The organism is Paraburkholderia sp. A1RI_3L (assembly GCF_048957895.1).
GTDB lineage: Bacteria > Pseudomonadota > Gammaproteobacteria > Burkholderiales > Burkholderiaceae > Paraburkholderia > Paraburkholderia kururiensis.
In genome coordinates this window covers 56,891-113,613 of sequence record NZ_JARCHA010000015.1, presented here as the reverse complement: position 1 = coordinate 113,613, position 56,723 = coordinate 56,891, and the positions used below count along the sequence as shown (strand labels likewise).

Genomic DNA, 56,723 nt, shown 5'->3' with positions numbered 1-56,723 from the left:
ACCGTGCGGACCGTGTCGATCAGGCTCTTTTGCATCTTCGCGACGCCTTCCATCAACTGGCCCATTTCGTCGCGCGAGTGCACCACCACGGCGCGCCGCAGGTCGCCGGCCGCGATCGCGTCGAAGTGTCCGAGCGCCTCCGCGAGCGGTCGCGCAATGGCGCCGCGCAGCGTGAAGAAGGAGAAGAGCGCGGCGCCAAGGCCGACCACGAGTGCGCCGATGCTCGTCATGCGAAAGAAGCCGACCATGGACTGCGTGCTGTCGTAGCCCTCCTTCGCCTGCTGGAACTGCAGTTGCACGAGATCGCTGTCGGCGTTGACGAGGTTGTTGTAGACCTTTTGCAGCCGCTTGGCGGAATCCGCAATTTTGGACTGATCGCCGGCATTGACCATGGCCGTGAACGCGTCGGCCTCGGTGTGCAGCGCCTCGCGCCTGCCCGCCACCACTTGCGCGAGCCGGTCTTCCTCCGCGCCGCGCGGCAAGGCCAGATACTTCTTCCACCAGTTGTCGGATTCGGTGCGCATGAGCTTCGCGCGTTCCACCGTCGCGGCCACCTCCGAGGTGCCGATCAGGAACGCCGCGCGGTCCAGCGCGAGGCGTTCGCGCGCTGCATAGACTTCCGAGTTCGCGATCGACACGGCGCTCGGCATCTGATTGGTGAAGGTGTTTTTCAGCGCATCGTTGGCCCGCGTGAGCCCGATGAGCCCCAGCACGCTGATGGCCGCGAGCAGCGCCGCGAGAAAAGTCATGGTCAGCCCGATGCGGGCTTTGATGGTGATGCCTTTGTTCATGTTCTTCCTGTGTGCAAAAGCGGGAGGCCGGTTCCGGATGGCCTTGCCAGGGTCTCACTGGCGGCGCTCGATGCACCATCTTCTGTGCGGTGCTATGACGGCGTTTACGGCAAGAAAGCCTGACGCTTGAATCTTTTATATGGTCTGATCATATTCACCATGAAATCAGGTAAAAATTGCAAGACTGAGGAATGATGCGGAATGGCGCGTTCGAATAGGCCGTTCATCGGCGCCCGGACGTCGCGCATGGCGCACATGGAAGGACAAGCGGGTACGAGAGGGAGAACCGGCGACGCGCTGTGTCGCGGCGGAAGAAGAAAGAAAGCCGGGCCGCCGCGTGCTGCACAGGCAGCATGAACTTCAGATGATGATCTTCGGAAAACCGGGCGCAGCACACCACGCCGGCTCCGGCAACGCGACGACCGCTATGAAGGAGGCACGCGCGACTGACGAAACGCTCAAGAAGCGGCGACCTCAGCGAGGCGCGGAATGGAAGGCTGGGCGCCTTCACGCGTGACGGAAATAGCCGCCGCACGCTGGGCGAAGCGAATGGCTTCGTCGACGCTCGCGCCTGCCGCGAGTTGCGCCGCAAAGCCGCCAATGAAGGTGTCGCCGGCCGCAGTCGTATCGATGGCGCTCACACGCGGCGCCGGATAGTGCACAGGCTCCATTCCACCAAGCGCGGCGCAGACGCCCTGCGCGCCCAGCGTCACCAGCACATTGCGCGCGCCGGCTGCGCACAGCGTCGCAGCGGCGCGCGCCGCGTCTTCGGGCGTGCTCGCCGGCAGGCCGGTCAGCGTCGCGGCCTCCAGTTCGTTCGGAATCAGATAGTCGATGAGCGGCAGCCACGCTGCGGGCAGCGGCCCGGTGGCCGGCGCGGGATTGAGGATCACGGTCTTGCCGAGCCGGTTCGCCGCCGCCAGCGCGGCATGCACGGCGTCGACCGGCGTCTCCAGCTGGCAGACCACGACATCGGCGGCGGCCAGCACGGCCTCATGTCGCGCGACGGTAGCAGGCGTGAGCTCGCCGTTGCTGCCGGCCACGATGACGATCGCGTTCTGGCTGCTGTCGTCCACGACGATCAGCGCAACGCCGGTCGGGGCGTTTGCGCTCGATTCAAGTGCGGTGCAATCGATGCCTTCGGCAAGCAGGCCCGCGCGCAGCTGCTCGCCGTTCGCGTCGGCGCCCACGCAGCCCACCATCGCCACCCGGGCGCCCAGCCGCGCGGCGGCCACGGCCTGGTTGCCGCCCTTGCCGCCCGCCACCTGGGCGAATGCGTGGCCGGCCAGCGTCTCGCCCGGCTTCGGCATGCGCGGCACGCGGGCAACCAGATCCATGTTGAGGCTGCCGACCACGGCCACGCGGCCGTGTCTTTTCCCTTGCCTTTGCTCTTGCCCCTGCCCCTGCTCTGCCTTACCCGGGATGCCTGTCATTGCCGCGCTTCCTGCGTTCACTGAGTTCACTGTCGTTGCCGCTGTTTCGTCCGCCACGCTCTTCTCCGCCTTGCCGTCTTTGCGTTGCATCGAGCCACGCAGGTCTTCGTCGGTCGTCGTCGGTCTTCGTCGCGCTTCACTGCATTGCCTGACCCGAGCGCGCTCGCCCGTCGCCGCGCCTGTCAGGCCACGAACCCCTGCGCATGGTCGCCCGACCACTGCGCCGTCGATTCGCGCACGATCAGCTGCGGCGCCACCACGCGGCGCCGCGGCGGTGCACCGTCGGTCTGCCCCGTGCCCGTAATGCGCTCGATCAGCGTCTGCGCCGCCGTTTCGCCCAGCGCGCGCACCGACTGGCCCACCGTCGAGAGCGCCGGGTAGGTGAAGCGGCCCAGTTCGATGTCGTCGAAGCCGATCACCGAGCAGTCCTGCGGCACGCGCAGGCCGCGTTCGGCGGCGGCGCGCAGCGCGCCGATACCCATCATGTCGTTGCCGGCGAAGATCGCGCTCGGCCGTACCGAATCGAACAGCTGGCTCGCCGCGCGGTAGCCGCCCGTGCCGGAAAAGTCACTTTCGACGATGGCACCCGCGGGAATCTCGATGCCCCGTTCCGCCATGGCGCGCAGAAAGCCGTGCACGCGCATCGCGCTCACCGCCGTGGACACCGGCCCCGTGATGCAGCCGATCTTCGAATGGCCCAGTTCCAGCAGATGCCGCGTGGCGAGCCAGGCGCCCTTCTCGTGGTCGATCTGCACGAGGTCGGCGGCGAGGCCTTCGATGTTGCGGTCCACGATCACGAGCGGCTCGCGCGAGCCTGAAAGCGTCTGCGCGAGCACGGCGTCGTCGCCGGCCGATGCGACGATCAGTCCGTCGATGCGCTTTTCCTGCAGGACGCGCAGGTAGCTGCGCTGCTTGGCCGGGTCGTCGTCGGAGTTGCAGAAGAACACGCAGTAGCCTTTGCGCGCGCAACCGTCCTCGACCCCGCGCGCGAGTTCGGCAAAGTACGGATTCGTGCCGTTCGGTACGACGAGCCCCACCGTGGCCGTGGAACGCGCCTTGAGCGAGCGCGCGACGGCCGACGGCACGTAATTGAGCTGGTGGATGGCCCGCTCGACCTTCGCGCGAACATCCGCGGACACCGGGCGCGAGTTGTTGACGACGTGCGATACCGTCGTAAACGACACGCCTGCCACGGCCGCTACATCCTTGATCGTCGCCATAAGCTGTTGCTCTCCTGCTTCGCTGTCTGCTGCTGTGTTCTGCCCTGTGCCCTCGCGCCCTACGCGCGCCGGCGCCGGCTGCGATACGTGTCGAGCACGACGGCCACCACGATCACCGCGCCCGTGATGATGCGCTTGGTCGGCTCGTTCGCGCCGATCTGCGCGAGCCCGGCCGCCAGCACCGAAATGATCAACACGCCAAAAAACGTGCTGATGACCGAGCCACGCCCGCCCATCAGACTCGTGCCGCCGATCACCACCGCAGCGATCACCTGGAGTTCGAGCCCCGCGCCGGCGTTCGGGTCCGCGGCTTCGAGGCGCGAGATCTGGAACAGCGCGGCGAGACCCGACAGCGCGCCCATCAACGCGAATACGATCACTTTGTAGGGCCGCGGGTTCACGCCCGCGAGCCGCACGGCTTCCTCATTGGTCCCGATGCCCACCAGATAGCGCCCGAACACCGTGCGCGTGAGCACGAGCTGCGCGACCACCATCACGACGACCGCGATCAGGAAGGCCGGCGAAATGCCGACCGCGATGGGATTCGAAAGGAAGTCGAACGCATCGCCGATATAGGCCGTGCGCGAGTTCGTCATCTGGTAGGCGAGCCCGCGCGCCGCTTCCAGCACGCCGAGCGAAACGATGAACGACGGAATGCGCCAGCCCACCGTCACGGCGCCCGTCAACGTGCCGGTGAGCGCTGCGGCGGCAAGCCCGATCAGCGCGGCAGGCCATGCGCCCCAGCCCCACTTGAGCGCGGCAACGCTCACCACCGAGGCGCCGAGCGCGAGCACCGAGCCCACCGAAAGATCGATGCCGGCAATGATGAGCACGAACGTCATGCCCACCGACATCACCACGAGATCGGGAATCTGGTTGGCGATGGTGCTGAACGTGTCGTAGGTGAGGAAGTGCGAGCTCAGCACCGAGAAGAGCGCGATCATCGCGACGAGCGCGCCCGCAAGGCCCAGATAGTTCGAGAAACCGAGACGCGTGCCGGCCGGCTTCGCGCTCGCCCCGCTCGCCACACTGGCCGGATTCCCGCCGGCCGCGCTCTCCTGCGTGCCCGGGGCATGGCCCTGCGGCAGCGGTTGGTTGTTCATGACAGACTCCGTGCATTCGGTTGAGCGTCCTCGCGGCGTGGGCCGCCGGGAGCGTCGTTGGCGTCGTTGGCGTCGTCGTGGGGGCTGTGCAGCAGCGCCTCGCGGCTGCGGTAACCGGCAAAGGCCGCCGCCAGCAGCGCGTCCTGCGACCACGTATCGCGGCTGAAGATGCCGGTCATGCGTCCCGCCGACATCACACCGATGCGGTCGCAGATCAGCATCAGCTCGCGCAGGTCGCTCGAGACCACCACGAGTGCGCGCCCCTCGCGCGCCAGTGCGCCCATGAGGCCATAGATATCGAACTTCGCGCCGACGTCGATGCCGCGCGTCGGTTCGTCGAACAGCAGGACCTTGCGCTCGCGCGCGAGCCAGCGGCCGATCACGACCTTCTGCTGGTTGCCGCCCGACAGCTCGCCCACCGGCTGGCCCGGCCCCGAGGTGCGGATGCGCAGCGCCTCGATCTGACGTGCCGCAAGCGCGTTCTCGCGCGTGGCGTTGACCACGCCGTGACGCGACACGCTGCCGAGATTGCCGAGCGACACGTTGGCCGCGATCGGTTGCGGCAGCAGCAGCCCTTCGCCCTTGCGATCTTCGGTGATGAGCGCGATGCCGGCGCGCACCGCATCCACCGGCGAGGCGATTTTCACGGGCACAGGCGTGGCGCCCGGCGAGGGCGCCAGCGCCACAGTGCCGCCGTCTTTGTCGTCCGCGCCGTAGATGAGGCGCAGCAGCTCCGTGCGGCCCGCGCCGATCAGGCCGGAGATGCCGAAAATCTCGCCCGCGCGCACCTCGAACGACACGTCGCGCACCGCTTCGCCGCGCGTGAGGCGCTCCACGCGCAAGAGCGGCGCGCCAATGCGCCGCTCGCCCAGATCGATGCGCTCGCCCAGCTCGCGCCCCACCATCAGCGCGACGATGCGATCCGGCGTGAGGTTCGCCATCGCGTCCACGTGCACGAGACGCCCGTCGCGCAGCACGGCCACGCGTTCGGCCACGCGCGCCAGTTCTTCGAGTCGATGCGAGATGTAGACGAGCGCCACGCCGCGCGCCTTGAGCCGCGCGATCTGCTCGAACAGCAGTTCGACCTCGCGCGCGGTCAGCATGGCCGTGGGCTCGTCGAGAATCAGCACGCGCGCGTCGCCGATCAGGTTGCGCGCAATCTCCACCATCTGCTGGTGGCCAATGCCGAGTTCGCCCACGAGCGTGTCGGGATGAATCGCGTCGAGCCCGACCTGGGCCATCGCCTCACGCGCGTCCTCGCGCAGCCGCTTGCGGTCGATCCAGCCGAACGCGGCGGGACCGAAGTGCGGCAGCCGGTTGAGAAAGAGGTTCTCGGCCACGGAAAGCGTGGGCAGCAGGTTCAGCTCCTGCATCACCATGCGCACGCCGAGCCCCTCGGCCTCGGTGCGGCTGGCGGGCCGGTACGGCGCGCCGGCCAGCTGCATGGAGCCCGTCGTCGGGTCCACGAGACCGCCTACGATCTTCGAAAGCGTGCTCTTGCCCGCGCCGTTTTCGCCCGTGAGCGCGAGCACTTCGCCGGCGCGCAGCTCGAGGCTCACGTCGGCAAGCACAGGCGACGCCCAGGTCTTGCCGATGCCCGTGACCGAAAGCACGGCAGGCAAGCCGGACGGCGCGCGCGGCACGTCGGAGTCCGTTGAATCCATTTCCATCCTGTTGTCGAAAGCCGCTCTCGCCGGCCTGGTCACCGCACTGTGGCGGCGGAAAGCCCGACTGCCGCTTCGTGTGTCATGTTGGCTGAAGGCCGATGCCGCGGGGCTCGACAGTATCTGCTGCTGTATGGCTCCCGCTCCATCGTGACCTGCTGCGTGGCCGCGTCGGCAAGCGGGCCCGCCCGCGCCTGCCGCGTTGCCCCCGCCGCGCCTGTTCGCCTGCCGACCGGCCATTCATGCGAATCGAATGGCCGCGTCTGCCGCCATGACGCTATACCGGTGAATAACGGCGACGCCAAGCTTTTCTTGAGCGCCGGACGGCGCGCCCGAACAACGAACTAACGGACGCGACGCCGGCTTCGTTGATGCGCGACTTGCCTTGCGGGTTCCCGGCCGGCCGCGCCCCGTCGATTACTTCGTGATGAGATCGACCGGCGTTTCGACCACGCCCGAAAGCTCGGACTGCTTCTTGTGGTCGGCAATCGCCTTGAGCGCCGTGTCGATGCCGAACACGGCCTGCTTGGCCGCGTACTGGTCGGCCGTGGCAAGCACGCGGCCATCCTTCAGCATCGGCTTGATGGCGTTGATGTTGTCGTAGCCGACCACGTACACCTTGCCCTGGCGACCCGCGGCGCGCACCGCCGACACGGCGCCGATCGCCATGTTGTCGTTGCCGCACAGCAGCGCCTTGATGTTGGGGTACTCGTTGAGCATGGCCGAGGCCACCGCGTTGCCCTTGTCGATTTCCCACTCGCCCGACTGCACCGAATCGATCTTCGCGCCCACCGCCTGCATCGCGTCCTTGAAGCCGGCCGTGCGCTGCTGCGCGTTGGTGGTGGTCGACACGCCTTCGAGAATGCCGACTTCGTCGCCCGCCTTCAGCTTCTTCGCGAGGTAGTCGCCCACCTTCTTCGCGCCCTTGCGGTTGTCCGGACCCACGAACGGTACGTTCAAGTCTTTCGACTTGAGCACGTCCGGGTCGAGCCGGTTGTCGATGTTCACCACGATGATGCCGGCGTCCACCGCCTTCTTGACCACCGGCACGAGCGCCTTGGAGTCCGCGGGCGCCAGCACGATCGCGTCGACCTTCGAGACGATCATCTGCTCGACGATGCGGATCTGCGCCGCGGTATCGGTTTCATCCTTGATGCCGTTGGTGATCAGGTCGAACTGACCCGGGTTGTGTTTCTGGTAGTCCTTCGCGCCGGTCTCCATGGTGAGAAAGAACTCGTTGGCGAGCGACTTCATGACGAGCGCGACTTTCGGCTTCCTGGCAGCTTCGGCGTGAGCGGTGGAAAACGGCAACGCAGCCGCAGCGGTGAGGGCCACGGCGGCCGCAAGGACGCGGCGGCGAATGCGGGAATTCATTCTGGTTATCTCCTTGTTGTCAGGCTCGGATGAGCCGTATTTTTAGCGCGCAAACGTTTGCGAGCGCCTATTCTGGGCATTGCCAAAACGCCGTGTCAACGGCGGGCGCTGCTGCGTCGCACACGGGGGCCTGCCGCGCCGCATCCGCCGTTTGGGCGGAAAACGAGGCGCGGCAAGGCAGCGGCCGGCGCATGATGCGTACGGCCGATGCAGGGTCGTGCGGGTAATCCCTGGCGGATGGGCGCAGCGGGCGCCCTGCATTACTGCGCCACCCGCCGGACTCCGACACGGTGGTCGGCGTTGAAGCTGACGCTCGCCCGGTTCGTGAACCGGGCATCGACCTGAAAGGGAATCTCGACGACAGGATCGAACTGCGTGGACACCGCGATGCGGTGCAGGCCCGGCGTGAGCCAGAACGTGACGTGTTCGCCCTGCATGAGGTCGGTGACGCGCTCGCCGTCCACGTAGACGAGCACGTCGCGCAGGCGCACCAGCACGTTGGTCGCTGGCTCGCGGCGCACGTCGACGGCGACCTTGCCTTCGGCTTGCGTGGTGTAGCCGGGCTTCACGATGCGTTCCGCGGGCACGGGCCGAAGCGGCAGCGGCGTGCCGGGTGTTTCGGCGCAGCCGGCAAGACCGGCGGTAAGGGCAATCGTGGTGACGGCGGTCAGGGTTGCGGTGGTCGCCAGGGTTGCGAGGCAGGCGCGCGACGCGTTCCACGCGCAGTGCATGGCACGCACGCCGGCCCAGCCTGTTTCGCCTTGCCCCGTGTGTGCGATCTCGATGATCCTTCTGGTCTGCATGCGCCGTAACAGCATGTTCCGGCCTCCCTCGCGTCACCCGGCTCGGGCGACCATACCTGATGTTCTGTTTGTCTGGTTGCCGCCTGTGCGCCGTCTGCCGGCCCGCCATGCGTTGCCCGCGCACGGCACGAATCACAGCGCGGACGGCACGCGCGCCCATGATACGCGCGCCGGTCTATCGATCGCAGCGTGCGCGTGCCCAGGCATGGGCGCCGATGTGCGGCCGCGCACACAACGCCACGCACACCCGCGCACCACCCGCTCGCCTCGCGCGCTTGCGCGGCGCTCCCTTCGCCGTCATGATCGGCCAACGTTACCGTTCGACTTTGAAGCCAATGGATGTAATGGAGTATTCGTGGCCCGACTGATCTTCATCTGCGGTCATGCCGGCACCGGCAAGTCCACGCTGGCAAAGCGCCTGATCGCGCCGCTCATGCGCGCGACGGGCGAGGCCTTCTGCCTGCTCGACAAGGACACGCTCTATGGGCGTTACAGCGCCGCGGCCATCGGCGCCCTCACGGGCGATCCGAACGATCGCGACAGCCCCCTTTACCTTCAGCATCTGCGCGACCCCGAATACCTGGGGCTGATCGACACGGCGCGCGAGAATCTCGAACTCGGTATCAGCGTGATCGTGATCGGACCGCTCTCGCGCGAGGTGCGCGACCGGCGTCTGTTCGATCGCGCGTGGCTGGGGGTGGGCGCGGATGTCGCCATCCGCATCGTGTGGGTTCATGCGTCCGAGGAGACGGCGCACCGGCGCATCGTCGCGCGCGGCAATCCCAACGATGCCTACAAGCTCGCGCATTGGGACGAGTATCGCCAGCGGCGTTTCGTGCCCTCAGGTACCGCATGCGAAGGGCTTTTGATGTTCGACAGCACGGCGCCCTCGGATGCCGACTACGACGCCCTGCTCGCGCAACTCGCGGCGCCGTAGTCGAGGCTTGCTTTCCGGTTGCTGTTGCTCGCCTGCCGGGGCCCCGCTTTCACCCCGATTTCGCCCCGGCGTTGGCTGCTGCGCTGCTAACCGATCAGACCGTGGCCATCGCGTCCAGCGTCGCGCCTTCGTACAGCTGGCCGAAGCGGTTGCCGAGGAACTCGCGCAGCGACACCTGCTCCTGGCGCACGAATCCGCTTTGCGGCAGGCGCTTTTCGCGGAACAGGTCGAGCACGGCGCACATGGCACCGGCCGTTGTGATCTGGATGGCGCTCATCGGCACGCCGCAAACGGTCTTCGCGAAAATCTTGCGCGTGAAGACGTCCTGTACGAGCTGGCCATCGCGCATGCCCGTCACCGTGATGAAAACGAGCACAACGTCCTGAGCCGTGGATGGCACCGAGCGGCGCAACACCGACTTCAGCGTGTCGCGGTCGCCCGCGAGCCGCAGGTCTTCGAGCAGGAAGTGCATGAGCGCGCGGTGGCCCGGATAACGAACCGACTTGTAATCGAGCGATTCGACGCGGCCCGCCAGCGTTTCACACAACGTGCCGAGACCGCCCGAGGTATTGAACGCTTCGTACTCGATGCCGTCGAGCGAGAAGTGTTCGAGGCCTTCCAGCGGCTGCACCCATTGCGTACGGCTGTCGCGGATCGCCTCGCACGGTTGGCAGTATTCGTTGATGAGGCCGTCCACGCTCCAGGTCAGGTTGTATTTGAGCGCATTGGTCGGAAACTCGGGCAGCGCGCCCACGCGCATCTTGACCTCGCGAATCTCGCTGAAGCGGTTCGCGAGTTCGTGCGCCGCAAGGCCAATGAAGCCCGGCGCGAGACCGCATTGCGGCATGAAGACGTGCTCCGCGTCTTCGGCAAGGCTGCGGATGGCGTGCGTGGCCCGCACGTCCTCGGTCAGATCGAAATAGTGGACACCCGCGCCTTTCGCCGCGGCCGCGACGCTCACGGCGAGGTAGTAAGGCAGCGCGTTGACGAGCGCATCGAACCCCTGGATGGCGTTGCGCAGCGCGGCGGGGTCGGCGGAATCGACGCGCTTCGTGGGGATGCCTTGGGCCGCGAGCTTGTCGAGCGCGGGCTGGTCGCGGTCGAACGCGGTGACTTCGTAGTCGCCGGTTTCGCGCAGCAAATGGGCAATGGTGTGTCCGATCAGACCGGCACCGACGATCGCGACTTTCATGGGCTTCTCCTTGTGTTTTGTGTCGTATGGCGAACCTGCGCGACACAGTGTAGAGACGGCCCGGTACGGATCATAGGCGCAAAATGCTGCGCTTCGACCATGGCTTTCGCCGTTTAGACGAAGTTTCTCGCCGGTCTGACGAAAACGTATAAAAACCGTGTCAACGGCGGCCTGCCGTGGCGCGCTCCAGCCCATGTTGTCAGCCGACGTTGTCAGCCTGCTGTCAGCACACCGTCAGCCCGTGACGGTGCCGCGATCGATCTTGCGCGCGAGCACGATGGACGTCGTGGTGCGCTCCACGCCCGCGAGCCCGCCGATCTGGTCCAGCAGGTCGTTGAGCCGTTCCGGCGAGTCGGCACGCAGCCAGGCTACGTAGTCGTATTCGCCGCTCACGGCGCACAGCAGTTGCACCTCCGGCATCCTGCCGAGGCGCTTCTGCACGTCCGGCCCGTGCTTGGGCGCGATGATGAGGCCCACCCAGGCCTGGATGCTGGCATCGAGCACGTCCTGCCCGAGCCGCGCGCTGTAACCCGCAATCACCTGCGAGCGTTCGAGCCGCGCGATGCGCGCAATGACCGTCGTGCGCGCCACGCCGAGCTGGCGCGCGAGATTCGCCACGCTTTCGCGGGCGTTCTGCTGGAGCAGCGCAACGAGGTTGCGGTCGAGTTCGTCGAGCTGGTCGAGGCGCGGAGGTCTCATCGGAGAGCGAACGGAGTCGGTTGGAAGAGGCGATTATCGCCCGCGCGGCGACGTGCCGGCGAACCGCCTCGCGTGTGCCTCACGGACGCGCCATCTGCGCATTTTTGCCGATCGTTTCGTTTGTAAGGAGTTGTGGCGGGTCACACGGAGCGCCGTGATATCGTGATACTAATAGCGCCCAAGGCGCAGCGGCCTTTCCACGCGGGTCTTCGCAGTGGATCTCTTTCAGCAATGCGCCCTGCCTCGCTACGCAACATTCCAAGGAGCAACAATGAAAAAAACCCTCGTGGTTTTCGCCGCCGTTCTCTCGATGACGAGCGCCTTCGCGCAAAGCGCCGCACCGGCCTCGGCGCCGGCCGCCGCCAGCGCGCCCATGCGCGAACAGCACGTCGAGCAGCGCATCACGTATCTGCATTCGGCGCTCAAGATCACGCCGCAGCAGGAAAGCCAATGGAACGCCTTCGCCGACGTCATGCGCAGCAACGGTCAGACCATGGCGCAGCTCTATGAGCAGCGCAAGGCGGATACGAACCGCACCGCGCTCGACGACATGAAACAGTACGCGCAGATCACGCAGGCTCATGCGGACGGCATGAAGAAGCTCGTCGATGCCTTCGAGCCGCTCTACAACAGCTTCTCGCCGGATCAGAAGAAGCTTGCGGACCAGACCTTCCACGAGCGGCAGGCATCGCGCCGTCACCGTTCGGGCAAGGCGCCGCAATCGCCACAATCGCCGCAGCCGTCCAAGGCGCAGTGAGCACGATGATCGCACTCGAACATCTCGACCTTCGCGCGGACCCGGCCGCACAGCGCGTCGTCAAGGACGAAACCGTCACGGTCGAATTCGCCACGCAGGAAGGCGAGCTGATGAGCCTTGAAGGCCCGAACCGCTATGTGCGCGGCGACGCGCTCATCACGAGTTCAGGCGGCGAGCGCTGGGTGGTGTCGCGTGAACGCTTCGACGCGAAGTATCTGCCGGCCGCCCCGGCACTGCCGCATGGCGAGCCGGGGTCGTATCGTAATCGCCCGGTCGTGGTGCTCGCCAGACAGATGGACGAAGCATTCTCGATTGCGCGTTCGGCCGCCGGCGGCGACGTGCTGCACGGCACGGCCGGCGACTGGGTCATGCAGTACGCGCCCGGCGACTATGGCGTGGTGAAGGCGGAACGTTTCGCGAAGGTCTATCGCCGCGCGGATTGAGCGCCGAGCCGCTTTTCGCAGGCGCCTCGCGTACTGCTCGCACAACCCCTTTCGGCCCTCGCGCTTCCTTTCAGCAGCATTGCTTGTGCAGACGCGCGACGGCTTCGTTCAGGCGAAGTCGTCGCCGGGTGCCACGGTTACCTCGCGCGGCACCGCCTCGCCCTTCGCATACTGTTCTTCGAGCGAACCCAGCTCGGCTTCCACATAGGCTCTCAGCACCGCGTAGCTGCGTCCGCGCAGCCGCGCCGGCAAAGCCCGGTAGCGCGCCAGTGCCGCAGGCGTGATCGCGATCGTCAGCGCGATGCGCCGGGCCGTGGCGCCGAACCGCATTGCGACCCAGTGCACTGTGAGTTGCGGCGTGCCGTCGTCGGCGGGGTGCTCGACAAAGCGTGTCTGTTCCGGAAAGAGATCGGTGATGACGCGCGCAAGCTCCTCGAACTCCGGGCTCGCGCATTCGTACTGGTAGCCTTCCATCTTCTGCCCATCAAGTTGTCGTGTCGGGCGGCGCCAGAGATCGTGCCGTCCTTCGTGGGGCTTCATGCCCTTTCGTGCCGCTTGGTGCCACGTCCAGGCGCGGCGTCAAACCGTCTCTCCAGGCGAGCCGTCAAACCGTCTGTCCAGGCCGCATGGCGCGCGTCTTTCGTGCATCGCTCACCCGCTTCGCCAGCACGCCTGCAACCGCCACGCCCGTCAGCGCGTAGCCGCCGTCCACCACGGCAAGCGGCAGCACGTGAGCCTGAAACAGCGCAGCGGGCACGTCGATCAATGCATGGACTGCGATGGCCAGCGGCAGGATGCCACGCCAGCCGGCCCGCACGCCTTGCCACATCAACACGGAAAGCCCGATCTGAAAAGCGAGTGCCGCCAGCCGCTCCAGCGCGAAAATGCCCGCCGTGGCCGGCGAGAGACTGGCAAGAATCAGATGGATGCGCATCATCGCCGGTTCGGACACGTTGGGCAGATAGCCGTCGAGCTGGCCGCGATTCTCGAGCACGGCGAACACGATCCACTGCACCTGCACGAGCACGCCGATCATCCACGCTTCGGCGCCGCCGTGACCGATGCCGTAAGCGAAGCCCATGCCGTCGCCCTCCCCCGCCTGCCGGCCGCGGCCGAAGCGGTTCAGCAGCATGCGCATCGCGATGAACCGGCCCACCTCCTCGCAGATGCCGGCTGCGAGCGCGCCGTACACGACGAACGCCGCAGGCTGCATGAGCCAGGCCGACGTGATCGGGTTCTGCCTCAGCAGGTAGTCGTTGAGCGCGCGCTCGATCACCATGGCAAAGAGCGCGAAGACGGCAATGCCGGCGATGGCGGGCCGCCGGTCGAAACCGAGCGGCTCGCGCAGGCGCCGGTACAGCAAAACGGGAACAGCGGCGACGGCAAGCGTCGCGAGCGAGAGACAGGTAAGCGTGAAAGGCGATACGGTCATGAGGGTCCTTGAGACAGCCGGCACGCCATGCAGAAAGTGTCCCGCCTGCGCGCCGCAGACCGAATGATCGCAGATTATCGATTCAGGCCAGGCGGCTGCCCGCGACGATACGCGGCCTCGTGGATGTCACCACGCCGCGTCGGCTCAACCGCCGGTCGAGGCGCGCACGATCAGTTCGCCCGGCAACACGCATTCGCGCGCGACGTCGGCGAGGCCCTCGATGCGCTGATGCAGGAACTCCACGGCGCGATAGCCGATGGCGCGCGTGGGTTGGCGGATCGTCGTGATGCCGGCCAGTTCGGCCCAATCGGGATCGTCGAATGCGATGAGTCCAACGCGCCGCTGCCATTGCACACCGTAGCGCGCATTCAGATGCAGCGCGATGCGCAGCGCTACCGGGGCATTGCCCGCGAAGAGCGCAATGCGTGGCCGTGCATCGTGCTGCCGTTCCGCGCCCTTACCGATGCGCTCGTCCAGCGCCGCGAGCGCAGCGCGCGCCGCTTCGTCGTTCTGCAGGTCAAGCACCACCGTGTCGGCACGAACCTGCGGCGTCGCCCGCATGGCGTCCTCAAACGCCGTCACGCGACGCCGCCGCGAACTCACGTGCTCGTACGGCTGCACGACGAACACGATCTCCTCGTAGCCGCGCTCCAGCAGATGCGCCGTGCCAAGTCGCACGGCGGCTTCGTTGTCGAGCCCGACCATGTCGGCGTCGAGCCCTTCCACGGTACGGTCCACCAGCACCGACGGAATCCCGCCGCTGCCCACGGGCTTCAACATCGCCTCGCGCACGCCGAGTGCATTGACGATCACGCCTTCCACGCGATACGTCGTGAGCAGTTGCAGGTAGCGGCCTTCCATCTCGACCTCGTTGGCCGCGTGGCAGATGAGCGGCATGTAGCCGAGCGCCTGGCACGCCGCCTCCACGCCTTGCAGTACTTCGACGGAGTACGGATTCGAGAGGTCCGCGAGCAGCATGCCGATCAGCCGGTTGCGGCCGCGCTTCAAGCCGCGCGCCATCTGGTTCGGCCGGTAGTCCAGACGTTCGATGGCCGCCTCGATGCGCGCGCGCAGCTCCGCCGAGAGCACGTTGAACTCGCCGTTCAGGTAGCGCGAAATGCTGGTCTTGCCGGTGCCGGCTTCGCGCGCGACGTCGCTGATCGTCGCGCGGCGGGGCGACATCGGCGTTGCCGACGCCGCCGAGGGTTGGGCAGGCGTGCGGCTCATCGTGCCAGCACTCCGCGGTTGACGACGTTGACGGCCAGCGTGCCGGCCAGCGCCGCGACGAGATTTTCCGCCGCACAGCGCGCCATCGCGTGACGCGTTTCGTGCGTGGCCGACCCGATGTGCGGCAGCGCGACCACATTGGACAGGGCGAGCAGCGGCGACGTGGCCGGCAGCGGCTCTTCTTCGAACACGTCGAGCCCCGCGCCGTGAATCGTGCCGGCGCGCAGGGCGTCGATCAGCGCCGCTTCGTCGACCGTCGCGCCGCGCGATGCGTTGATGAAGATGGCACTGCGCTTCATCTGCCGGAATTCGGCCGCGCCGATCAGATGTCGGGTCTCGGGCGTGAGCGGCACCTGCAGGCAGACGAAGTCCGACGCGGCAAGCAGTTCCGCCAGTTCCACGCGCCGCGCGCCGTAATCGCGCTCCGCCTGCCCGTTCGCGCTGCGGTTCGTGTAGAGCACGCGCATGTTGAAGCCGAGCGCCGCGCGGCGCGCCACGGCGCCGCCAATGCGCCCCAGCCCGACGATGCCGAGCGTCTTGCCCTGCACGTCCGTGCCGTAGTGGGTGGGCCCGATGCTGCCCGTCCAGTGCCCCGCCTTGACCCACTGCGCCAGCTCCACGACGCGCCGCGCGGTGGCGAGAATCAGCGAGAACACGGTGTCCGCCGTCGATTCGGTCAGCACGTCAGGCGTATGCGCGAGCACGATGCCGCGCCGCGTGAGGTCCGGCACGTCGAAATTGTCGTAGCCGACGGAGATCGTCGAAAGCGCCTTGAGCCGCTGTGCGCCGTCCAGCATGGCGGGCGTGATCTTCACGCTCGCGCCGATGGCACCGTCCGCCTCCCGCAGTGCGGCGACGAGCGCATCGTGCCGGGCGGCGTCCACTTCGATCACGTCGGCGTGCTCGCGTAAAAAGGCGAGCACGTCGGCGGGCAACGGCTTGTAGGCGACGATCCTGCTCTTCATCCGGTCATTTTCCTTGCATGGGCGTGGCAAGCCTGCGCCCGTCGATTTCCTCGTGCGACTGTGGCTGCGGCGGCTGCGGCTTCACCGCGAGCGTGAACAGCACCGCGGCCACCAGCGCCGCACTCATGAACGCATAGGATGCCGCAGGCGAGCCCGTCGCGCCATTCAGATAGCCCACGACATACGAGCCCACAAACGAGCCGAGTGCACCCATGCTGTTGATGAGCGCCATCGCGCCGCCGGCCACGTTCTTCGGCAGCAGTTCGGGGACGATCGCGAAGAACGGTCCGTAAGGCGCATACATGGCGGCGCCCGCGATCACGAGCAGCGCATACGAGAACCAGAAGTGCGTGCCCGTGCCGGTGCCGATCACGTACGAAGCCGCAAACGCGGCAGCCCCGATCAGCAGGAACGGCCAGACGAACACCTTGCGGCGATTGAGCCGGTCCGAGGCCCACGACGCCGCGAGCATCGCGATCGTCGCGGCAAGGTACGGCAGCGCGGAGAGCCAGCCCGTCTCCACCATGCCGAGCGTCGAGCCGCCTTTCAGGATGGACGGCAGCCACAGCACGAAGCCATAGACGCCGATGCTCCAGCAGAAATACTGCGCGCAGAGCTTGATCACCGCGGGCGAGCGGAACGCCTCGCCGTAGTTGCGCACCGGGCGGATGGCGGCCTGTTCGGCACGCAGCGCGGCGTCGAGCGCCTGCTTGTCTTCGGTGGAGAGCCACGCCACCTGCTCGGGCCGGTCGCGCACCATGAACCACCAGGCCACGGCCCACACGACGGCGGGCAGGCCCTCGGCGATGAACATGTGGCGCCAGCCGAACGAGTGCACGAGGTAGCCCGAGACGATCGACATCCACAGCACCGTGACGGGGTTGCCGAGAATCAGAAACGTGTTGGCACGCGAGCGCTCGCGCTTCGTGAACCAGTTGCTGATGAAGATGAGCATGGCCGGCATCACGGCCGCCTCCACGACGCCGAGCGCGAAGCGGATCGCAATGAGCGCCGGGATGTTGCGCACGATGCCCGTGAGCGCCGCGCACCCGCCCCACAGCACGAGGCTCACGAACACGAGCTTGCGCACGCTGCGGCGCTCGGCGTAGATGGCCCCCGGAATCTGGAAGAAGAAGTAGCCGAGAAAGAACAGCGCGCCGATCAGCGACGAGAGGCCCTTGCTCACGCCCAGATCCTGATTGATGCCCGCCGCGGCAGCGAAGCCGTAATTCGCGCGGTCGAGATAGGCGAGGCTGTACGTGATGAACACGATCGGCATGATCGCCCACCAGCGGCGTGGCGCGAGAGTGGCGAGTGTGGACGAACCCATGAGTGTCTCCTTCATGCAGTGAATGAAAGCATCGTTCAACGGATTGAGGCGTACGGGCGCGCGAAGTGGCCCCGAGGTGCCCCCAAGTGCGCCCTGCGTCAGTGCGCCGTTGCCGACATCTTGTTGTGGTTGTCCAATGAAGCGGTGGCGTCGGTCTGGTTGGCGCCGGCCCCTTCAGCGCCTTCAGCCACTTCGAGCGCATCGAGTTGCGCGCGCGTGGGCAGCCCTTCCGAGTCGCCGATCACCTGGATCGCGAGCGCGCCGATGCGGTTGCCGCGCGCCACCGCCTGGGGCAGCGGGCGGCCTTCCAGCAGCGCGCTCACCACGCCCACGGCAAAGCCGTCGCCGGCGCCCACGGTGTCCACGACGTTGTCGACGCGTTGCGCCGCGATCGTGCCCTCGCTGTCCGCCGTGCGGTAGTAGGCGCCCTGCGGACCGAGTTTCACGATCACGGCGCGCGCACCGGCGTCCAGATAGAAGCGCGCGATGTCTTCGGGCCGGTCGTAGCCCGTCAGCACCTTTCCCTCGCCGATGCCGGGCAGCACCCAGTCCGCGTACGCGGCAAGCGCGTTCAACGTCTCGATCATCGCCTCGCGCGACGGCCACAGCGTGGGGCGCAGGTTCGGGTCGAACGAGAGGGTCCTGCCCGCGGCGCGCATTTCGCGTGCCAGGCGGAACGCGAGGTCGCGCGAGCTTGCCGAGAGTGCGGGCGCGACGCCCGTCAGGTGCAGATGACGCGCGCCGAGCACGTAGTCGGCGTCGTAGTCGTCGGGCGAAAGATGGCTCGCGGCCGAACCCTTGCGGAAGTATTCGACCACCGGGTCGGTGCCGTCGTCGGTCTTCGATTTCAACTGGAAGCCGGTTGGGTAGCGTTCGTCAGTGAGCACGCGGCGCTGGTCGATGCGCTCCTTTTCCAGCGTATCGCGCACGTAGTCGCCGAAGGAGTCGCGCCCCACCCGGCTCATCCAGCCCACCTTGAAGCCGAGCCGCGAAAGACCGATCGCGACGTTCAGGTCCGCGCCCGCCACGCGTTTCGTGAAATGGCCGACGCGCGCGAGCGCTCCGGCCTCGGCGGCAACGAACATGGCCATCGCTTCGCCATAGGTAACGACATCGAGTGGGGTATCTGTCATGGGTTTGCTGTCCTGCTTCACGTCGTGCTTCATGCCGTGCTTCGCGTCGCGCTGCACGCCCTGCTCAAGCGGCGGCGAGCCATTCGACGTAGCGCACGGCGTCTTCGGCCACGCGCCCGGCGTGGAACGGAAACTCGATGCCGCGAGGCGCGTGCCTCGGCAGCAACGGCAGGACAGCCGCGAGCACGGGGTCGTCCGCGGCAGGCGCCACGGCGAAACGCCGCGCGCCCTCGCCCGCTACCGCCTTGCAATGGATGTACTCCACATGGGGCGCGAGTTTCTGCGCCGCGGCTGCGGGCGCCACGCCCGTCCACTGCCAGTTGCCGATATCGAAGGTCATGCCGGCGAGGCGCCCGTGCCCTTGCGCTTCGAGCGCCTCGAAGAACGCGACGAACTGGGCCGCCATGCCGCCTTCCTTCAACTGCCCGTTTTCGACGACCAACCGCGTATCCCGACCACGCAGACACGCTGCGATGCTTGCCGCGTGCGTCTCGCCGGCGAAGGCGCCGAGTTGGAGCTTCACGAAACGCGCACCGAGCGCCGCGGCTTCGTCGAGCGCGCGGCTCAGTGCGGTGGCGTCGAGCGTGCCGGCGGGTGCGCTGTCGGTCGTGCTTTTGGTCGTGCTTTTGGTCGTGCTTTTGGTCGTGCTTTTGGTCGTGCTGTCGGTCGTGCTGTCGGTCGCGCCGTTGGCCACGTCCTGAGCCGCGCCATTGGCCCTGTAAAGCGCAGCAGGCGTCGACCAGACCGGCCACATGCCCGCTTCCCGAATAGCCGCACCGAGTTCACGCAGCGCGGCGGGCTGCACGCCGGCCTCGTCCACAATCAGTTCGCGGCGCACCTCGAAGCCCGAGGCCCCGGCCGCAGCGGCCGTCGCAATCCACGCCCGGTGGCCGTCGCGCCGTACGGCGTCGGCGCCAAACGCGCTTGCCACGATTACCACTTCGGTCATGGGACAGCCCTCCTTTCTTTCGCTATTTCCGGCTTCCCGCAGCGTCCCAGCATGACAGCGGCAGGATCGTTTCGATGAATCTTGGAACCGGTTCCAGAACTGGTTGTGATAGTGCGCCGGGCATAGTGACAAGGCCATAGTGGAAATCCCTGGCGCGTTAGTCCAGCGTCTTCGCTCAGCCCAACCCGCGGCAAGCCGTGATCAGCCGGCCACCTCGCCGGCAAGACACAGCTCCAGAAATCGCCGCGCGACCCGCGAGGCCGCCGCCGCGTGCGGCACGAGAATCGAAAAGCGCCGCGTGAGCGGCTCCGGCGCGAGCGACAACTGCGCGAGCGCACCGTCCTCGTGCCGCATCGACATCGCCGAGACGAAACCGACGCCCATGCCGGCGCGCACGGCCTCCTTCACGCCCTCCACGCCGGCCACTTCCAGCGCCACGCGCATAGGCACGCCGGCTCGCGCGAACGCGCGCTCCACCGTCTGCCGCACGCCGGAGCCCGCCTCGCGCAGCACCAGCGGACATGCCCCCAGCGCAGCGAGCGTGATCCGGGCATCGCCCGCGGCAGTGGACGACTGCCCGTCGCCCGAGACCAGTGCGTGCCCGCGCGGCGCGATGGCCACCACCTCGTCCTGGTTCCACTCGTGGGCGGTGGTGTCCACGGGCAAATCCATGCCGACCGGTCCTTCGATCAGCGCGATATCCAGCGTGCCGAGCAACCCCACTACGTCGCCGGTATTACCGCTCATGGTTTCGAGCGAGACCTCCGGATAGCGCCGGTGGAAATCCGCGAGCAGGTACGGCAGCAGATAACTCGCGGGCGTCGTGCTCGCGCCAATGCGCAGCGTGCCGCGTTCGAGTCCGCGCAGCGCGTCGCGGAAGGCCTGCGCCTCGCGCCAGGTGTCGCGCAGGCGCACCGCATGGGCCGCCAGTTGCTGCCCTGCCGGCGTGAGGCGCACGCCACGGCCGTCGCGCTGGTACAGCGGCTCGCCGATCTCCTCCTGCAAGAGCTTCAACTGGCCCGAAACGGCCGGCTGCGAGAGGTGCAGGGCGTCGGCGGCCCGGCTCACGTTGAGGTGCTCGGCTACGGCGGCGAAGGTTATAAGCTGATCTGGCGTCATCGTCATTCGACTATCGGATTTCCCGATATCGTACGTCACAAATGACGATTTCTCATATCGATATATCCAATTTAGGATTAGGCCGTTCGCTGCCCTGCGCCCCTTTTTCACCCGGGACCCGTCAGCTTTGCGTCATTCACCAAGGCCGATCATCATGTCCACCGCCTCTACCCCTGCGCTCGCGTCCGGCTCGTCGACGCGCGGTCAACTCAACGGCATCCTGTTCGTCGCGCTCTTCGCGGCGGCCGTGACGAGCCTCGCTTCGCTGCCGGCTATTGCAGGGCTCGGCATGAGCCCGCTCATCGTCGGGATCGTCGCGGGCGCCGTGTACGGCAATGCGCTGCGCGACGGCATGCCCGAAAGCTGGAACGCCGGCATCAACTTCTCCGCGCGCAAGCTGCTGCGCATTGCCGTCGCGTTCTTCGGGCTGCGCGTGAGCCTGCAGGAAATCGCTCAGGTGGGACTGCCGGGGCTCACGGTGTCGGTACTCGTCGTGGTCAGCACGCTCGCCATCGGCACCTGGGTCGGCATGAAGCTGATGAAGCTGGACCGCGACACGGCGATCCTCACGGCGGCCGGCAGCGCCATCTGCGGCGCGGCCGCGGTGCTCGCGTTCGAATCGACGCTGCAATCGAGGCCGCACAAGAGCGCGATGGCCGTGGGCAGCGTGGTGCTGTTCGGCACGCTTTCGATGTTCCTCTACCCCGTGCTCTACCACGCCGGCTGGCTACCGCTCGACACCGAAGGCGTGGGGCTCTTCTTCGGCGGCACGATTCACGAGGTGGCCCAGGTGGTGGGCGCCGCGAGCAACGTGAGCCCGGAAGCCACGCATATCGCCACCATCGTCAAGATGACGCGCGTGATGCTGCTCGTACCGGTGCTCCTGCTGCTCGGCGTGTGGCTCAACCGCGCGGCACGCGGCACGGTGAGCGGCGCGGCACACGAAGCCGCCGACGCCGCTCGTTCGCATCAGCACGGGCATGAGCACACGCATGGACACACATCGGGCCATGCCGCCCCCCCCAAGGCGCGCAAGATCGCCGTGCCGTGGTTCGCGCTCGGTTTCCTCGCATTCGTCGTGGTGAACTCGATGCACGTGCTGCCGGCCGCGGCCACGCAGACGCTCGATACGCTCGACACCTTCGCCCTCACCATGGCCATGACGGCGCTCGGCATCGAAACCCGCGTGTCGCAGATCCGCGAGGCCGGTCCGCGTGCGCTGACGGCGGGGCTCATTGTCTACGCCTGGCTCATATTCGGCGGCTTCGCGATTACGTGGGGCGTGCTGCGCATCTTCCACTGACGCCCTCGTTGAATGGAACGACCGCCCCCTCGCTCCTCGTCGGTCTTGCCTCTGAGCGCCCCGCCGTGTGCGGGGCGTTCGTCGTCAGGGGGTTCGTCGTTTTTCGCGCGCGGCACGCCGCATCTGGAGATGTTCGCCGACACGTTCGGCACATCCGGCATATTCAGCACGCCGGGCGACGCCGCGCGATACTGTCGGCTCGCATCCCTTCCTGTGCGGCAACACCGGAGAACGATCGATGGCCTACGAACTGTATTACTGGGACGGCCTGCAAGGCCGTGGCGAATTCGTGCGGCTTGCGCTCGAAGAAGCGCGCGCCGACTACGTGGAGATTGCGCGGGGCCCCGAGGACGAAGGGCTCGGCACGAGCGCCATGATGGCGGTGCTCGGCAGCCGCTCGGAGCCGCATCCGCCTTTCGCGCCGCCCTTTCTGAAAGACGGCGACCTGATCGTTCCGCAAACCGCGAATATCCTGCTGTACCTCGGCCCGAAGCTCGGCCTCCTGCCGCGCGACGAGGGGCTGCGCTACGTGGCGAACGGCCTGCAGCTCACCATCGCCGACATGGTGACGGAGGCCCACGACACGCATCACCCGCTCGCGAGCAGCCTCTATTACGAAGACCAGAAGGAAGCCGCGAAGACGCGCGCCTCCGACTTCATCGACCATCGCATCCCGAAGTTCATGCGCTACTTCGAACGCGTGCTGCGGCAGAACCCCGAGGGCGACCAGCACCTCGTGGGCAGCGCGCTCACTTACGTGGACCTCTCGATGTTCCAGCTGATCGACGGCCTGCGCTACGCGTTCCCGAAGGCAACGAAGCGCTTCGACGAGCAGTACCCGCGGCTTGCCGCGCTCTATCAAGCCGTCATGACGCGCCCGAACATCGCGGCCTACCTCGCCTCGGATCGCCGTCTGCCGCACAACGAGCAGTGCATCTTCCGGCACTACCCGGAGCTCGACAAAGCTTCGCGCTGAAGGGCGCGCCGCGGGTTGCACCGAGCCGCGCAAGGCATCGCATTGCGCGACTGCGATGCTATTCTTGCGCTCGGTTCGTTGCGCCCGGTTCGTTGCGCCGGATTCATCGCACCCGACTCATTGCGCGAGACTCGTCACCCAGAACTCATTGCGCCAGATTCGATGGCCCCTGAAACGCCCGCCCGCGCGGCCCTCCTCCAACCTTTCCCGACCGACCGCCGCCCGTGCTGTCCTTCCTGCTGAAACTGCGCACCCGCGCTCAAACCCTGTTCCGCCTCTCGGACGCGCACACCATGCTCGTCTGGTCCGTGATCGTCGGCATGGCGGGCGCGTTCGCGACCATCGCCTTTCGCGAGGCGATCGCGCTGCTGCAATTGGTGTTCTCGGGTACCGAAGGCAGCTTCGTCGCGATCGCGCGCGGATTGCCGCCCGCGGTGCGCATCGTGCTGCCGGCCCTGGGTGGTCTTGTGGCGGGCCTGTTGCTCCTCGTGGCGCGCCGCGGTTCGGAGCGCGGCAACCATATCGACTACATGGAAGCGGTGGCCATCGGCGATGGCGTCGTGCCGGTCTGGAAAAGCCTGTGGCGCAGCGCGTCGTCGCTCTTCACGATCGCGAGCGGCGGCTCGATCGGCCGCGAAGGCCCCATGGTGCAGCTCGCCGCGCTCGCCGGATCGCTGATCGGACGCTGGGTCCACTTCGACCCGCCGCGTTTGCGCCTGCTCGTTGCCTGTGGCGCGGCGGCCGGTATCACGTCGGCATACAGCGCGCCGATTGCGGGCGCGTTCTTCGTCACCGAAATCGTGCTCGGCTCCATCGCGATGGAAAGCTTCGGGCCGGTGGTGGTGTCGTCGGTGGTGGCGAACATCACGATGCGCGAGTTCACACGCTACAGCCCGCCCTATCAGATGCCGGTGTTCCCGCCTATCGCGGGCCTCGAAGTGCTGCTGTTCGTTGCGCTCGGCATTCTGTGCGGCGCGATGGCGCCGCAGTTCCTGCGGCTGCTCGACGGCGCCAAGGCAGGCTTCGCGCGGCTCGCGCTGCCGCTGCCCGTGAAGCTCGCGCTCGGCGGGCTCGTGGTCGGGGTGCTCTCGGTCTGGGTGCCCGAGGTGTGGGGCAACGGCTATAGCGTCGTGAACTCCATCCTGCATTCGCCGTGGACGTGGACGGCGCTCGCCACCGTGGTGATTTTCAAGCTGGTTGCCACGGCGGCGACGGTGGGCTCGGGCGCCGTGGGCGGCGTGTTCACGCCGACGCTTTTCGTGGGCGCAGTGCTCGGCTCGCTGTTCGGCGAGGGCATGCATGCGCTCTGGCCGCATGCGACCTCGGCGCCGTTCGCCTACGCGATGGTCGGCATGGGCGCCTTCCTCGCGGGCGCGACGCAAGCGCCATTGATGGCGATCCTCATGATTTTCGAGATGACGCTCAGCTACCAGGTGGTCCTGCCGCTCATGCTCTCGTGCGTGGTCGCGTACTTCGTGGCGCGCGCGATCGGCAAGACCTCGATGTACGACATCACGCTGCATCGCAATCGCGAGCAGCAGGAGCGCATGCGACTGCGCGCAACGCAGATGCGCGAACTGATCCGCCCGGCGGCCACCGTCGTGCCGCCCAGCGCGACCGTGCAGGACATGACGCGCGTGTTCCTCGAATACCCCGTGAAGTACCTCTACGTGACCGATCGCGAGAACCGGTTTCTGGGCGTCGTCGCGCTCAAGGACATCACCTCCGACCTGCTCGAAAAGCGCGAGACGTCCACCAAAACCGCCGCGGACTACCTTCAGTCGCAATTCGACGTGCTCACGCCCGACATGCCGATCGGCGTCGCGCTCCAGCACTTCATGGCGTTCCAGGGCGAGCGGCTGCCCGTGGTGGAAAGCCTGCAGTGTCCGACGCTGGCGGGCGTGGTCTACAAGACGTCGCTGCTCGATGCGTACTGCCGCATGAACCCGGTGCGCTGAGCGCCGGCGAAGCTTTTCGCTGGCGACCTGTTGCGCACACCGCGGGCTTGCCCGCAACCCACTCGGCATTTTCCCTGGCGCCATCCGGCATGTGCGCGCAGAAGCCCGTGCGGCGCGGCAAGCGCCCGATGGCGCGCGGCCGCGAGGGCTGGCATCGGCGGACAGATTCTCTACAATGAACGAACCAAGCGAACCAGAAGCCGCATGCCGCGCGGATTGCCGGGCGCGCCGTGCAGGCCGGAGACAGCGCAGTCCCGGAGCGAAGATGAGCGAACCGTCCATCGATGCCGTACGCCGCGATCACGCCGGCTGGATCTTCCTGCATATCGAAGGCGAGCCGTACGACCGCGGCGAGCAGCATGGCCAGCTGCTCGCGGCCGAAATCCAGAACGCCATCCGCACCGCGCGCTATCTCGCGAAATGGGACACGGGCGAAGACTTCGACACCTTCGTCAACGCGGCCGTCTCGCAGTTCGCGCCGAGACTCGGCACCGAATACGCCGACGAAATCCAGGGCATTGCCGACGGCGCGAAGCTGCCGTTCTCCGAAGTGCTCGCGTGGAACGGCTACATGGATCTGCTGCAAAGCTGGTGGCCCACGCATGTGGCGGCGCAGCAGCCGCATCTGGCCGCGAAGCCCTGGCGCGGCCGGCGCGGCCATCACTGCAGCGCGTTCATCGCCACAGGCAGCGCCACGCGCGACGGCCGCATCGTCATGGCGCACAACTCGTGGGACCGCTACGCGGCGGGCGACGCGTTCAACGTCGTGTTCGATATCGTGCCGGACAGCGGCCACCGCATCCTCATGCAGGGGCTGCCCGGCTGCATTTCCAGCCTCACCGATTTCTGGGTTACCTCGGCGGGCCTCATGGTGACCGAGACCACCATCTCCAACTTCGTGGGCTACAACCCGGCCGGCGCACCCGAGTTCTATCGATCGCGGCGCGCCACGCAATACGCGAACAGCATCGGCGAATGGTGCGAGATGTTCGCAGTGGCGAACAACGGCGGCTACGCCAACAGCTGGCTTTTGGGCGACACGAAGACGGGCGAGATTGCGCGCTACGAACTGGGGCTGCACTACTCGGGCTTCGAGAGCACGAAAGACGGCTTCTACAGCGGCTACAACACGGCCACCGACCTCAAGATCCGCAACCAGGAATGCACCGGCGAGGGCGAGGACTACACCGACGTGCGCAAGAACGGCGCGCGCCGAACGCGTTTCATGCAGCTGGAGGAACTGCATCGCGGCAAGATCGACATCGAAGTCGCCAAGCAGATGATCGCGGATCATCACGACGTCTATCTCGACCGCAGCGACAACCCGTGCTCGCGCACCATCTGCGGTCACCTGGAACTCGACGACGCGCGCTTCGGCGGTACCGATCACGGCCCGTTCAACCCATGGGGCGCCAACGACGGCAAGGTGGTAGACAGCGAGATGGCCCGCGACCTCGCCTTCTGGGCGCGCTGGGGGCATCCGTGCGGACGGCCGTTCGACGCCCAGTCGTTCATGAAGCGGCATCCGCAGTGGAACTGGCTGAACGGCTACATGCGCGACCGGCCATCGTGGCCGTGGACGCGCTTCGACGTGCTGCGCTGAAGCGGCGGTTCACGGCGCGCACGGCGAAGCCCGCAGGAACCGGGGAATGCCCTGTCGGTGTCCACCAAAGAGCCCGCAAAACTACGACGAAACGATGACTAACCGGCGCTGAACCTGCATCGAACGACCGGCTTCATGCCAGTGGCCGGAATATCGAACGTCCGTTCGCGACGGGTTTTTGCCATCCTGCCATGATGAGGCATCCCGTACGTTTTCCCGGCTGTTGCGGCGCGCTTCGTGCCGCGCGAAAGGCTTGGGCCAGGCGTGCGTGCGCCGGCCCTTCCTGTATGAGGTGCCGGCACGGCGCCGCTGCCGTGCAACGGCGCGAAGCGCGGCGAGCGCGGATGAAATGGCACGGCACTTGCTGCAGCTCCCACGGAGCTGCATGAGAAAGGAGGTCGAGCGATGAAAACCTCGACGCTGATGACCGCCGTGTTGCTGTCGGCTTCGTGTTTCGCCGCGCCGGTTCACACCGCGCGCGAAAGTCTCGCCGATCTTGCCCGGTCCCCTGCCTTCACCGCTGGCGCCGCGGCGCTCGCGAATGCGGCTCCCGTGGCCCCGCCCGCGCCCGACGTTCCCGTCGACGCCAACGTGGGCCCGCAACGCTGGCAGCACATTACGTTACCGCCGTCGCGGCATCTCGGGCACTTCGTGGCGCCCCACGAGCATCTGCAGACGTGAACGGCTTGCGACGCCTGTTGGGCCGCAGCCAAGACACCAAGCCGCATCGCCCCGCTGCCGACGCAGCCTTACTATGCCGTTCAGGATCGCCAACAAGGAACGCGAGCATGCCCTCTTCGAACATTCCCGACGAATCCATCGACCTGCAAATCGCCGATGTGCTGCGCGCAGTGGCGTGGCCGGCGAACAAGGACGCGCTCGTGGACACGGCCCGCGCCGCGGGCGCGAGCAATGAAGTGCTGACGATGCTGGACGGGCTGCCGGAGCAGGATTACGCGGATATTGCGGCCGTCACGCGGCTGATCGGCAGCAATTACGGGCCGGGGTTGTCGGTCTGACCGCGGACAGCGCAGGCGAGCGCAATCGCGAGTGTCACGCCTGGGGTTCACCGCCGGCAGACGGGATGCGCCCGAACACCACGCGGCTGAAGAAACCGGCCAGCACGTTCTCCACGAACGGCTCCGAGACGTTCTGCGGGTCTGCCGTGGCGAGAAACTGCACGCCGTCGCACAGCCCGATCAGTCCCAGCGCCAGCACGTCCGCCGGCAACGGCAGTGGTGTGCCCACGCGGCGCGCGAACTCGTTGATATAGGCCGCCAGGTGCTCGCGCTTTTCCTTCATGAATTCGTTGAAGCGCACGCGAAACCGCGCTTCGCGCGCCGCGAGCAGCTTCGCTTCTACCCATAGCAGGAAGCACTTGTTGTCCTGCGGCAGACGGCTGTAGTAGGTCTGCACCTTCGCTTCCATCTGCTCGCGCGTGAGTGCCGGGTCGAAGATCGCGTTGAGCCCGGCTTCCATCTCCTCGTGGTCGCGCCGCAGCAGCTCGATCAGAAGCTCCGGCTTGCTGCGGAAATTCGAGTAGAACGCCCCGCGCGTGTAGCCGGCGGCAAGCGCGATGTCTTCCACGCTTGCGCCAACGAATCCCTTTTTCATGAACATCGCCTGCGCAGCGTCGAGCAGACGCTGGCGCGTCTGGTCACGGCTTTGCTCGCGAGTGAGTCGTTTGCGTTTCATGTGCGCAGTCTAGCACCGGGACAAAAAATCGGATGCACTCTCACACTCAGATACAACACTGTATTAGAATCCAGTGCTGTAGTCGGAATGCGCGCAGCGTTGCCGTCGCTCCGCTTCTTTGTTCGAGATCGGATCGCGATCGACGTGGCCTGCCGCTATGCCCTGCTTTCTGCTCTGCCTTTGCCTCGTCTTTTGCCGCGTCCGGCCCTGCGCCGCTCGCGTCGGCGCGGGGCCGTTTCTCCAGTCGAGGTCGATGTGAATCATCCCGGTTGTGACGTATGGCCCTTCGCAACAAGACACTCCCGCCGCGCCGGGGCTGCGGTACCCACGCGCGACACCGCGCGGCTGCTGCGCCGCGGCACCCGGACGCTTTTCGTCGCCCTCGTCGCCCCCCTCGCCCTCCTCTCCGCCTGCCACAAGCCGGCCGACATCGCGCCCGCGGCGCGGCCCGTCGTCGCCGTCGCGGTGCAACCGGATGGCGCGCCGGTCATGGTGTCGCTGCCCGGCGAGGTGCAGTCGCGCTATTCGACGCCGCTGTCGTTTCGCATCGGCGGCAAGATCGTCGAGCGGCGCGTACGCCTCGGCGATACCGTGAAGGCCGGGCAGACCGTCGCGCAGCTCGACCCCGCCGACGTGCAGAAGAACGCCGCGAGCGCCGCGGCGCAGCTGGAGGCGGCACAGCATCGGCTCGTGTATGCGAAGCAGCAGCTCGATCGCGACCGCGCCCAGGCGCGCGAGCAACTGATCGCGCCCGCTCAGCTCGAACAGACCGAAGACGCTTACACATCCGCCGCCGCCCAGCGCGACCAGGCCGCGCAGCAAGCCGCGCTCGCTCGCGACCAGCTTCGCTACGCCACCTTGCACGCCGACCATGACGGCGTGATCACCGCCGAGCAGGCGGATACGGGGCAGAACGTCGCGGCGGGCCAGGCGGTCTACACGCTGGCCTGGACCGGCGACATCGACGTGGTCTGCGATGTGCCCGAAAACGCCGTGGGCGGCCTTGCGGCCGGACGCGCGGCGCAGGTGACGCTGCCGGCCCTGCCGGGCCGCGTTTTCGCTGCGCGCGTGCGCGAAGTCTCACCTGCGGCCGATCCGCAGAGCCGCACGTATCGCGTGAAGCTCACGCTCGATCATGCGGGCGCCGACGTTCGGCTCGGTATGACGGCGAACGTCGTTTTCGCGAGTGCGAATGGCATGACGGGCGCTGAAGCTTCCCAGTCGCCCCAAGCCAGCCAGGCCGGCCAATCCACCCCATTCGTGCAGTCGAGCGGCCCGACCTTCACGCTGCCCGCCACGGCCCTCTTTCACGACGGCAACGCGCCGGCCGTGTGGGTTGTGCGGATGAACAGCCATGCCGGCCAAGCGGCCAGCGCTGCAAACACGGCGAACGCGGCCAATGCAGGCGCCGCAGCCGACACCGGCACACTCGAACTGCGCCGCGTCACCGTGGCACGCTACGGCGAGCGCACCATCGCCGTCACGCAGGGGCTCGCGAGCGGCGAGCGCGTCGTGCTGCAAGGCGTGCATACGGTAGCGGCCGGCGAGCAGGTCCGGCCCGTGGCGCCGCTGCATCCTGAGGACTTCGCGTCATGACGGCCGCACGCGAGGAAGGGACCCATTCAGGCGTGGGTGCAGCCGCCGAAACCGGCGCCACCCAACGCTTCAACCTCTCGGCATGGGCGCTGCGCCACCAGGCGCTCGTCGTGTTCGTGATCGTGCTTGCCACGTTGTTCGGCGTGCTGGCCTACACGCGGCTCGCGCAGTCCGAAGACCCGCCCTTCACGTTCCGCGTGATGGTGATCCAGACCTTCTGGCCCGGCGCCACCGCGCGTCAGGTCCAGGAACAGGTCACCGACCGCATCGGCCGCAAGCTCCAGGAAACGCCTTATATCGACTTCCTGCGCAGCTACTCGCGCCCCGGCGAATCGCTGATCTTCTTCACGATGAAAGACTCCGCGCCCGTGAAGGAGGTGCCGCAGACCTGGTACCAGGTGCGCAAGAAGGTGGGCGACATGGCGGCGACGCTGCCGCCCGGCGTGCAAGGCCCGTTCTTCAACGACGAGTTCGGCGACGTCTACACCAACATCTACACGCTCGAAGGCGACGGCTTTTCACCGGCGCAGCTGCACGACTACGCGGACCAACTGCGCACCGTGCTGCTGCGCGTGCCCGGCGTCGCGAAAGTGGACTACTTCGGCGACCCGAACCAGCACATCTACATCGAGATATCGAACACGCAGTTGACGCGCCTCGGCATCACGCCGCAGCAGCTCGCGCAGGCCATCAATTCGCAGAACGCCGTCACGTCCGCGGGCACGCTAACCACCGCCGACGACCGCGTGTTCGTGCGCCCGAGCGGCCAGTTCAAGGACGTCAAAGCGCTCGCCGATCTGCTCGTGCGCATCAACAACCGCTCGTTTCGCCTCGGCGACATCGCCGTGATCCGGCGCGGCTACGACGACCCGCCCGTCACGCAGATGCGCTCAGGGGGCAAAGCCGTACTCGGCATCGGCATCACGATGCAGCCGGGCGGCGACGTGATCCGCCTCGGCAAGGCGCTCGACGCGCAGACCTCGGAATTGCAGGCGCGGCTACCGGCGGGACTCAAGCTCGTGCAGGTGTCGAGCATGCCGCATGCGGTTTCGCGCTCGGTCGACGACTTTCTCGAAGCCGTGGCCGAAGCCGTTGCCATCGTGCTGATCGTGAGCCTTGTCTCACTCGGCGTGCGCACGGGCATGGTGGTGGTGATCTCGATTCCGGTCGTGCTTGCCGTCACGGCGCTCTGCATGTACCTCTTCGACATCGGCCTGCACAAGGTGTCGCTCGGCACGCTCGTGCTGGCGCTCGGCCTGCTCGTGGACGACGCGATCATCGCCGTCGAAATGATGGCCGTGAAGCTCGAACAGGGCTGGAACCGCACGCGTGCGGCGGCCTACGCCTACACGAGCACCGCCTTTCCGATGCTCACGGGCACGCTCGTCACCGTGTCGGGCTTTTTGCCCATCGCGCTCGCGAAGTCGAGCACCGGCGAATACACGCGCTCCATTTTCGAGGTCTCCGCCATCGCGCTGATCGCGTCGTGGCTCGCGGCCGTCGTGCTGATTCCGCTGCTGGGCTATCACCTGCTGTCTGAACGCAAACGGCCGGCGCACGCGGCCAACGATCCCGCCAGACACGACGACGACCACGAGCACACCGACATCTACGACACACGCTTCTACGACCGCCTGCGCGGCTGGGTCAGTTGGTGCATCGAGCGGCGCTTCGTGGTGCTGGCCATCACCGTGGCGCTCTTTATCGTGTCGCTCGCGGGCTTCACGCAGGTCGCGCAGCAATTCTTCCCAAGTTCCGACCGTCCCGAATTGCTCGTCGATCTGCGGCTGCCCGAAGGTGCGTCGTTCGAGGCGACGCTGCGCGAGGCCAGGCGTTTCGAACAAGCAATTGCAGGTCGGCCCGAGATCGATCACAGCATCGACTTCGTCGGCACCGGCGCGCCGCGTTTTTATCTGCCGCTCGACCAGCAGTTGCAGTTGCCCAACTTCGCGCAGTTCGTGATTACGGCGAAGTCGGTGGAAGAGCGCGAGAAGCTTGCGCGCTGGCTCGAACCCATGCTGCGCGACACGTTCCCTGCGTTGCGCACGCGGCTTTCGCGGCTCGAGAACGGACCGCCTGTCGGTTATCCCGTGCAGTTCCGCGTGAGCGGCGACGACATCGCGACGGTGCGTTCCATCGCCGAACGTGTGGCCGCAAAGATGCGCGACGACGCGCGCACGGTCAACGTGCAGTTCGACTGGGACGAACCGGCCGAACGTTCGATGCGCTTCGAGATCGACCAGAAGAAAGCACGCGAACTGGGGGTGAGTTCGGAAGACATCGCAAGCTTTCTCGCCATGACGCTCTCGGGCTACACCGTGACGCAGTATCGCGAGGCGGACAAGCTGATCAGCGTCGATCTGCGCGCCCCGCAGCGCGAACGCGTGGACCCCGAGCGCCTGACGACGCTCGCCATGCCCACGCCGAACGGTCCGGTGCCGCTCGGCGCGCTCGGCAGCATGAAGCCCGACCTCGAATACGGCGTGATCTGGGAACGCGACCGGCAGCCCACGCTCACCGTGCAGTCGGACGTGACAGGCAACGCCCAGGGCATCGACGTGACGAAAAGCATCGACCAGTCGCTCGCACCCATTCGCGCCACGCTGCCGGTGGGCTATCGCATCGAGGTGGGCGGCTCGGTGGAGGAAAGCGCGAAGGGCCAGGCGTCGATCAACGCGCAGATGCCGATCATGATCATCGCCGTGCTCACGCTGCTCATGATCCAGCTGCAGAGCTTTGCGCGCGTGCTGATGGTCGTGCTGACGGCGCCGCTCGGCCTGATCGGCGTGGTGGCCACGCTGCTGCTCTTCGGCAAGCCCTTCGGCTTCGTCGCGATGCTCGGCGTGATCGCCATGTTCGGCATCATCATGCGCAACTCGGTGATCCTCGTCGATCAGATCGAACAGGACATCGCGGCGGGCCACCGGCGCTTCGATGCGATCGTGGGCGCCACCGTACGGCGTTTCCGGCCCATCACGCTGACCGCGGCTGCTGCCGTGCTCGCGCTCATACCGCTGTTGCGCTCGAACTTCTTCGGGCCGATGGCTACGGCGTTGATGGGCGGCATCACGAGCGCCACGGTGCTCACGCTCTTCTATTTGCCCGCGCTCTATGCGGCGTCGTTCCGCGTGCGCAATGACGAAACTGAGGGCGAGCGTGAGAACGAACGCGAGCGCCGCCCGCGTGCGTCCGACGAACATACGGGGAACTGATCATGAAGACGCCTGTGGTCCTGTTCGCCATCGCGACAGCGGCAAGTCTCAGTGCCTGTTCCTTCGGTCCGAACGGCAATCCGCCGGCCATGCCGCAGCCCGAACACTACGGCGCGGCGGCGCAGCCTGCGCAGACCGTGTCCGCGCAAGGCGTCGCGCAGACCTTCGTGGTGGGCGCGAGGCCCGTGCCCGAATGGTGGAAGCTGTACCGTTCCGATGCACTCGATGCGCTCGTCGATGAGGGCTTGCGCAACAGCCCCACGCTCGCGGCCGCTGACCGCAACCTCGCGGCGGCCCGCGAGCAACTGCGCGCGCAGATCGGCAAGTCGCTGCTGCCTTCCATTGACGCGGGCGGCCAGGCCACGCGCGAGCGCGCGCTCGGCATTCCGGAAGCAGGACCGAACACGGTGCTCTACAACGTGTTCGTCGGCCAGTTGCAGGCGAGCTACACGTTCGACCTGTTCGGCGCGGCGCGGCTCGAAAACGCGGCGCTCGCGGCACGCGTCGGCATGCAGGCGTTCCAGTTCGATGCGGCGCGACGGGCGCTGGCGGCCAACATCGTGTCCGCGGCGATCTCGGCGGCGGCGCTGCATGCGCAGATCGATGCCACCGAGCGGCTCGTCGCACTCGCCAACGACGAAGCAGGCGACCGCGAGAAGCGCTACGCGCTTGGCGCCCTCGCGCATGCGGACGTGCTCGCCGCCCAGCAGAACGCCGCGTCGCTCGCGGCGGGCCTGCCCGGCCTTCGCCAGCAGTGGCTCACCACGCGCCACGCGCTTGCCGTGCTGCTGGGCCGCACGCCCGACGCCGCCCCGCCCGACCTCGACCTCGCGAGCCTCGACGTGCCGCGCGACGTGCCTGTCGTCGTGCCCTCGGACCTGCTGCAGTCGCGTCCCGACATCCTCGCCGCGAGTGCCGCGCTGAAGGCCGCGGCAGCCGACGTCGGCGTGGCCACGGCGCAGATGTTCCCGAGCCTTTCGCTCACGGCGTCGATGGGCAAAGGCGGCTTTAGTTGGCCCGCGATGCTCTCCGGCGCGGGCGCGCTGTGGAGCGTGGGCGCGTCGCTCTCGCAGCCGGTGTTTCATGGCGGAGCGCTCCTCGCGCAACGGCGCGCCGCGATCGCATCGTACGACGCGGCCGTCGCGCAATACCGGCAAACCGTGCTTGCCGCATTCGAGAACGTGGCCAATACGCTCGCCGCGCTCGAACACGACGCCGAGGCGCTCGCGGCGGCGGGCACCGCGGCACGCGCGGCGCAAGGCGCATTCGGCGAGACCGCGGCGCGCCAGCGTCTTGGCGCGCTGCCGCCGTCGGCTGCGCGCTCCGCGGAGCAGCAGTGGCGCAACGCGCAGCTCGATGAGATCCGCTATACGGGCGCGCGTCTCTCGGACACGGCGGCACTGTTCCAGGCGATGGGCGATCCGCCCGCGCCTCGCGCAGAGGCGGCACCCGCCGCGTCTGCGCAGCGGGCGAGCGGCGATACGGGCAATAGCGAAAGCACGGCAGCGCGCTGACCGTCGGCTCGTGCGCACCGACAGCGCTATGCTTGCGGCGTAGCGAACCCGGAGACGTCGCCATGTCCGAACGACCCAGCTCAACATCCATCGCACCCACCGCGCCGCGCGAAATCGACTTCTGGTTCGACTTCGCCAGCAACTACAGCTACCTGAGCGTCATGCGGATCGAGCACGCGGCTGCCGAAGCCGGCGTCCCGGTGCGATGGCAACCGTTCCTGCTCGGGCCCGTGTTCGAGCGGCTCGGCTGGTCAGGACCGCCGTTCGTCGTGCAGAAGGAAAAAGGCGCCTACGTGAAACGCGACATGGAGCGCCTGTGCGCCAGATACGGTCTGCCGTGGACGTGGCCGTCCACCTTTCCGCGCCGCGCGCTCTTGCCCATGCGGGTGGCCGCCTTCGCCGCGGGAGAGCCGTGGATCGGCGCCTGGTGCCGCGAGATCATGCAGATGAACTTCGCCGAGGATCGCGAGATCGACACACCCGAAGCGGTACACGAAGCGCTCAACCGCCTGAGCTTGCCTGCCGACGAGATCGTTGCCGCGGCGCTGAGCGACGAGCACCGCGCGAAGCTGCGCACGCAAACGGCGACCGCAATCGAACGCGGCATTTTTGGCGCGCCGACGTTCTTCGTGGGCGACGAGATGTTCTGGGGAAACGACCGGCTCGAAGATGTGATCGCGTGGGCGGCGGGCCGGACCAGCGCGTGAGCGCCTGGAGCGTCTAAGCGGAGAGACAAGTGCGGGCCACCTGCATCAGGCGTCCGCGCGGATGGTGACGCACTGCCGGCCAGTTATCCCCAGATTGTGTTGAAGAGCCTGTTGAAAACTCGCCGACAAATGCCCTAACCCGTTGAGCCGCCGACGCTTTCGGCATGCGATGCGAAATGCGCCGGGGCAGGTTCAACGAGTGTTGCTACAGCGTTTAAGGCTTGTTGGATTCGAACAGATCGATGATCTGCTTCTTCTCGGTGGAGCTGACGGCGGGCGGCGACATTCCGGCCGGCCCCACGTTGCCTGTCGCGTCGCTCGCGCCGGCCAGTGCCGCGCCCGAGTCCATGCCGATGCTCGCAACGAAACCGTTGCCGGGCGTCATGTCGGCGAAATACAGCTCGCCGTTCACCACCGTCACGCCATCGGGTTGCGGCGGCTCTTCCTGCGGCACGCCGCGCAGCGCGCGCTGCATGTACTCCACCCAGATCGGCAACGCGAGCTGTGCGCCGAACTCTCGGCTGCCAAGGCTCTTCGGCTGGTCGTAGCCCATCCAGGCCACCGCGACGAGCGTCTTCTGGTAGCCCGCGAACCAGCCGTCCTTGGCGTCGTTGGTGGTACCCGTCTTGCCCTGCAGGTCGGAACGATGCAACACGTTGGTGCCCGCGCCCGTGCCCGAGGTCGCTACCGTGTGCAGCAGGCTGTTCATGACGAACGCGTTGCGCGGCGAGAGCGTCTGCGGCGCGTTCTGTCCGGCCACGAGCGGCTGCGCCTTCGAAAGCGGCTGGCCGTGCGCGTCGTCCACCTCGCTGATCAGATACGGGTTGATCCGGTAGCCGCCGTTCGCAAAGACCGAATACGCGCCCGCCGACTGCAACGGCGTGACGAGCCCCGCGCCGAGCGCCATCGGCAAATACGGCGGCGTCTTGTCCGCGTCGAAACCGAAGCGCTGCGTCACGTAGTCCTGCGCGTACTTCGTGCCGATGTACGAGAGGATGCGGATCGAGACGAGGTTCTTCGACTTCGCGAGCGCAAGACGCATCGGCATCGGACCGTCGGGCTGGTCGTCGTCCTTCGGCTCCCAGGCATCACCGCCCGGCGTGGTGGGCGGGAAGTACAGCGGCGCGTCGTTGATGATGGTGGCTGGCCCCAGGCCCTTTTCGAGCGAGGCCGAATAGATGAACGGCTTGAAGCTGGAACCCGGCTGCCGCCATGCCTGGGTCACGTGGTTGAACTTGTTCTTGTTGAAGTCGAAGCCGCCCACGAGCGCGCGGATCGCACCGTCCTGCGGCGTGAGCGAGACGAGCGCGCCCTCCACCTGCGGCAGCTGCGTGATCTGCCAGTTGCCGTTCGCGTCGGCCACGAGCCGGATGATGGAGCCGGGCCGAATGCGCAGCGCCTGGCCCGCGCGCGGCGACAGCGCCGCGCCGACGAATCGCAGCCCCTCGCCCGTCACGGTGACGCCCGTGCCGTCGAGCATCTGCGCCTTCACGGTCTTCGGGCTCGCTTCGGTCACCACAGCGGCGACGATCTCGCCGTTATCGGGGTGATCCGTGAGCGCATCTTCGATCGCCTGCTCGCGGTCGTCACCGCTCGCGGGCAATTCGACGAAGCCTTCCGGTCCGCGATAGCCGTGGCGCCGCTCGTAGTCCATTACGCCCTTGCGCACGGCGCGATAGGCGGCTTCCTGGTCCGCGGAATCGATGGTCGTGGTCACCGTGAGCCCACGCGTGTAGGTTTCGTCCCGGTATTGCGAGTACATCATCTGCCGGACCATTTCGGCGACGTACTCGGCATGCACGCTGTACTCGTTGCCCGCGGCCTTCGTGTGGATCTCTTCCTTCACCGCGGCTTCGTATTGCGGCTGCGTGATGTAGCCGAGGTCGAGCATGCGTTTGAGGATGTATTCCTGGCGCACCTTCGCGCGGTGCGGGTTCACCACCGGGTTGTAGGCCGAAGGCGCCTTCGGCAGGCCCGCGAGCATGGCGGCCTCGGCGAGCGTGATGTCCTTGAGATCCTTGCCGAAGTACACGCGCGCAGCGGCCGAAAAGCCGTAGGCGCGCTGGCCCAGATAGATCTGGTTCATGTACAGCTCGAGAATCTGGTCCTTCGTGAGTGCGCGCTCGATCTTGTAGGCGAGCAGCATTTCGTAGATCTTGCGCGTGTAGGTCTTCTCGCTCGACAGGAAGAAGTTGCGCGCCACCTGCATCGTGATCGTGCTCGCACCCTGCGAGGCGCCGCCGTGCAGCAGGTCCGTGAAACCCGCGCGCAGAATGCCCACGAAGTCGACGCCGCCGTGCTCGTAGAAGCGGTAGTCCTCGATGGCGAGCACCGCCTTCTTCATGACGTCCGGAATGTCCTGGAAGCGCACGAGTTGCCGGCGCTCTTCGCCGAACTCGCCGATCAGCACGTGGTCCGCGGTGTAGACGCGCAGCGGCACCTTCGGCCGGTAGTCGGTGAGCGCATCGAGCGAGGGCAGTTGCGGGGCCATCACCACGAGCCCGTAGCCCACGATCAACGCGCCGACGACGGCGAGCGTGGCGATCAGCCCGACGAACCACAACGCGATTGAGCGGCCGATGGTGCGCCCACGGTCGACACCATCGCGCGACGTGGTGTGTCGCTGCGGTTCGCGGCCCTGCGGCTGGCGGCTGGAGTGGAAGGAAGGTTCCCGATCGTCGGACGGGTAGCGCGGGGAAGACGGTCGTTTGATGATAGGCATGACTGGAATGGTTCGGAGGTGTCTCTTGCACCCCTGCTGCGTGCGGCCGCACGCGTGTGGATCGTGGTCATGGCGTGTGACGCGGACTGCGCCTCACCTTGCCTGGCACGTCTCGTACGCGGTACGGCGCGCGAAGAGGCGAAAGCGCAACGAACACGAAACTAAGGCGCATGGCCGGCTACGCCCCCGTCCGGCCACGCCGCGCTGGAATGCGGTATCCCGGCGCAGTGCAACAGCGCATTTTAAAGAATTCGCGCGGGCTGCTACGCGCTTTTTTTGTAAGAATTTCCTTGCGAAAGTTCCCGGGCTTACCTTCGCGCTGTAGTAGCCCGCCGCCGCTTTGCCACTTCGCCTCGGCACAAGCCCGGCCAACATGGCTTCGCCAAAGTGTCGGGTTATCAACAGAAATTGTTGAAAAGCCTGGGGACAATGCCTCTGCAAACCTGGCAAGCCTTTGATGGCACGATATTTTCTTGGCATGCCTGTTTCGGGCCGTCTTCAAGGGGCCTTCGAGCCCTATGCCAGTCGGGCCCCCTCTGCGACAGCGCACGAGAGCCCGCGTCGCCGTATGATGGACGCGCAACGTCTGGCGCGTCCGCCGTTTTTCCATCGAGGCCTTATTCCCGCGAGCCGATCGCAAACGAGCCGACCATGAACAAGCCCAGCGAACGTATCGTCGTCTTCGTCACGCCTGCGCAGAAGCGCGCCATAGCCGCCAGCGCAGAACAGCTCGGCATCAGCGTGAGCGAGCTGATGCGGCGGGCGGTGCTCGCCTATGGCGGCACGGCCGACCAGGTGAAGGCGGCAAGCATCGTGGATCGACTTCATGCGCCACGTGAGCCGGATGCGCTTGCCGAAGCGCTGCGCAAGGTCACGGCACACACGCGGACTGCGCAAGGCGGCGCTGGCGCACTCAACGGGGCACTTAACGGCTCACTCAACGGGGAACGAGGTGCTGCCAAAGATCCGGCAAGAGCCGGGGCGCGCGCAACAGCGCACTCAGCGGAAAGAAGCCCGGGCGATGCTGCGGCGAGTTCCTTGCCGCCCGCTGCTTCACCCGTCGCTGCCGTCTTGCCGCCCTTGCCCGAACCGCCTGCGCTTCCGCCGCTGCCGGACCTGTCGGTTCCGCCCGATCCGGACGAAGCATTGCTGCGTGACGTCGAAAACGCGGTGGCGCGCGTGGCCGCGGCAGAAGCCGCATCGAGCGGGTCGCATGCTGTTGCTCCGCAGGTGGGGGATGCGCTCGCGGGCGAAGCGCCCGGGCGCGGGGCGCCAGCGGCAGCCGCGGCAAAGCGGGCCGCAACGGCCACGCGCAGGGAAGCCGACAGCGACGATCTGCCCTTCTCCGGCACCGCGCCCGAAGGCGGGCATTTCGCGTGAGATGCCTGCGCGGCCTCGCGCAATTGGGCTTGCCGTGCGCTTGCGTGCCGCTGCCCGTGTGGCACGCCAGACCGCTTCCCGATCGCCCCCTTTAAGGCCGGTTTATCGTTCCCCTTTAAGACCGGTTTAAGCGACCCGGTGGTGTAATATCCGCGAGCAGTTCGGGCCTTGCCGACAGCGCAACTCGCCACGCGTTTCGTGTCCGCGCGTCGCGCTGTACCGCAAGCTGCGATGGCACTCATCGCTATTGCAATCTCGCAAGGCGCCCCGATCTGCGCGCTGCATGCGCGGTCCGTTCCAGACAGCGTAAGCTGAAGGGCCCCGCATGCACGGCGCGCCGCCTCACCGCGATGCGCGCCGCTTTCAATCCACGGAGGAATTCATGTCGCTTTTTGATTCTGTCTCGCGCACGCTGAAGGGTCTGCTCAACGATGCTGCCGAATCGGTCCAGGATCCGTCGCGCGACGCGCGCCAGATCGTGCGCGAGCTCGACGACAGCATTGGGAAAGCGGAAAACTCGCTGATCGAGATCCAGGCCCAGGTCGCCACGCAACAAAGCAAGCGCGACGTGGCCGCCGACAAGGCGAAGAAGTACGAAGACGGCGCGAAGCGTGCGCTGCAATCCGGCGACGAAGCGCTCGCGCGCGAGGCGCTTGTCGCGCAGTCCAACGCCGAGGCAGAGCGCGACGCGCTCACGGCCGAACTCGCGAAGCTCGAACCCTCGGTCGATCATCTGAAGCAGCAGATCGACGAGATGCGTCAGCGCCGCAACGACCTCAACGCGCGTTCCAATATCCTGCAGGCGAAGCAGCAGATCGCCGAAGCGAAAGACGTGGCGGCCACGGCGCTGGGCGGCATCGGCGGCAAGAACCTCTCGCAGGACTTCCAGAAGCTCGAAGACAAGGTCGCGCTCTCGAACGCACGCTCGGACGCGCGTCTGAACTCCGCCGACGAGACAAGCGGCAAGGCGCTCGACGACAAGCTCGCGGCGCTTTCCAAGGGGCCGTCCGTCGACGACCGGCTCGAGGCGCTGAAGAAGCAGTTGAATACGCCGGCGCAATAAGCCCCAGTAAGCGGCCGCGCGAGTGGAAGGCGCCGCGCTCATGCATCACACGGCGCGCTTGCGGGTCCGCACCTTGCGCGCCGCCTTCCTGTCCCGACTGTCATGGAGACGGGCGTCAAACCGCCCGGCCCACATCATGAAAAAGTTTCTAGTCGCTGCATTCGCATCGCTCGCGATGATCTGCGGCGGCGCGTTCGCGGTGCCGAGCGTCCAGCAGATCGAATCGGCCATGTCGCAAGGCAACTGGCAGCAAGCCGACGCGGGCCTCACGCAAGTGCTCGAAGCGCATCCGAACAACGCCCACGCGCACTACCTCTATGGCCAGGTGCTCGAACGCGAAGGCCGCTACGGCGACGCGCTCGCGCAGGTCGAACAGGCGAAGTCGCTCGATCCGCAAATCCGCTTTACGACGCCATCGCGCTTCGCGCAGGTCGAAGCGCGCATTCGCGCAAGCGCGCAGCGGACCGGCAGCGTGACCACGCGCCGCGCCGACAACCCGTTCGTCCAGCAGGCCGCGCCCGCGCAGACGCCGCCGCCCGGCACGTTCTCCGCAGCGCCGGTGAAGCACGGTCCTTCGATGGGCATGTGGATCGGCATTGCCGTGCTGCTGGTCGCCATTGCGCTCGTGCTGCGCTGGACCGTGCGCCGCGCGAAGTCGAGCGAAGACACGCGCGCCAACGACGATCGCCGCGTGCAGCTCAAGCGCGCCACCGACCTGCTCAACGAAGTGCGTTCGCTGAAGCTCGACGTGCGCCTTTCCACGGCACCGGGTCACGAGGCGCTCGAAAAGGACGTTGAAGCCACCGAAGCGCAGTTGCGCGAGCGGGTGGAGGCGCTCTCGAATGCGAGCAACCCCGTGCCGCCCTACGAGATCGAAGCGCTCGAGCGCCAGGTGGCAAGCCTCAAGGCACGCGCCGAGGGCCGGCCCGATCCGAACGCGCAAACCGCGCAGACCGCAGCGTCCGGTGACCGCACAGGCGAATCCGTGTTCGCGCGCGAAGCGGACGAACGCTTCGGCCGCGGCCAACAGCCCGGCTATGGTCAGCAAGGCCCCTGGCCCGCGCCCCCACCCCAACAACAGCCGCCTGTGATCATCCAGCAAGGCGGTGGCGGCTTCGGCGGCGGCATGGGCGGGCTGCTCACCGGCGTGCTGCTCGGTGAGGCGCTCAATAGCGGGCGCGACCGCGTGGTGGAACGCGACGTGATCGTCGACGACGAACGGCGCCGCCGCGAAGCCGACAACGGCGGAGGTGTCGATTTCGGTCAGGGCTCGAACGACTGGAACGACGACAACTCGGGCGGCAACGTCGATCTCGGCAACGACGACTCGGGCGGTTGGAACGACACCTGAGCAGTTCGTCCGCCACCGACAGCGCCACTCAGACACAGGCTCCGCGGCCCACGCCACGGAGCCTGTTTCTTTTTGCACGCCGGACGCGACTCGACGCGGCAGCGCTCAGCCCATATCGTGCTGCGCGAGCATCGCCGCCCCCGCGAAGAGCCGCATGATGAAGCGCTCGGCGTACCCCACGAGCGCCTCACGCTGCGTCGCGTGATGGATGTATTCGTGCGAGAGATGGAAGAGTTGCAGCACGATCTGCGCGCAGATTTCATCGACGGCAGTGCGTGGCAGACCGGGCACGAGGTTCAGTTGCACGACGTCGTCGGCCATTTCCTGCGAGACCTCGTTGAGATTGCTGCGCACCGCGTCGCGCAACGCGGCCGACGTTCCGTGGTACTCGGCGAGCGCGCAGAGAAACGCGTCGCGATGGTCGAGCACGAAACCGAAGAATGCTGCACACGCGCGACGCGGCACGCTGAACGGTTCGTCGTGCGCGGCGAGCCAGCGCTCACGGCGCAGCATCGGACGCAGCCGCGCGCTGATCCACTCGAGCGCCTCGCGCGCGAGATCGTCGAGCGTATCGAAGTGGCGGTAGAACGTGTTGGGGTTGAGACCCGCCTCGCGCGCGAGTTCGCGGATACCGAGCGTCGCGAGACTGCGCCCGCCCGCGGCCAGACGCAGCGCGGCTTCGATGAGGCGCCGCTTGCCGGGCGCGAGTTCGGGTTCCTCTGGAGCAGTTTGCATGCGGTTTGAAGGACAGGCTCGGAAACGCGGCGCGGGACCGGTATGCCACGCGCGCGTGCCGTCTCGTCGGTTGAACGCTGTTTGAATGCAGCCGTTATGTCGTTCCGGCGCGCCGCCTGAACCACGGGCCGCCTTGACGCGAAGTGTACACTTGTCTACCCTGCGCCGTGAACGCCGGCCTTCGTGCAATTGCATGTGATGGCACCTGAAATCAAGCCTCGCATTGCGCCTGAAACCTGAAGCTTGAAGACACCGGCGCCTCCATCCCTTCGTCCGCTGGAGCCCATCGCATGCCGCTCACCTCGCCTGGCTCGCCGGGTTCGTCCGCCATGCCGCGCATCGCCATCGTGGGCAGCGGCTTTGCCGGCATCGGCATGGCGATCCGTCTGCTGCGCATGGGCATTACGCCGCTCGCGCTCTACGAAGCCGCGGACGACATCGGCGGCACCTGGCGCGACAACACTTACCCCGGCGCGGCGTGCGACGTCCCCTCGCATCTGTATTCGTTTTCTTTCGAGCCGAATCCCGCGTGGACGCGCGCCTATGGACAGCAGGCCGAGATTCTCGAGTATCTGCGGCATTGCGCGCGCAAGTACGGCGTCGAACCGCTTGTCCGGCTGCGCACGCGCGTCGCCGCGGCGCGCTATGACGAAACGCGCGGCGTCTGGAATCTGCAGCTTCAGACGCATGACCCACAGCACGGTACGCATTCGCAGGAGACAACGGAAACAGCAGAAACAACGGAAACAGTCGAGGCCGACGTCGTGATCTGTGCCGCCGGGCCGCTCTCGCGCCCGGCGCTTCCCCAGATAGCAGGACTGGAGCGCTTCGAGGGCAAACTCTTTCACTCCGCGCGCTGGGACCACGCGTGGCCGCTCGACGGCAAGCGCGTGGCCGTGATCGGCACAGGCGCGAGCGCCATCCAGTTCGTCCCGCAGATCCAGCCGCGCGTGAGTCATCTCGCCCTATTCCAGCGCACGCCGCCCTGGATCCTGCCAAAGCCCGACCATCCCGTGAGCCGCCGCGCGCAATGGCTGTTCCGGCATCTGCCGTTCACGCAGCGCCTCGTGCGCAGCACGATCTACTGGCGGCTCGAGTCGCGGGCGATCGCCTTCGTCGTGAGCCCCGGGCTCATGAAGTATCCGCGCCAGTTCGGGCTCAGCTACCTCGCGCGCAAGGTGAAAGACCCGCAGTTGCGCGCGAAGCTCACGCCCGACTATCTGCCCGGCTGCAAGCGGATTCTGCTGTCGAGCGACTACTACCCTGCCATCACGCAGCCGAACGTCGACGTGATCACCACCGGCATTCGCGAGGTGGTGGCCGACGGCGTGGTGACCGTGGACGGCACGCACCATCGCGCGGACGCGATCATCTGCGGCACCGGCTTTCACGTCAACGACGTGGGCGCCCCGTTCGAGGTAACCGGTGTGGGCAGTGCCGATCTCAGCGGCGCGTGGCTGCGCGATGGCCCGCAGGCGTATCTGGGCACGAGCATCGCGGGGTTCCCGAATTTCTTCATGATGGTGGGTCCGAACACGGGGCTCGGCCATAACTCGATGATCTACATGATCGAGTCGCAGGTCCGCTATATCGCCGACTGCATTCGCGCGCTCGAACGCCGCGGCGCCCGCACGATGGACGTGCTCCCCGACGTGCAGCACGACTTCAACGCGCGGCTCCAGGCCACGCTCGCGCGCACCGTCTGGCAGACCGGCTGTCACAGTTGGTATCAGACGCGCAGCGGCAAGAACACGTCGATCTGGCCGGGCTTCACGTTCAGCTTCCGGCGCCGCACGCGGCGCGTGCGCGAACGCGAATACCGCTTTACGGCGTAGCGTTCGCGTAGGACGGGCTGCTGCTCGCCGCGCGTGCATGTCGTTATGCACGTGCACAAGCTGTACTGAGCGTGTGCCTGTCCAGCCGCATCAGAAACACCGCAGCCTCCACCAATAAGAACAGGGAGACATGAATGGCAAGCCTCGATTCCACGCATCCCGATGCATCGGCCGGCGCACGCGCGCTGCCGCCCCGCTCGTTCGCGCAGCGCCTTGGCCTTGTGAGCGTGCCCCGCGACGTGCTCGCGCAGCGCTACACGCAAACCGGCTCGAAATTTATCGACGTCATGGGCGCGAAAGTGCATTACGTTGATGAAGGAAGCAGTGAAGGCAGCGCAGGCGACGGTGAGCCTATCGTGATGATTCACGGCTTCGCGTCGTCGCTGCATACCTGGGACGTCGTGGCGGCGGGGCTCGCGCGCGAGCATCGCGTGATCCGGCTCGACCTGCCGCCGTTCGGCGTGACGGGGCCGCTGCGCTCGGCGCGCGGCGCGATCGAAACGATGAACCTGCCGATGTACCGGCGCTTCATCGATACCTTCATGAGCGCGCTCGGCATCGGGCAGGCCACGCTCGTGGGCAACTCGTTAGGTGGACTGATCTCGTGGGATTACGCCGTGCGGCATCGCGGCGCAGTGAAGCGGCTCGTGCTCGCGGACGCCGCCGGTTTTCCGATGAAGCTGCCCGTCTATATCGCGCTCTTCAACCATGCGCTCGTGCGTCTCAGCGCGCCATGGATGCTGCCCGAAGCCATCGTGAAAAGCGCCGTGCGCAACGTCTACGGCGACCCGCGCAAGATCGATGCCGTCACGCTGCGCCGCTACGTCGACTTCTTCCACGGCGAAGGCACGCGCGAGGCCATCGGCAAGATGGTGCCCACGCTCGACTTCGCGGACCTCGACACGGACGTGTTGAAGACACTCGACGTGCCCACGCTCGTGCTGTGGGGCGAAAAGGACCGCTGGATTCCGCCCGCCCACGCAGCCGACTTCGCGGCACGCATTCCGGGCGCAAAACGCGTGATGTACCCCGGGCTCGGCCACATTCCGATGGAAGAAGCGCCCCACCAGGTGCTTGCCGATCTGCGGACGTTCTTCGCCGGCGGCACGAAGGCATAGGGCCGAGCCACGGGCGGCAGGGCGGCAGATTGGCCGCCCTCGCCTCTCAGCGCGCCGGGGTGGCTGCCACGCGGCCCGCGTACACGCGCGTGTCGTAGGCGAATTCCACGGTGCCATCCTGCGCGGTCGCGTCGAACAGTTCGCGCAGGGCCGCGAGCATCGGCTCATGGTTCGGATGCCCGGGTTTGGGCGCGTACGACGACGACATCAGCCGGCCCTTCAGTGCGTCGAAATCGAGTCGCTGCGCGTTGGGGAACACCGCCTTGTGCTCGAAGCCGTCGCCGAACCAGCGCGCCATCGCAGCGTCGTCGCCGTAGCGCTCGGCCACCTCCTGGTAGTCGACGCCATAACGCTGCAGCAGCGCCTCGTAGCCTTCGAGGAACGGCGTGCCCGCAACGAGCCGGCTGTTCCAGAACAGCATGACGACGCCGCGCGGCTTGAGAATGCGCGCGAACTCGCGTTTCGTGCCTTCCTCGTCGAACCAGTGAAACGCCTGGGCCGCAATGACGAGATCCACGCTGGCGTCGCCGAGCGTGGTGGCCTCCGCGGTGCCCGCGGCGCTGCGATAACCCGGATAACCGCCGAGCCACTGGTCGGCCGCGTGGCGCATGGCCGTGTTCGGCTCCACCGCCACCACGGGGTGTCCTGCCTCGAGAAAGAGCCGCGCCGAAATGCCCGTCCCCGCGCCGATGTCCGCCACGCGCGCATGAGGCGCCACACCACAGTCGATATGCGCGAACGCGACGACCTCGCGCGGGTACGACGGCCGGTATTTCACGTAGTCGGCCACGCGGTCGGTGAAACGCTGGGTGGAATCGTGCAGCATCGGGCATCCTCGGTCGCGTCAAAGACGCACCACGTTACCCGAGATCGGTACGCCTCGCATGACGCCCGGCTTTCAGCCGCCGCCCAGAAACCGCAGCAGGCCCCACAGGAAGCGCACGACGAGCACGATGAGTTCCCAGAGCCGCACGAGCTGGTCCCAGCCGGCGGCAAAGCCGGGCGGCGTCTGGCCGGCAAGCCGGTCCGCCAGCGCGGCCACTGTGTCGATCATCGCGATTGTCCTTATGCGCATCGGAGCGCGGGCGCTGTGCGCCCGCTCGCCCTCATTTTCGCCCGTGTGCGGCAAGCCGAGGGCGGTTACGCGAGCCATGGCGCACGTGCTGGAGGGCGTTGCCCAGATGCCCCGGGCAACGCTCGCATGGCGGACAACAGGCGCAGAAGGTTGACCTCAAGCGACGCGGGTCGCATGCGGCACCGTGACGTCGCCCCTCGGACCGCCACCCGATCCCGGGCCGCCACCGGGGCCGCCGGGTCCGCCACAGAATGGCCAACCCCAGCAGCAGCCGTTGAGCGTCGACGTCAACGCAACCAGCACAGCGACGGCAAAGACCCTTTTCAGTTTCGTCATGACGTACTCCCCGGTTTCAACGGTGCGGGGCCAACAGGATCGTCGCGATCACACCGGTCGTGATTGCGACCAGCACGAACTCGCCATTGACCTGCAGCCATTGATAGCCGGCGGGCGGCGGCGCCAGATCGCGCGCGCGCCAGTCGTTCACGACATAGCGCGGATCGCGATAGTCGGGCGGCACAGGGTCGCCACGGTGCCAGTCGCTGTGGGGCACGGGACGCCGCGCATCATGCCCCATCGGGCCGTCGCCGTGCGGGCCGGGCCGCTCCTGTGGCGCAGGGCCCCCGGGAGGCGGGTCGCCGGGGACCGGTTGCGCAAAGGCCGACAGCGTCGTGCCGAGCATGCAGGCCGCCACGGCAAGCGAAAGGGGGCGTTTTTTCATGTGTGGGTTCTCCCTGGGTAAAACCTCGAAAACAGGACCTCGAAAACAGGACCTCGAAAACGGGACCTGGAAAATGAAGCGTCGAAAGCGGTGACGATGCTCCCAAAAGTCCTGCCCGCGAGGGTTACGCCCCCTTACCGAACCTCACCCGCTGCGACAGACTGCCTCAGTCCGCGCCAACTCAAGTCACCCGCCAGCCCGCCGTAAACACGTGAAGAAGACGCGGCCTGCGCACGCTGACGACCGCGCTGTTTCGCACCATTGCGCACCATGAAGGAGACTCCCCGATGACGCGTTTTCGCTTTCGTCGTACCACGCGCGCGCGGTCGATCGTCGACGATATTGCGGCCCAGGCGGGCAGGCTCGGCATCGAGATCTGCGACGTCTCTGGCCACGTCGACGAGGTCGCGGCACGCGTGGAGCGGCAGGCCGAAGTCTGTCACGCGCTGCGCGAGTCGGCGGCGCAGACCCTGAGCGGCAACCATCGCATTGCCGAAGCGGCGCGCGCCATGCGCACCGTCACGGCCGGCACCGCGGAGAACGTGCAGCAGTCGCAGCAAACCATCGAATCGTCGCTCGCCGACATCCACGGCCTCGTGGAAGGCGTCACCGTGATCGAGACCCAGATCGCGGCACTGCGCACGGCGCTGGAACACGTGAGCCGCGTGTCCGAGGAAATCTCGCTGATCGCCCGCCAGACCAATCTGCTCGCGCTCAACGCGGCGATCGAAGCGGCGCGCGCCGGCGAGTCCGGCAAGAGCTTCGCCGTGGTGGCCGCCGAGGTGAAGAATCTAGCGGCGAAAACGGCGCAGGCTACGAGCCAGATCGAAACCACCCTCACCCAGCTCACGCGCCAGACCGACGAATTGATGACCGAAGGCGCCGCGAACACGGCGCGCGCCCACCGCGTGCGCACGGGCACGGCCATGATCGGCGAAGTCGTGCACTCGACGGGCCACGCCATCGCGCAACTCAACGACGAGGCCGCGCAGATCGCCGAACTCACGGGCCAGATCGAGGTGCAATGCGACGGCCTCGAGGCGCAGGTGCTGGAGATGGCGAGCGACGTGGAGGATTCGGGCCGCAACTTCGTCCACGCGAAGGATCAGTTGGGCAAGCTGCTGGGCGTGTCGGAGTCGCTAATCGAGCTGACTGCGGCGACCGGCGTGGAAACGGCCGACACGCCGTTCATCGAGGCGGTGCAGCAAGCCGCGGCGAAGATCGGCAAGCTGTTCGAGGCGGCGGTGGCGCGCGGGGATATCACGACGGACGATCTCTTCGACGGCCATTACGTGCCCATCGCCGGCACGGACCCGCAGCAGTTCATGACGCGCTTCACCACGTTCACGGACCGCGTGCTGCCCGCGGTCCAGGAGCCGCTTCTCAAGCTCGACGAGCGCGTGGCGTTCTGCGCCGCCGTGGACACGCGCGGCTACCTGCCCACGCACAACCTCAAATTCTCGCAGCCGCAACGCGAAGACCCTGTCTGGAACTCGGCCAATTGCCGCAACCGGCGCCTCTTCAACGACCGCACAGGTCTCGCGGCGGGCTCGCACACCAAGCCTTTCCTGCTGCAGACGTATCGCCGCGACATGGGCGGCGGCGCGTTCGTGCTGATGAAAGATGCGTCGGCGCCCATCTTCGTCAATGGGCGCCACTGGGGCGGGTTCCGGATGGGGTATCGGGTTTAAGCGGCGGCTCGGGGCAGCGCGGAGCGGCTCGCTTGCCAAGCGAGCCGCCTGCCAGGCGAATGGGTGAAGCGGGGTCGGTGAAGCAGGTCAGAGAAGCGGCGGCGGCCAGGCGAAGTCCGCGAAGTGCCGCCGGCGAACCGTCCTGAACCTAAACCGCTTCCGCAAGGCGCCGGCGCTCGGCGCGCTGCATGAAGTGATTCGCCACGATCACGCCAACCGTCACGACGGCGATGAAGAGCGTGGCGAGCGCGTTCATCTCCGGGTTCAGGCCGAGACGCACGCGCGAGAACACCACGAGCGGCAACGTCGTGGAGCCCGGGCCCGAGAGGAACGCCGAGAGCACGAGGTCGTCGATGGAGAGCGTGAACGAGAGCAGCCAGCCCGCCACCAGCGCCTGAGAAATGAGCGGCAGCGTGATCGCGAAGAACACCTTGACGGGCGTGGCGCCCAGATCGAGCGCCGCTTCTTCCAGCGACGGATTCAGTTCGCGCACACGCGACTGCACGATGATCGCGACGTACGAAATGCACAGCATCACGTGGCCGATCCAGATCGTGAAGACGCCGCGCCCCGCGGGCCAGCCGATCAGCTTGCCCATTTCCACGAAGAGCAGCAGCAGCGAAATGCCCTGGATCACCTCGGGAATTACGAGCGGCGCGTTGATCATGCCCGTGTAGAGCGTGAAGCCGCGAAAGTTGCCCATGCGCGCAAGCACGAAGCCCGCCCACGTGCCGATCACGACCGAAGCGAACGCCGTCATCAGCGCGATGCGCAACGAAAGCCAGGCGGCCGCGATCAGTTCGTCGTCGCGCACGAGCGCCGCGTACCACTTCGTCGAAAAATGCGTCCACACTGTGACGAGCTGCGAGTCGTTGAACGAATAGACGACGAGGCTCACGATCGGGATGTAGAGGAACGCAAAACCCAGGCCGAGCGCGATGATCTGCAGGATGCGGTTCGGCTTCATCGGCTGCGCCCCTCCAGGTCTTTCGCCTGGTAATGCTGGAACAGCGCCATCGGTACGAGCAGCAGCAGCACCATCGCGCAGGTCACCGCGGAGGCCATCGGCCAGTCGGCGTTGTCGAAGAACTCGTTCCACATGACGCGGCCGATCATGAGCGTGTTGGCGCCGCCCAGCAGTTCCGGAATCACGTATTCGCCCACTGCGGGAATGAACACCAGCAGGCAGCCCGCGATGATGCCGTTGCGCGAGAGCGGCAGCGTGATCTGCAGGAAGGCCTTCCACGGCTTCGCGCCCAGGTCGTAAGCCGCTTCGAGCAGCGTGAGGTCCATCTTCACGAGGTGCGCGTAGAGCGGCATCACGAGGAACGGCAGGTACGAATAGACCATGCCGATATAGACGGCCGTGTTCGTGTGATAAAGCTCGAGCGGCGCGTGAATGATGCCGATCGACATCAGGAAGTTATTGAGCAGCCCGTTGTTCTTGAGAATGCCGATCCACGCGTAGACGCGAATCAGGAAAGACGTCCAGAACGGCAGCATCACGCCCATCATCAGGATGTTGCGCGTGGCCGGGTTCGAGCGCGCGATGTAGTACGCCATCGGGTAGCCGAGCAGCAGGCACAGCAGCGTGGAAATTGCCGCGACCATGACGGAATTCACGTAGGTCGCGAAATACAGGCTGTCTTGCAGCAGGAACGCGTAGTGCGAAAGATCGAGCGCGACGTGGACGATGCCGTCCGCGTACGAGGTGAGTTCCGTGTATGGCGGAATGCCGAGCTGCTGGTCCGCGAAGCTGATCTTCACGACCAGGATGAACGGCACGAGGAAAAACAGCAGCAGCCAGACGAACGGCCCTGCCACCACGGCCGTGCGACCGGTCAGGTTGAATCGCCTCACCGGCCACTGGGTCAGCGCCTTCAGCTTGCTCTTCATGACGTCAGCACCACCCCGGCGGAGGCGCTCCAGCGCACGTAGACCTCGTCGTCCCAGGTGGGCGAATCGATCTCGGAAAGCGCGAGGCTCGACACGTTGGCGATCACGGTTTTGCCCGAGTCGAGCTTCACGTGATAGAGCGAGTAGCCGCCCATGTACGCGATGTTCTTCACGACGCCGTGGCCCCAGTTGAACGCGCCCTCGGGCGGCTTGCGCGTGAGCGCGATGCGCTCGGGCCGCACCGAGATCGTCACCGGCATGCCGAGCGGGCCCGTAATGCCGTGGTTCACGTAGAGACGCACCGGCAGTTCGGCGCATTCCACGAACACGTGGTCCGGCTCGTCTTCCACCACGTTGCCGTCGAAGAGATTGGTGGAGCCGATGAATTCGGCCGAAAAACGCGTGTTCGGGTATTCGTAGACTTCGCTCGGCGTGCCGAGCTGGACGATCTCGCCTTCGCTCATCACGGCGAGGCGGTTCGCCATCGTCATGGCCTCTTCCTGGTCGTGCGTAACCATGATGCAGGTGACGCCCACCTTGTCGAGGATGTTGACGAGCTCGATCTGCGTGCGCTGACGGATCTGCTTGTCGAGCGCGGACATCGGCTCGTCGAGCAGCAGGAGCTTCGGCCGTTTCACGAGCGAGCGCGCGAGCGCCACGCGCTGCTGCTGGCCGCCCGACAGCTGGTGCGGCTTGCGCTTCGCGAAGCGGCTCATCTGCACGAGGTCGAGCACGGCCTGCACGCGCTCCTTGATCTCCGCCTTCGGCACGCCTTCCTGCTTGAGGCCGAAGGCGACGTTGGCCTCCACCGTCATGTGCGGAAAGAGCGCGTACGACTGGAACATCATGTTCACGGGCCGCCGGTATGGCGGCAACTGCGCGAGGTCTTCGCCGTCGATCAGGATCTTGCCCGACGTGACGGGCTCGAAGCCCGCCAGCATGCGCAGCAGCGTGGACTTGCCGCAACCCGAGCTGCCGAGCAGCGCGAACAGTTCGCCCTTTCTCACCGACAGGCTCACGTTCTTCACCGCCACCGTCTCGCCGAACTTCTTGACGACGTCGATGACCTGAACGAAATCTTCCGTTGCACGGTCTGCAACGGGCGCATTGCCTCGGGACGCTGCACCGGCCGCTGCCGGCGCGCTCGACTGCTCACTCATGATTTGCTGCCCTGCTCCAGCACGGTTGATACACGGGGTTTGACGAACAAAGCCCCCGGCGGACACCGGGGGCCTCGTGGTTGCATGGCGGCTAGCGCCTCTCGCGCGGCCGCTGCCATGACCGCCACATCAGCGGCCGGACTTGAATTCCGTCCACAGTCGCGTTTGCAGCCGCTGGATTTCAGGCGGCAGCGGCTTCAACAGGAACAGCGTCTTCACGACGTCCGCGGGCGGGTAGATGGCCGGGTCGTTGGCGATGTCCTTGTCCACGTACTTACGCGCCTCGGCATTGGCGCTCGGATAGTAGACAGCATTTGTGATGGCGGCGTGGACCTGCGGCGTTTCGATGTAGTTGATCCACTCGAGCGCGGCTTCCTTGTGGGCCGCGTCCTTCGGAATGGTCATCACGTCAAACCAGATCGGCGCGCCGCCCTTCGGAATGAAGTACTCGATCTTGTAAGGTTTCTTCGCGTCGAGCGCGCGGTGCTTGGCGATCACCACGTCGCCCGACCAGCCGTAGGTGAAGCAGACGTCGCCGCCCACCATGTCGTTGATGTAGCCCGACGAGTTGAACTGCGTGATGTACGGCCGGATTTTCTTGAGCATCGCGAGCGCGGCGCGATAGTCGTCCGGGTTGTGGCTCATCGGGTCTTTGCCGATGTAATGGAGCGCCGCGGCGAACATCTGGTCGGGGGCATCGAGCACCGAGACGCCACAGGCCTTCAGCTTCGAAATATTCTCGGGCTTGAAAAGGATGTCCCAGTTATCGAGCGGAACGTTCTTGCCGAGAATCTGCTGCACCTTCGTCACGTTGTAGCCGAGGCCCGTCGTGCCCCATGCCCAGGGCACGGCGTACTTGTTGCCCGGGTCCGCGCCCGCCACGAGATTCATCAGTTGGGGATCGAGGTACTTGAGGTTCGGCAGCTTCGACTTGTCGAGCGGCGCGAAGATGCCGGCGGCGATCTGCTTGCCCGCGTAGTTGCTGGTCGGCACGACGATGTCGTAGCCGGAATTGCCGGTGAGGAGCTTGGCCTGCAGCGTGTCGTCGCTGTCGTAGTTGTCGTAGCGGACCTTCACGCCGGTCTGTTTCTCGAAGTTCGGGATCGTGTCCTTGGCGATGTAATCGGACCAGTTGTACACGTTGAGTTGCGTATCCTTCGCCATCGCCGTCGCAAGGGGCACCGCGCACAGTACGAGCGCCGCCAGCTGGCCCACCACCTGTTTCTTCATCCCGTTCTCCATGTGACCGGCATCGTGCCGGTGCTTGATCCCGCTCGATGCCGCTTGATCCTGTTTGACCCCGCCTGACGCCGCGCCGTGACCGGTGCGGCTCCTCCGAAAAACCCGAAACGTACCACTAATCGTTGTCCGCGACAAAAAAAATGCCCGGGTGTCGCGGATACGGCACAGCCTTTGCCCAAGCCGCTCCTCGGGCTGCCCTGGCCTCGACGGTGAGGTGACGGGCGCCTGCTTGCCGGCCGGCAGCGCCTCGTCCGGCGACCGGGGAAGCAAGCCGGAGAGACGCGCAAATCGGGCGCAATTTTATCGGGTTATGCGACGGTGTCTACTGCGAAAAAAGCCTGGCGGGTGGTGGCAAAAGCGGTGGCAAATGCAGTGGCAAATGCGGTGGCAAAAGCGGTGGCAAATGCAAGGCCGGCAATGAGGCCGGCTGCGAGCCCTGACTGCGGGCCGAACGGGGGCACAGAGCGGGCCCAAACGCGAAAGCGGATTGCACCACTGCGGTGCGGCAACCTTGGCGCCCGTCGGTGGCCGCGTCGCCCTATCTGATGGCCCACGCAGCGCGGCCCGATATCCCTACCGCGCGAGAGGCGTTCAGGGCATCGGTTACCATAGCGCACTTGCCGATGTTCGCTGGATATCCCCTGAATTCTTCCCGATGACCTCCAATCTGCACGACCTTCCCGACAGCCCCTGCATCGGCGTCTGCTCGACGCTTTTCGACGAGGTCTGCAAGGGTTGCGGGCGCACGGCCGCCGAGGTCTCGAACTGGGTCTTCATGAGCCACGACGAAAAGCGCGCCGTCTGGGAACGCATCCAGCGCGAAGGCACGGCAATGCGCTTCAAGTACGACAAGCTATAGGCGCCTGTCGCCTCAGCAGAAACAAAAAAACGCCGGGTTTCCCCGGCGTTTTTGTTCCCCCCTGAACGCGCTCTGTGGCGCGTTTGCGTTGCGCCTGTCGGTCAAAACTTCATACCGACGCCCACGCCCACCACGAGCGGGTCGATGTGGAGCGTGCCGAGCGACGCGCCGTTGAGCGACGCATCCGTCTTCATCCAGATCTTCTTGATGTCCACGTTGGCGAAGATCTTCTTCGTCACCTGGATGTCGATACCGGCCTGCAGCGCCGGACCGAAGCTGTGGTTGCCAACGGAGATCTGCGAGCCGCCCGCATGCAAGCCGTTGTTGTAGAAGAGCGTGTAGTTCACGCCGGCGCCCACGTACGGGCGAACCTTGCCCGCATGGTTGAAGTGGTATTGCAGCAGCAGCGTGGGCGGCAGCACGCCGACGCCGCCCAGGTTGCCGAGGCTCGAGGTGACCTGATGGCGCGACGTGCCGAGAATCAGCTCGACGCCCAGGTAGTCGCGGATCATGTAGGTGAAGTCGAGTTCCGGCACGATCGCGTTGTTCACATCGACGTTCAGCGCGGAAAGCGTATCGCTCGTGCGTGCATTCGGTTCGATGCTGATGGCGCGCAGACGTACCAGCCAGTCGCCGGCATGAATGCCGCCGCTGGTGGCGTCGGACACCGCGTCCGGCGTGGTGGTGGCGGCGTCTGCCGCGTTGGCCGCCGGGGCGGCGAATGCCGCGCCAAGCACACAGGCTGAAGCGGCAAGGGTCTTGATGAGCTTTTGCATGTCTTTCCCCGTGGTCAAAATGCCCTTGCATTCTGTAGGGCTTATTGCCACGGAGATTTGACGTTTATCAAGCCAGCGCAAACGCCCCCGATCGTGCGACAGCCGGTCGCGCCACGCCCGTCAGCAAGAGTTCAATGAGCTCGCGCACGCTGCGAATGGCATTGCCGAACGGCAGCGATTCGCGGCCGCGGAAGAAGAGCCCATTGGCGACGTCGCCGCGCAGCGCGGCGGCAAGACGCGTGTCGATACAGAAGTGGCCGAACTTTTCCACGCCGTCGCGCAGACCGCACACCGAAAGGCATTCGAGCGCCGTGGGGCACGCATTCTTGATGCTGCCGATCTTGGCGCGAATGCGCGACTCGTTGCGCAGGTAGCGCGCGAGCCACGGCGTCTTCACGGCGCGCGCAGGCAGCCCCGTCACGCTCACGAACTCGACGATGTCTTCGGGACGCGCATCGGCCAGCACCCGCTTGAAGTTCGGATGCGCGTCGCCCTCCTCCGTCACGGCAAAAGGCGTGCCGATCTGCACGCCGTTCGCGCCGGCCGCCAGCCACTTGCGCACGGCCTCGTGGCTATTGATGCCGCCCGCCACGATCAACGGCACGTCTTCGCGACGCAGACCGAGCGACGTGAAAACCGGATCGAGCTCGGCGAAAATCCGCTCGAACGAGAAACGCTCGTCGTTCATTTCGGAAAGATTGGTCACGCCGAGGTGGCCGCCCGCGTGGGCGGGATGCTCGATAACGACCGCGTCCGGCAAGCGGCCCTTCTTCATCCACTTCTTGAGCACGAGCGCGATGCCGCGAGCATCCGAGAGAATGGGGATCAGCGCGATGTCGTGACCCTGCGTGAGGTCGGGCAGATCGAGCGGCAGACCGGCGCCCATCACGATGGCGTGGGCGCCGTTCTCACAGGCCGCGCGCACGTAGTCGGCGTGCGCGCTCACCGCTTTCATCACGTTGACCGCAATCATGCCGCGGCCTTCCGAGAGCCGCTTCGCGCCTTCGATCTCGCGGGCGAGCGCGATCAGGTTCGCGCGCTCCAGCGTCTCGCGCCGCGGGTCCGCACGGCACATGTCGAGCAGATCCGGGTGATGGTGGCGCAGGTCGATGCTCGCAATCGTGCCGACCGCGCCTTCGCGCGCCACGCTGCCGGCGAGCCGATGAGCCGAAATGCCGACGCCCATGCCGCCCTGCACGATGGGCAACAGCGCGCGGCCGCGAATTCTGAGCGGCGCGAACGGGTGAGATGGAAACATGAGGGGTGCCCGCTTCTTTGGTGACGAAGCCGCCATGATCGCGTGACGCGACAGACGCGCTTTGCGCAAAATCAACGACTCCTGCGGACGGGCGGAAAAATCGCTGGTTGTTGATCGGCGTCATGTCGGCAACGGCGGCGAAACGGCGCGCTTGCCAAGTTTTTGGTGTAGTGGAAAGCCGGGCGGCGCCCTGTGAGCGGCCGGTTCAGGTCGCCGGCCGCATCGTCGGAGACCGCTCCGCGGTCACCGTCGGCGCCGTGAGCGACGCGGGCGGCCGGATCGCCGCCACAGGCGCCAATACACGACGTTCACCTTCGCCCGGCCTCGATTTCCAGCGTGCGGTCCGCAGCCACCAGCCTCACCGGATCCGTCTTCTTCCACTGCGATTTCGGCACGAGCACGGACCATTCGGCACTGGCCGTATCGCAGAAGAAGGCCGCCACCCCCACATAATTCGCGGCATCGCCGATCGGCTCGGACACTCTGACTGTCTGCCCCGGCCCCAGTGTCACGTCGCGGCTCCAGAGCGTCGCCGCCTTCAGTGCCTCGCTGCCTTCGAGCATCTGCGCCGGGGTCGCCGTGGCGAATGCCTTCCCGTCCTTCAGCTGGACGATGCGCAGCACGACCGGCAGCGACGCGCCGTGCGCGTCCGGGTTCAGCGCACCGCGCGCCGTGATCTCCAGGTTCATCTGCTCGACCTTCGTCT

The 56,723-nt window shown here is 66.6% G+C and carries 50 protein-coding genes (2 of these 50 running past the window's edge); 20 read left to right on the top strand and 30 right to left on the bottom strand.

What is annotated here, in order from left to right; translation table 11 throughout:
- The 7 genes from PXJ20_RS28590 to PXJ20_RS28560 all read right to left on the bottom strand — a co-directional run.
- The coding region annotated (locus PXJ20_RS28590) for a methyl-accepting chemotaxis protein (RefSeq protein WP_421057460.1) crosses the window boundary (this coding region is incomplete at its 3' end): on the bottom strand, positions 1–791 show 791 of its 1,786 nt. Its footprint begins 995 nt before the window's first position.
- Positions 792–1,249: 458 nt separating this feature from the next.
- The gene (gene rbsK, locus PXJ20_RS28585) at positions 1,250–2,152 is read right to left on the bottom strand and encodes a ribokinase (protein ID WP_421030910.1); all 903 of its coding nucleotides are present in this window, start codon (positions 2,150–2,152) and stop codon (positions 1,250–1,252) included.
- Between the two features lie 254 nt (positions 2,153–2,406).
- Entirely contained in the window at positions 2,407–3,444 is a 1,038-nt protein-coding gene (locus tag PXJ20_RS28580; protein ID WP_017775912.1) for a LacI family DNA-binding transcriptional regulator, read from the bottom strand.
- A 59-nt stretch (positions 3,445–3,503) separates the two neighbouring features.
- The gene (locus PXJ20_RS28575) at positions 3,504–4,547 is read right to left on the bottom strand and encodes an ABC transporter permease (protein ID WP_421029242.1); all 1,044 of its coding nucleotides are present in this window, start codon (positions 4,545–4,547) and stop codon (positions 3,504–3,506) included.
- The gene (locus PXJ20_RS28570; protein WP_421029241.1) at positions 4,544–6,211 is read right to left on the bottom strand and encodes a sugar ABC transporter ATP-binding protein; all 1,668 of its coding nucleotides are present in this window, start codon (positions 6,209–6,211) and stop codon (positions 4,544–4,546) included. Before PXJ20_RS28570 ends, PXJ20_RS28575 begins: the two co-directional genes overlap by 4 nt.
- A 417-nt stretch (positions 6,212–6,628) precedes the next feature.
- The gene (locus PXJ20_RS28565) at positions 6,629–7,585 is read right to left on the bottom strand and encodes a sugar ABC transporter substrate-binding protein (RefSeq protein ID WP_017775915.1); all 957 of its coding nucleotides are present in this window, start codon (positions 7,583–7,585) and stop codon (positions 6,629–6,631) included.
- A gap of 260 nt (positions 7,586–7,845) precedes the next feature.
- Positions 7,846–8,388: a hypothetical protein gene (locus tag PXJ20_RS28560; protein ID WP_421057459.1), complete on the bottom strand. Its 543-nt coding sequence runs from the start codon at positions 8,386–8,388 to the stop codon at positions 7,846–7,848.
- Positions 8,389–8,743: 355 nt separating this feature from the next.
- On the opposite strand from PXJ20_RS28560, the gene PXJ20_RS28555 reads away from it, so the two are divergent.
- A complete protein-coding gene (locus PXJ20_RS28555) occupies positions 8,744–9,325 on the top strand; it encodes an AAA family ATPase (RefSeq protein ID WP_017775917.1) in 582 nt (193 codons plus the stop codon).
- A gap of 94 nt (positions 9,326–9,419) precedes the next feature.
- On the opposite strand, the gene PXJ20_RS28550 is transcribed toward PXJ20_RS28555, so the two are convergent.
- Positions 9,420–10,517 carry a saccharopine dehydrogenase family protein gene (locus tag PXJ20_RS28550; RefSeq protein WP_277597964.1) on the bottom strand — a complete coding sequence of 366 codons (1,098 nt, stop codon included), beginning with the start codon at positions 10,515–10,517 and terminating at the stop codon, positions 9,420–9,422.
- 234 nt (positions 10,518–10,751) lie between these two features.
- The gene (locus PXJ20_RS28545) at positions 10,752–11,216 is read right to left on the bottom strand and encodes an Lrp/AsnC family transcriptional regulator (protein ID WP_042298754.1); all 465 of its coding nucleotides are present in this window, start codon (positions 11,214–11,216) and stop codon (positions 10,752–10,754) included.
- A gap of 271 nt (positions 11,217–11,487) precedes the next feature.
- On the opposite strand from PXJ20_RS28545, the gene PXJ20_RS28540 reads away from it, so the two are divergent.
- A complete protein-coding gene (locus tag PXJ20_RS28540) occupies positions 11,488–11,973 on the top strand; it encodes a Spy/CpxP family protein refolding chaperone (RefSeq protein ID WP_421029239.1) in 486 nt (161 codons plus the stop codon).
- 5 nt (positions 11,974–11,978) lie between these two features.
- Entirely contained in the window at positions 11,979–12,416 is a 438-nt protein-coding gene (locus PXJ20_RS28535) for a PGDYG domain-containing protein (RefSeq protein ID WP_017775921.1), read from the top strand.
- A gap of 108 nt (positions 12,417–12,524) precedes the next feature.
- Here the strand turns inward: PXJ20_RS28535 and PXJ20_RS28530 are convergent, their stop codons facing one another.
- The 8 genes from PXJ20_RS28530 to PXJ20_RS28495 form a co-directional block, all read right to left on the bottom strand.
- On the bottom strand, positions 12,525–12,890 hold the full coding sequence (locus tag PXJ20_RS28530) for a DUF3022 domain-containing protein (RefSeq protein WP_026121683.1): 366 nt from the start codon (positions 12,888–12,890) through the stop codon (positions 12,525–12,527).
- Positions 12,891–13,020: 130 nt separating this feature from the next.
- Complete coding sequence (locus PXJ20_RS28525; protein WP_421029238.1) at positions 13,021–13,848, bottom strand: YhfC family intramembrane metalloprotease; 828 nt, start codon at positions 13,846–13,848, stop codon at positions 13,021–13,023.
- Between the two features lie 144 nt (positions 13,849–13,992).
- Positions 13,993–15,075, bottom strand: coding sequence for a LacI family DNA-binding transcriptional regulator (locus PXJ20_RS28520; protein ID WP_421029237.1), 1,083 nt, complete (start codon positions 15,073–15,075; stop codon positions 13,993–13,995).
- Entirely contained in the window at positions 15,072–16,040 is a 969-nt protein-coding gene (locus PXJ20_RS28515) for a 2-hydroxyacid dehydrogenase (RefSeq protein WP_421029236.1), read from the bottom strand. Before PXJ20_RS28515 ends, PXJ20_RS28520 begins: the two co-directional genes overlap by 4 nt.
- A 4-nt stretch (positions 16,041–16,044) precedes the next feature.
- A complete protein-coding gene (locus PXJ20_RS28510) occupies positions 16,045–17,370 on the bottom strand; it encodes an MFS transporter (RefSeq protein ID WP_033351294.1) in 1,326 nt (441 codons plus the stop codon).
- A 98-nt stretch (positions 17,371–17,468) separates the two neighbouring features.
- Entirely contained in the window at positions 17,469–18,503 is a 1,035-nt protein-coding gene (locus tag PXJ20_RS28505; protein WP_421029235.1) for a sugar kinase, read from the bottom strand.
- A gap of 64 nt (positions 18,504–18,567) precedes the next feature.
- Positions 18,568–19,452 (bottom strand): sugar phosphate isomerase/epimerase, encoded by an 885-nt coding sequence (locus PXJ20_RS28500; protein ID WP_421029234.1) that lies wholly within the window; start codon positions 19,450–19,452, stop codon positions 18,568–18,570.
- A gap of 201 nt (positions 19,453–19,653) precedes the next feature.
- On the bottom strand, positions 19,654–20,571 hold the full coding sequence (locus PXJ20_RS28495) for a LysR substrate-binding domain-containing protein (protein WP_421029233.1): 918 nt from the start codon (positions 20,569–20,571) through the stop codon (positions 19,654–19,656).
- 154 nt (positions 20,572–20,725) lie between these two features.
- Here PXJ20_RS28495 and PXJ20_RS28490 point away from each other — a divergent pair, with 154 nt between their 5' ends.
- The 6 genes from PXJ20_RS28490 to PXJ20_RS28465 all read left to right on the top strand — a co-directional run bounded on the left by PXJ20_RS28490 (position 20,726) and on the right by PXJ20_RS28465 (position 27,430).
- Positions 20,726–21,874: a YeiH family protein gene (locus PXJ20_RS28490; RefSeq protein WP_421029232.1), complete on the top strand. Its 1,149-nt coding sequence runs from the start codon at positions 20,726–20,728 to the stop codon at positions 21,872–21,874.
- A gap of 238 nt (positions 21,875–22,112) precedes the next feature.
- Entirely contained in the window at positions 22,113–22,850 is a 738-nt protein-coding gene (locus PXJ20_RS28485) for a glutathione S-transferase family protein (RefSeq protein WP_017775931.1), read from the top strand.
- Positions 22,851–23,074: 224 nt separating this feature from the next.
- On the top strand, positions 23,075–24,808 hold the full coding sequence (locus tag PXJ20_RS28480) for a ClcB-like voltage-gated chloride channel protein (protein ID WP_421029231.1): 1,734 nt from the start codon (positions 23,075–23,077) through the stop codon (positions 24,806–24,808).
- A gap of 265 nt (positions 24,809–25,073) precedes the next feature.
- Positions 25,074–26,411, top strand: a complete 1,338-nt coding sequence (locus tag PXJ20_RS28475; RefSeq protein WP_421029230.1) for a C45 family autoproteolytic acyltransferase/hydolase — start codon at positions 25,074–25,076, stop codon at positions 26,409–26,411.
- Between the two features lie 405 nt (positions 26,412–26,816).
- Positions 26,817–27,092, top strand: a complete 276-nt coding sequence (locus PXJ20_RS28470; protein ID WP_042298740.1) for a hypothetical protein — start codon at positions 26,817–26,819, stop codon at positions 27,090–27,092.
- Positions 27,093–27,199: 107 nt separating this feature from the next.
- Complete coding sequence (locus PXJ20_RS28465) at positions 27,200–27,430, top strand: DUF2795 domain-containing protein (protein ID WP_042298739.1); 231 nt, start codon at positions 27,200–27,202, stop codon at positions 27,428–27,430.
- A 34-nt stretch (positions 27,431–27,464) separates the two neighbouring features.
- On the opposite strand, the gene PXJ20_RS28460 is transcribed toward PXJ20_RS28465, so the two are convergent.
- Positions 27,465–28,106, bottom strand: coding sequence for a TetR/AcrR family transcriptional regulator (locus PXJ20_RS28460; RefSeq protein ID WP_017775936.1), 642 nt, complete (start codon positions 28,104–28,106; stop codon positions 27,465–27,467).
- Between the two features lie 345 nt (positions 28,107–28,451).
- Between PXJ20_RS28460 and PXJ20_RS28455 the strand changes: the two genes are divergently transcribed.
- From PXJ20_RS28455 to PXJ20_RS28440, 4 genes are all read left to right on the top strand, one after another.
- On the top strand, positions 28,452–29,702 hold the full coding sequence (locus PXJ20_RS28455; RefSeq protein WP_421030909.1) for an efflux RND transporter periplasmic adaptor subunit: 1,251 nt from the start codon (positions 28,452–28,454) through the stop codon (positions 29,700–29,702).
- Positions 29,699–32,914, top strand: a complete 3,216-nt coding sequence (locus tag PXJ20_RS28450; RefSeq protein ID WP_421029229.1) for an efflux RND transporter permease subunit — start codon at positions 29,699–29,701, stop codon at positions 32,912–32,914. Before PXJ20_RS28455 ends, PXJ20_RS28450 begins: the two co-directional genes overlap by 4 nt.
- A 2-nt stretch (positions 32,915–32,916) precedes the next feature.
- Positions 32,917–34,428 (top strand): efflux transporter outer membrane subunit, encoded by a 1,512-nt coding sequence (locus PXJ20_RS28445; protein WP_421029228.1) that lies wholly within the window; start codon positions 32,917–32,919, stop codon positions 34,426–34,428.
- A 62-nt stretch (positions 34,429–34,490) separates the two neighbouring features.
- Positions 34,491–35,135: a 2-hydroxychromene-2-carboxylate isomerase gene (locus PXJ20_RS28440; RefSeq protein ID WP_421029227.1), complete on the top strand. Its 645-nt coding sequence runs from the start codon at positions 34,491–34,493 to the stop codon at positions 35,133–35,135.
- Between the two features lie 214 nt (positions 35,136–35,349).
- On the opposite strand, the gene PXJ20_RS28435 is transcribed toward PXJ20_RS28440, so the two are convergent.
- Entirely contained in the window at positions 35,350–37,857 is a 2,508-nt protein-coding gene (locus PXJ20_RS28435) for a penicillin-binding protein 1A (RefSeq protein WP_421029226.1), read from the bottom strand.
- A 651-nt stretch (positions 37,858–38,508) separates the two neighbouring features.
- Here PXJ20_RS28435 and PXJ20_RS28430 point away from each other — a divergent pair.
- The 3 genes from PXJ20_RS28430 to PXJ20_RS28420 all read left to right on the top strand — a co-directional run bounded on the left by PXJ20_RS28430 (position 38,509) and on the right by PXJ20_RS28420 (position 41,651).
- On the top strand, positions 38,509–39,237 hold the full coding sequence (locus PXJ20_RS28430; RefSeq protein WP_421029225.1) for a plasmid mobilization protein: 729 nt from the start codon (positions 38,509–38,511) through the stop codon (positions 39,235–39,237).
- Between the two features lie 382 nt (positions 39,238–39,619).
- The gene (locus PXJ20_RS28425) at positions 39,620–40,300 is read left to right on the top strand and encodes a PspA/IM30 family protein (protein WP_413213772.1); all 681 of its coding nucleotides are present in this window, start codon (positions 39,620–39,622) and stop codon (positions 40,298–40,300) included.
- 136 nt (positions 40,301–40,436) lie between these two features.
- Positions 40,437–41,651, top strand: coding sequence for a tetratricopeptide repeat protein (locus tag PXJ20_RS28420; protein WP_413213771.1), 1,215 nt, complete (start codon positions 40,437–40,439; stop codon positions 41,649–41,651).
- Positions 41,652–41,756: 105 nt separating this feature from the next.
- Here PXJ20_RS28420 and PXJ20_RS28415 read toward each other — a convergent pair whose 3' ends face one another.
- Positions 41,757–42,386, bottom strand: a complete 630-nt coding sequence (locus PXJ20_RS28415) for a TetR family transcriptional regulator (RefSeq protein WP_421029224.1) — start codon at positions 42,384–42,386, stop codon at positions 41,757–41,759.
- 290 nt (positions 42,387–42,676) lie between these two features.
- Between PXJ20_RS28415 and PXJ20_RS28410 the strand changes: the two genes are divergently transcribed.
- A complete protein-coding gene (locus tag PXJ20_RS28410) occupies positions 42,677–44,221 on the top strand; it encodes a flavin-containing monooxygenase (protein ID WP_421029223.1) in 1,545 nt (514 codons plus the stop codon).
- A gap of 134 nt (positions 44,222–44,355) precedes the next feature.
- A complete protein-coding gene (locus PXJ20_RS28405) occupies positions 44,356–45,339 on the top strand; it encodes an alpha/beta fold hydrolase (RefSeq protein ID WP_421029222.1) in 984 nt (327 codons plus the stop codon).
- Between the two features lie 46 nt (positions 45,340–45,385).
- Here the strand turns inward: PXJ20_RS28405 and PXJ20_RS28400 are convergent, their stop codons facing one another.
- From PXJ20_RS28400 to PXJ20_RS28390, 3 genes are all read right to left on the bottom strand, one after another.
- Positions 45,386–46,165, bottom strand: coding sequence for a class I SAM-dependent methyltransferase (locus PXJ20_RS28400; protein ID WP_421029221.1), 780 nt, complete (start codon positions 46,163–46,165; stop codon positions 45,386–45,388).
- Positions 46,166–46,237: 72 nt separating this feature from the next.
- Entirely contained in the window at positions 46,238–46,393 is a 156-nt protein-coding gene (locus PXJ20_RS28395; protein WP_421029220.1) for a hypothetical protein, read from the bottom strand.
- Positions 46,394–46,766: 373 nt separating this feature from the next.
- A complete protein-coding gene (locus tag PXJ20_RS28390; protein WP_421029219.1) occupies positions 46,767–47,135 on the bottom strand; it encodes an RcnB family protein in 369 nt (122 codons plus the stop codon).
- 287 nt (positions 47,136–47,422) lie between these two features.
- Here PXJ20_RS28390 and PXJ20_RS28385 point away from each other — a divergent pair, with 287 nt between their 5' ends.
- Positions 47,423–48,826: a methyl-accepting chemotaxis protein gene (locus PXJ20_RS28385; protein WP_017775953.1), complete on the top strand. Its 1,404-nt coding sequence runs from the start codon at positions 47,423–47,425 to the stop codon at positions 48,824–48,826.
- A 148-nt stretch (positions 48,827–48,974) separates the two neighbouring features.
- On the opposite strand, the gene PXJ20_RS28380 is transcribed toward PXJ20_RS28385, so the two are convergent.
- The 4 genes from PXJ20_RS28380 to PXJ20_RS28365 all read right to left on the bottom strand — a co-directional run bounded on the left by PXJ20_RS28380 (position 48,975) and on the right by PXJ20_RS28365 (position 53,112).
- Positions 48,975–49,793: an ABC transporter permease subunit gene (locus PXJ20_RS28380; RefSeq protein WP_421029218.1), complete on the bottom strand. Its 819-nt coding sequence runs from the start codon at positions 49,791–49,793 to the stop codon at positions 48,975–48,977.
- On the bottom strand, positions 49,790–50,722 hold the full coding sequence (locus PXJ20_RS28375) for an ABC transporter permease subunit (protein ID WP_421029217.1): 933 nt from the start codon (positions 50,720–50,722) through the stop codon (positions 49,790–49,792). The genes PXJ20_RS28380 and PXJ20_RS28375 overlap by 4 nt, the downstream gene beginning before the upstream one ends.
- On the bottom strand, positions 50,719–51,882 hold the full coding sequence (locus PXJ20_RS28370; RefSeq protein WP_421029216.1) for an ABC transporter ATP-binding protein: 1,164 nt from the start codon (positions 51,880–51,882) through the stop codon (positions 50,719–50,721). The genes PXJ20_RS28375 and PXJ20_RS28370 overlap by 4 nt, the downstream gene beginning before the upstream one ends.
- Positions 51,883–52,011: 129 nt before the next feature.
- On the bottom strand, positions 52,012–53,112 hold the full coding sequence (locus PXJ20_RS28365) for a polyamine ABC transporter substrate-binding protein (protein ID WP_413213762.1): 1,101 nt from the start codon (positions 53,110–53,112) through the stop codon (positions 52,012–52,014).
- Between the two features lie 667 nt (positions 53,113–53,779).
- Between PXJ20_RS28365 and PXJ20_RS28360 the strand changes: the two genes are divergently transcribed.
- Positions 53,780–53,983 carry a DUF1289 domain-containing protein gene (locus PXJ20_RS28360; protein WP_421029215.1) on the top strand — a complete coding sequence of 68 codons (204 nt, stop codon included), beginning with the start codon at positions 53,780–53,782 and terminating at the stop codon, positions 53,981–53,983.
- Positions 53,984–54,084: 101 nt separating this feature from the next.
- Here the strand turns inward: PXJ20_RS28360 and PXJ20_RS28355 are convergent, their stop codons facing one another.
- The 3 genes from PXJ20_RS28355 to tssJ form a co-directional block, all read right to left on the bottom strand.
- Entirely contained in the window at positions 54,085–54,759 is a 675-nt protein-coding gene (locus tag PXJ20_RS28355; RefSeq protein WP_126879363.1) for an OmpW/AlkL family protein, read from the bottom strand.
- A gap of 67 nt (positions 54,760–54,826) precedes the next feature.
- Positions 54,827–56,017 (bottom strand): NAD(P)H-dependent flavin oxidoreductase, encoded by a 1,191-nt coding sequence (locus PXJ20_RS28350; protein ID WP_421029214.1) that lies wholly within the window; start codon positions 56,015–56,017, stop codon positions 54,827–54,829.
- 308 nt (positions 56,018–56,325) lie between these two features.
- Positions 56,326–56,723 carry the 3' portion of a type VI secretion system lipoprotein TssJ gene (gene tssJ, locus PXJ20_RS28345; RefSeq protein ID WP_421029213.1) on the bottom strand. Its footprint extends 118 nt past the window's final position, so the window shows 398 of its 516 coding nt (coding positions 119–516); its start codon lies off the right edge, out of view; its stop codon occupies positions 56,326–56,328.

Excerpts from the sequence above, each read along its gene's own strand:
- PXJ20_RS28350 (WP_421029214.1), bottom strand. The coding sequence starts at position 56,017 with ATGTTTCCATCTCACCCGTTCGCGCCGCTCAGAATTCGCGGCCGCGCG.
- PXJ20_RS28575 (WP_421029242.1), bottom strand. The coding sequence starts at position 4,547 with ATGAACAACCAACCGCTGCCGCAGGGCCATGCCCCGGGCACGCAGGAG.
- PXJ20_RS28550 (WP_277597964.1), bottom strand. The coding sequence starts at position 10,517 with ATGAAAGTCGCGATCGTCGGTGCCGGTCTGATCGGACACACCATTGCC.
- PXJ20_RS28485 (WP_017775931.1), top strand. The coding sequence starts at position 22,113 with ATGGCCTACGAACTGTATTACTGGGACGGCCTGCAAGGCCGTGGCGAA.
- PXJ20_RS28510 (WP_033351294.1), bottom strand. The coding sequence starts at position 17,370 with ATGGGTTCGTCCACACTCGCCACTCTCGCGCCACGCCGCTGGTGGGCG.
- PXJ20_RS28580 (WP_017775912.1), bottom strand. The coding sequence starts at position 3,444 with ATGGCGACGATCAAGGATGTAGCGGCCGTGGCAGGCGTGTCGTTTACG.
- PXJ20_RS28400 (WP_421029221.1), bottom strand. The coding sequence starts at position 46,165 with ATGCTGCACGATTCCACCCAGCGTTTCACCGACCGCGTGGCCGACTAC.
- PXJ20_RS28515 (WP_421029236.1), bottom strand. The coding sequence starts at position 16,040 with ATGAAGAGCAGGATCGTCGCCTACAAGCCGTTGCCCGCCGACGTGCTC.
- PXJ20_RS28360 (WP_421029215.1), top strand. The coding sequence starts at position 53,780 with ATGACCTCCAATCTGCACGACCTTCCCGACAGCCCCTGCATCGGCGTC.
- PXJ20_RS28380 (WP_421029218.1), bottom strand. The coding sequence starts at position 49,793 with ATGAAGCCGAACCGCATCCTGCAGATCATCGCGCTCGGCCTGGGTTTT.
- PXJ20_RS28530 (WP_026121683.1), bottom strand. The coding sequence starts at position 12,890 with ATGGAAGGCTACCAGTACGAATGCGCGAGCCCGGAGTTCGAGGAGCTT.
- PXJ20_RS28365 (WP_413213762.1), bottom strand. The coding sequence starts at position 53,112 with ATGAAGAAACAGGTGGTGGGCCAGCTGGCGGCGCTCGTACTGTGCGCG.
- PXJ20_RS28535 (WP_017775921.1), top strand. The coding sequence starts at position 11,979 with ATGATCGCACTCGAACATCTCGACCTTCGCGCGGACCCGGCCGCACAG.
- PXJ20_RS28525 (WP_421029238.1), bottom strand. The coding sequence starts at position 13,848 with ATGACCGTATCGCCTTTCACGCTTACCTGTCTCTCGCTCGCGACGCTT.
- PXJ20_RS28435 (WP_421029226.1), bottom strand. The coding sequence starts at position 37,857 with ATGCCTATCATCAAACGACCGTCTTCCCCGCGCTACCCGTCCGACGAT.
- PXJ20_RS28570 (WP_421029241.1), bottom strand. The coding sequence starts at position 6,211 with ATGGATTCAACGGACTCCGACGTGCCGCGCGCGCCGTCCGGCTTGCCT.
- PXJ20_RS28560 (WP_421057459.1), bottom strand. The coding sequence starts at position 8,388 with ATGCAGACCAGAAGGATCATCGAGATCGCACACACGGGGCAAGGCGAA.
- PXJ20_RS28445 (WP_421029228.1), top strand. The coding sequence starts at position 32,917 with ATGAAGACGCCTGTGGTCCTGTTCGCCATCGCGACAGCGGCAAGTCTC.
- PXJ20_RS28475 (WP_421029230.1), top strand. The coding sequence starts at position 25,074 with ATGAGCGAACCGTCCATCGATGCCGTACGCCGCGATCACGCCGGCTGG.
- PXJ20_RS28425 (WP_413213772.1), top strand. The coding sequence starts at position 39,620 with ATGTCGCTTTTTGATTCTGTCTCGCGCACGCTGAAGGGTCTGCTCAAC.
- PXJ20_RS28545 (WP_042298754.1), bottom strand. The coding sequence starts at position 11,216 with ATGAGACCTCCGCGCCTCGACCAGCTCGACGAACTCGACCGCAACCTC.
- PXJ20_RS28430 (WP_421029225.1), top strand. The coding sequence starts at position 38,509 with ATGAACAAGCCCAGCGAACGTATCGTCGTCTTCGTCACGCCTGCGCAG.
- PXJ20_RS28520 (WP_421029237.1), bottom strand. The coding sequence starts at position 15,075 with ATGAGCCGCACGCCTGCCCAACCCTCGGCGGCGTCGGCAACGCCGATG.
- PXJ20_RS28420 (WP_413213771.1), top strand. The coding sequence starts at position 40,437 with ATGAAAAAGTTTCTAGTCGCTGCATTCGCATCGCTCGCGATGATCTGC.
- PXJ20_RS28370 (WP_421029216.1), bottom strand. The coding sequence starts at position 51,882 with ATGAGTGAGCAGTCGAGCGCGCCGGCAGCGGCCGGTGCAGCGTCCCGA.
- PXJ20_RS28375 (WP_421029217.1), bottom strand. The coding sequence starts at position 50,722 with ATGAAGAGCAAGCTGAAGGCGCTGACCCAGTGGCCGGTGAGGCGATTC.
- PXJ20_RS28395 (WP_421029220.1), bottom strand. The coding sequence starts at position 46,393 with ATGATCGACACAGTGGCCGCGCTGGCGGACCGGCTTGCCGGCCAGACG.
- PXJ20_RS28565 (WP_017775915.1), bottom strand. The coding sequence starts at position 7,585 with ATGAATTCCCGCATTCGCCGCCGCGTCCTTGCGGCCGCCGTGGCCCTC.
- PXJ20_RS28490 (WP_421029232.1), top strand. The coding sequence starts at position 20,726 with ATGTCCACCGCCTCTACCCCTGCGCTCGCGTCCGGCTCGTCGACGCGC.
- PXJ20_RS28385 (WP_017775953.1), top strand. The coding sequence starts at position 47,423 with ATGACGCGTTTTCGCTTTCGTCGTACCACGCGCGCGCGGTCGATCGTC.
- PXJ20_RS28460 (WP_017775936.1), bottom strand. The coding sequence starts at position 28,106 with ATGAAACGCAAACGACTCACTCGCGAGCAAAGCCGTGACCAGACGCGC.
- PXJ20_RS28500 (WP_421029234.1), bottom strand. The coding sequence starts at position 19,452 with ATGACCGAAGTGGTAATCGTGGCAAGCGCGTTTGGCGCCGACGCCGTA.
- PXJ20_RS28540 (WP_421029239.1), top strand. The coding sequence starts at position 11,488 with ATGAAAAAAACCCTCGTGGTTTTCGCCGCCGTTCTCTCGATGACGAGC.
- PXJ20_RS28415 (WP_421029224.1), bottom strand. The coding sequence starts at position 42,386 with ATGCAAACTGCTCCAGAGGAACCCGAACTCGCGCCCGGCAAGCGGCGC.
- PXJ20_RS28495 (WP_421029233.1), bottom strand. The coding sequence starts at position 20,571 with ATGACGCCAGATCAGCTTATAACCTTCGCCGCCGTAGCCGAGCACCTC.
- PXJ20_RS28440 (WP_421029227.1), top strand. The coding sequence starts at position 34,491 with ATGTCCGAACGACCCAGCTCAACATCCATCGCACCCACCGCGCCGCGC.
- PXJ20_RS28465 (WP_042298739.1), top strand. The coding sequence starts at position 27,200 with ATGCCCTCTTCGAACATTCCCGACGAATCCATCGACCTGCAAATCGCC.
- PXJ20_RS28355 (WP_126879363.1), bottom strand. The coding sequence starts at position 54,759 with ATGCAAAAGCTCATCAAGACCCTTGCCGCTTCAGCCTGTGTGCTTGGC.
- PXJ20_RS28410 (WP_421029223.1), top strand. The coding sequence starts at position 42,677 with ATGCCGCTCACCTCGCCTGGCTCGCCGGGTTCGTCCGCCATGCCGCGC.
- PXJ20_RS28470 (WP_042298740.1), top strand. The coding sequence starts at position 26,817 with ATGAAAACCTCGACGCTGATGACCGCCGTGTTGCTGTCGGCTTCGTGT.
- PXJ20_RS28505 (WP_421029235.1), bottom strand. The coding sequence starts at position 18,503 with ATGACAGATACCCCACTCGATGTCGTTACCTATGGCGAAGCGATGGCC.
- PXJ20_RS28405 (WP_421029222.1), top strand. The coding sequence starts at position 44,356 with ATGGCAAGCCTCGATTCCACGCATCCCGATGCATCGGCCGGCGCACGC.
- PXJ20_RS28450 (WP_421029229.1), top strand. The coding sequence starts at position 29,699 with ATGACGGCCGCACGCGAGGAAGGGACCCATTCAGGCGTGGGTGCAGCC.
- PXJ20_RS28390 (WP_421029219.1), bottom strand. The coding sequence starts at position 47,135 with ATGAAAAAACGCCCCCTTTCGCTTGCCGTGGCGGCCTGCATGCTCGGC.